The sequence below is a fragment of the Nocardioides sp. 1609 genome, from assembly GCF_004522105.1.
GTDB lineage: Bacteria > Actinomycetota > Actinomycetes > Propionibacteriales > Nocardioidaceae > Nocardioides.
In genome coordinates, this window is the sequence record NZ_SPUJ01000003.1 from 1 (window position 1) to 55,639 (window position 55,639).

Consider the following 55,639-nt stretch of genomic DNA (forward strand, 5'->3'; position numbering starts at 1 on the left):
TCAAACTCCAGCCTGACCAGTTTCAAGCCGAGCACCCACCGCTCACATGCCCGACCACGCCGCCCCGCTCGCGCGGCCACGGCGCTGATAGCTCGCTTCCTGGGCGCTTCTTTCCGCCGCCTCTGGGCAGGTCAATCCGCACAGTCATGCCGATGGTCGGGCACAAGCGCTGCCAGTCACACGACAAGGAGACCGCTCCCGAGCAGCGGGTGTCAGGCTTCGCGAGGTCGAAACAAGGGAGGTTCTAATCCCGCGAAACGCCCGTCGAATTAGCGCCTGCAAAACTTGACTGCGCCCGCCACCCACCCGTCGTCATGCATTTTCGCGAATACAAGCCGTGTGGCACGACCAGAGGCTGCATGGAACAGCACTCGCGCTGACCCGTCGCCCTCGCGGGCGACTTGAAAGCGGCGGTCGCCGTTCAAGGCCCAGGCTTGTGCGAACCGTTTCAGACCCATGACACCTGGCCCGCCGTGATCGAGGTAGCCAGTCGCGCCCCAGCAGTCTGTGGTCTGCGCCGTAGATGGTGACCTTTCACCAGCGGCTGAGGCCGTGGCTGGGGCCGTGGCCGTGGCGACTCCGGCTCCCGTCGTGATCGTGGCCGCTGTGGCTTCGCTGGGCTGACCTTCGGCAGCGCCCGCAGCCAATCCGCAACCGGCAACAACCGCGCTCGTCACCCAGGCCGCTAGGACTCTGCATCGCATGCTCACATTGTGCTAGACGCGGTGGCCAAGGCCTGCCGTTCCAGCCGACTTTCGCCTCCACCAGCAGCGACAGCGCGAAGCAGAGCGCCTGGCGGCGTCCTGGCGTCGCGCCCAGGACCAGGCGACCCGTACCAAGGCGCGCAGGCGCTTCGGTCGCTGGGAATCACGATCAGGTGGCGTCTCCAACGAATCGGCGGCACGGCCTAATCTCGTCGGGCAGGATTCCGTCTCATGCGCACGCTGATCTCGGTAGCCGTCCTTACTCTCACCCTCACCGCCTGCGGTGGAGGCGACGAGCCGCAAACCGGCCCGACAGAGACGGTCACGGTCACTTCGACGCCGACGTTCCTCGGCGACCCGACCGAAGCCGTGACCGAAACGCCTACCGAGGAGGCGGACCCCTTCGCACCGAACATCGGAGACCGGTCGTTGAAGGTGGGGCAGCCCCGAATTGGGACGGGCATCACGACCGTGCTGCTTGAGACCGACCTCGGGGTCACAGAGCAGTACCGCGATCCCGAGCAGGGCAACCAGTACTACGGTCTCCGAGTCAGCACCTGCGTGCGGAAGGACTTCGACACGGCCGCCGATGGCGACGTCTACTCGACCTACCCGGGTGAGTGGTACGCCGTGACGAAGTCAGGCGACGAGTACACGTCGAGCTCGTCGTACAGCGACTTCCCATCCCCGAAGTACCCCGAGAACGTGACGGTCGCACCGGGCACGTGCGTGAAGGGGTGGATCGCTATCGAGGTGCCTGAGGACGTATCCAAGTACGAGAAGCTCGTCTACCGGCCGGGCGGCGAGACTATCGCCGAGTGGATCCTCTAACGCGCTGTGCCTGGCGGGCGGTCCTGAGCCGCTGCAGCCGGTGCACAAGGACCATTGAGTCCGTTGGCTGAGCGTGACGCGACCCTGCGCAGGGTCTGCCACGAAGCCTGGCGGTGTCGCTCCTGCCCGCCGCACGCATCGAGGCATGTTCTCGGTTGAGCCTCGGCGCGCGGCATGGTCGGGCGTCAGGCCAAGTCCTCGAACGACTCTTCGCGGGTCGCCAACACATCCAGGCGCAGTCCTCGACACCCGTCAGGAGCGCGATCTCCGGGCCCGTTAGGGCCTCGCGATCCGGGTGAAGCGCGACAGCTCCATCCAGAAACTGGATACGGAGTCCCAATCCCGGTCCCCTCCTGCGTGCGCTGAACGCGCTTGGGAACCAGACCGCGTAGTGCATCCGCGTAGCCCACCTCGCCATCGGACAGGGTGCGCCCACCTGCCTCCACCATCGGCATCTTGCTCGATGGGAGGAGTTCGGCCTTCAGCGAGACCAGATCGACTTATGGTTCGCGAGTGCAGAAGATCCCCTCCACCGCGGTCGCAATGTTCGCGGCCGGCCTGACCGGCGTCATGCTGACCATCACCGCGGCCCCCGCCGTTGCCGATTCGACCACTTTCCGCGACCCACGCGGCGATGCGCCCGCGAGGTACGACCTCACAACGGTCTCCGTGGACAACACTCCCGACCGATTCACCGTGCGGGTCCGACTGCGCGACCTACGCGCCCGTGGCACCCAGATCTTCGGTGTCGGCATCTCATCCCTCGACTCCTCGACGTACTACTCGGTCCACACCGTGCGGCGGCCCTCCAGCGCAGTCACGACTGAGCTCACCCGCTACGACGACGGATCGGCAACCGTCCCCTGTCGGATCGGCAGCACCTGGCGGCCCAAGGCTGACATCATCCGTGTCTCGCTGCCGCGGGGGTGCCTGAGTACTCGCGGAGCACTGCGTGTGTCGGTCTTCATCGGTGTCGGTGACGGGTCTGCTGGCGACCCCACCGACTTCACCAAGACCGTCCGCGTCGGTCAGAGCTGAGGAGGGACTGCGTCTCACCCCGCTTTAGGTCGAAGGAACCAACTTGTACGACCCGCGGGCTGCCGCGCCGCAAGAGTGCAGACTCGGGCGTCCCCATGAGTAGTTGCTGCCCACGCGGCCCGAGACGCACGCTCGGCCTTCGTCCGGTGCGCGCAGGTCGGGCTGGTGTCGAGACTCTCGGTGGCTTCCATGCAGAGCGATATCGGCAGATTCGCTCGATGCTGTACGGGCCCATGCACCCCCGACGACAGCCCGAGCGCCAGGAGTAGTTGGCCCCCAGCAGGCTCCCAGCATCCAAGAGCCCGGGCTCAGCCGCCCCAGTCGTGCACAGCCCCGCGTCCAGAAGCAGCGGAACCGCAGGTCAGCGGGCTGACCTGCGGTTCCGTGTGCTGCGCGCCTGTAGGGATTCGAACCCCAAACCTTCTGATCCGTAGTCAGATGCTCTATCCGTTGAGCTACAGGCGCCCGTCACTCGTGGTGCAGCGACCCCGCGAGGTTACTAGACCGCCGCGGGCTGGTCCTAATCAGTGCCGGACGACGTCGCGTCGGCCTCCGCCTCGAGGGCGGCGACGACGCGGCGGTGCGCCTCCCAGATCTCCTCGGGCAGGCCGTCGAACTGGCGCAGGTGCTCCTCGCGGAACCCCATCTCCTGCCGCCACCGGTCGACGTCGATGGTGAGGAGGCGGTCGAGGTCGGCCGCGGGCAGGTCCAGCCCGACGAGCTCCAGCTCCTCGGCGGTCGGGATGACACCGACCGGGGTCTGGCGGCCGGTGACCTCGCCGGCCTGGTAGCGGACCAGCCAGAGCAGCGGGCGGAGGTTCTCGCGGTAGCCGGGCCACAGGAAGTGGCCGTCGCCGTCGTCGCCCAGGTCCTTCTGGAACCAGTTGACGTGGGCGAAGATCGGCTGCTGGGTGGCCGCGCCGATGATCTTCAGCCAGTGCGCGGCGTAGTCGGCCTCGGCGTAGGCCAGGAACGGGCGCATCGACATCGGGTCGTAGCGCAGCTGGCCGTCGAGCCCGTCGGCGGCGAACGTCGCCTCCGCGCCGAGGGTGAGCCCGTCGTACACGCCCTCGGCGAGGTCGGTGATCGCGCGCACCAGTGGCTCGCGGTCGCTGGTCCGGCCGCCGAAGATGATCGCGTCGACCGGGACGCCGGCGGGCGTCTCGAAGTCGGGGGCGACGTTCGGCACGTTGGCCAGCGTCGTGGTGAACCGGCTGTTGGGGTGCGCCCACGGGGCGGCGTCGCCGTCCTCGCGGTCGGCGATCCGCTCGCCCTTCCAGTCCTCCCAGCCGTCGTCGGTCGGCTTCGGTCCCTTGCCCTCCCACCAGACCTCCCGCGTGGTCGGGTTGTAGGCGACGTTGGTGAAGATGGCGCCGGTGCCGGGCTCGATCGAGCGCAGCGCGGTCGGGTTGGTGTGCTCGTTGGTGTCCTTGGCGACGCCGAAGACGCCGTTCTCGGGGTTCATCGCGTAGATCCGGCCGTCGTCGCCGACCCACAGCCAGGCGATGTCGTCGCCGTAGAAGTCGACGGTGTAGCGATCGCCCATCGCGTCGGGCGCCAGCGTCATCGCCAGGTTGGTCTTGCCCGACGCGCTCGGGAACCCGCCGCAGACGTGGTAGCGCTTGCCGGTCTCGTGGTCGGTGATCCCGAGGAGCATGAACTGCTCGGCCAGGAACCGGCCGGACGCGCGGCCGTCGTAGCAGGCCTGGCGCAGGCCGTGGGCGATCTTGCCGAGCAGCGCGTTGCCGCCGTACGACGAGCCGAAGTGCAGGATCGTCCGCTTGTCGGCGACGGTCACGAAGTAGCGCTGGTCCTCGGGCGTGCCCTGGCCCAGGCGGGGCAGGTCGCCGGTCACGTGGACGGCGCGCACGAAGCTGGCCGGGTCCTCGAGCGAGTCGAGGTGGGCGATGCCGACCCGCGCCATCCGGATCATGTGCAGCACGACCGGCCGGTTGTCGGTGAGCTCGACGCCGGCGGCGTACGCCTCGAGCGGGGAGCCGGGCGGCGCCATCAGGTAGGGGACGACGTACATCGTCCTGCCGCGGGACTGCCCGCGCATCCGCTCGAGCTGAGCCGCGCCCAGCTCGTCGCCGTCGTGCCAGTTGTTGTAGACACCCCGGTCGGCCGGGTTGCTCGTGGCGACGATCGTGCGCTCCTCCGAGCGCGCGGTGTCCTTCACGTAGCTGCGCGAGTAGTAGAGGCCCTCCCCGGCCGGCTGGAGCTCGCCGGCCTCCAGCGCCTCGGCGACCAGCCGGGCGTCGTCGGCCGCGTCGACGACCTCGATCCGGTCGGGCTCGGTCACCCCGGCCCAGAAGCTGACGTACTCACGGACGTGGGGGTTCTGCAACCCCGCCTGGTCCAGGACCCGCTCGACATCGACCATCTCGTCGCCCCTTCCGGACCCCGTCCGGGGCCCGTCTGGCGCGCCACGCTACCCAGGCCGGAGGGGTCCGCGGCACCGGGTTCGGTTGGATCGATCCAGAACGTTTTGCCTGGTCAGAAGGCAAAAGCGAGGGGTGTGACACACGCCACGACGCGTTGAACGATCCAATATGACGCCCTCCCGAGCCGGGATACCTTCGCCGCACTCGCCAGCAACGGTGCCAGCGATCAGTACCCGTTCGACGGCCTCCAGAGGACTCCCATGACCGCCACGCAGGACCGCACCACCAGCCCCGACCCGAGCACCTTCCCCACCACCCACCAGGGCGTCGTCGACTTCGTCGCCGAGGTGGCCGCGCTGACCCAGCCGGACGCGATCCACTGGTGCACCGGCTCCGACGAGGAGTGGACCGAGCTCACCGAGGCACTCATGTCGACCGGCACGTTCACCCAGCTCGACCCGGCGATCAAGCCCAACTCCTTCTACGCCGCCTCCGACCCGATCGACGTGGCGCGCGTCGAGGACCGCACCTACATCTGCTCGGTCGACGAGAAGGACTGCGGGCCCACGAACAACTGGATGGACCCCGAGGCGATGAAGGACCTCATGCGCGGGCTGTACGCCGGCTGCATGAAGGGCCGCACGATGTACGTCATCCCGTTCGTGATGGGTCACCTCGAGGCCGAGAAGCCGATGTTCGGCATCGAGCTCACCGACTCCGCCTACGTCACCGCCTCGATGCGCGTGATGGCGCGGATGGGCAGCAACGTCCTCGAGCGGTTGACCGAGCTCGACGCGCCGTTCGTGCAGGCCGTGCACTCGGTCGGCCACCCCCTCGCCGCCGGCGAGGCCGACGTGCGGTGGCCGTGCAACGACACCAAGTACATCGTGCAGTTCCCCGAGGAGCGCACGATCTGGTCCTACGGCTCCGGCTACGGCGGCAACGCCCTGCTCGGCAAGAAGTGCTACGCGCTCCGCATCGCCAGCGTGATGGCCCGCGACGAGGGCTGGCTCGCCGAGCACATGCTGATCCTCAAGCTCACCAGCCCGCAGGGCGTGCGCAAGTACGTCGCGGCGGCGTTCCCCAGCGCCTGCGGCAAGACCAACCTGGCCATGCTCGAGCCGACCATCCCCGGCTGGAAGGTCGAGACCCTCGGCGACGACATCGCCTGGATGCGGATCGGCGAGGACGGCCGGCTCTGGGCGGTCAACCCCGAGTACGGCTTCTTCGGCGTCGCGCCCGGCACCAACGAGCACACCAACCCGAACGCGATGTCGACCATCAACAAGGGCAACTCGGTCTTCACCAACGTCGCGCTCACCGAGGACGGCGACGTGTGGTGGGAGGGCCTCGAGAACCCGCCGGCCCGGGCGACGTCCTGGAAGGGCGAGCCCTGGACGCCCGACTCCGAGGAGCTGTCCAGCCACCCCAACAGCCGCTACTGCACCCCCATCAAGCAGTGCGACATCCTCGCCGCCGAGTACGACGACCCGCGCGGCGTCCCGATCGACGCCATCCTCTTCGGCGGCCGGCGCAAGACCACCGTCCCGCTCGTCTTCGAGGCCCGCGACTGGACCCACGGCACCTTCCTGGGCGCGACCCTGTCGTCGGAGACCACCGCGGCCGCCGTCGGCGCGGTCGGCGTCGTGCGCCGCGACCCGATGGCGATGCTGCCCTTCATCGGCTACAACGCCGGCGACTACTTCAGCCACTGGATCAACGTCGGCAAGGACAACGACGCCGCCAAGCTGCCCCGGATCTTCTACGTCAACTGGTTCCGCCGCGACGACGAGGGCGGCTTCCTCTGGCCCGGCTTCGGTGAGAACAGCCGGGTGCTGAAGTGGGTCGTGGAGCGGATCGACGGCCAGGCCGCCGCGGTGGAGACCCCGATCGGCCACGTGCCCGCGCCGGGCTCCCTCGACACCGACGGCCTCGACCTCACCGACGAGGCGCTCGAGGCAGCGCTCGCCGTCGACGTCGACGAGTGGCGCGCCGAGGTCCCGCAGATCCAGGAGTGGTTCGAGAAGTTCGGCGACGACCTCCCGGCCGTGCTCTGGACCGAGCTCGACGGCCTCAAGGCGCGCCTCGACGGCTGACCCCTCCCCCGACCGGCGCCACGACGTCCCGCGGCGCAGGGACCCGACCGAGCCCCGCTCCCGCGTGCGGGGGCGGGGCGTGGTCGTCTCAGTAGGATCACCCCACGCGCGGGACCAGCGCACCCACGGAGGTGAGGGCAGCACCATGACGTACGGTCCCGACGAGCGCGCGCTGTTCCAGGACGGCGCCGCCACCCTCTACGAGGCGATCGTGTCGTCCGGCGGCATCGACGAGGGCGATCCCCGGATCGGCGAGACCGGCCCGGAGCGCGCGGCGTTCGACCTGCTGGTCGAGCTCGGGCTGGTCCAGCTCGACAAGGACAGCGAGCGCTGGACCCCCGAGGACCCCGCCACCGTGCAGTCCCGCGTCGTCTCGCCGCTCAGCCAGCAGGCCTCGACCCTGATGGCGGAGTCGTCGGAGTGGGCGCGGGCGTTCGGGGCGCTGAGCCAGTCGTGGCGACGCTCGCCGCTGTCGACGGCGCGCGGCCCGTTCACCTACCTCCACCTCGACGCGATCGGCCCGTTCCTGGCCGGCCTGGTCTCCGAGGCCGAGGAGGAGATGCTCACCGCCCAGCCGCAGACCGGGCGCGACGCGGCCTCCCTCGCCGCGGCCGCGCTGCGGGACACCGCGATGCTCGAGCGTGGCACCAAGATGCGCACGCTCTACCAGCACAGCGCCCGCCGCAGCGCGTTCACGGCCAAGTACGTCGCCGCGGTGACCGACCGCGGCGCCGAGGTGCGCACCCTCGACGAGTTCTTCAACCGGATGATCGTCGTGGACCGCCGGGTCGCGGTCATCCCGGCCAGCGACGACCTCCAGAGCGCGATCGCGGTCCGCGAGCCGTCGGTCGTGGCCTACCTCGTCGACATCTTCGAGCGCACCTGGGAACGGGCCCGGCCCTTCACCAACCGCGAGACCACCACGCTCAAGGACATCGCCGCCGAGCAGCGCGCCATGACGATCCGGATGCTGATCGAGGGCCACTCCGACCCCGTCAGCGCGAAGCGGCTGGGCGTGAGCCCCCGCACGTACGCCGGGTACGTGGCCGACCTCAAGGGCGAGTACGAGTCGGAGACCCGCTTCCAGCTCGGCTACGCCATGGGGCGGGCCGGCGTCTCCGGCCACGAGGCCGTCGAGGAGCGCGACGAGGCCTGAGACGCCGCCGGCGCCTCAGGCCTCGAGGATGGTGAGCTGCTGGGGACTCAGGGTCCCGGGCGGCACAGGCCGCCACACCCCCAGCTCGAGTCGCTGGCGTCGGCAGCGGGTGCGGTGATGCCGACCAGGGAGACCCCCAGGACGGCGGCCGCTGCGGTCAGGCAGAGCTTGCGCGCGAACCTCATGTGATGAACACCTTCTCGTCTCGGACCGCGGAGGGTCCGTTCACCGATTCTGTGTCGTGCCGGCCCTCGACGTGGGGTCGAACGCCGTTCATCTTCCTGCAGTGCAGAGTGATGCAGCCCCGGGATCCGCATCGTGCCCGGGCCTCACGTACCCATGATCGGGGATGGCAAACCTCGTCAACACCGGAAAATTCCGGGGCCGCGCGGAGACCCCGGCGCGGCACACGGGTGCCGCCGCCAGCGGGGCTGGCGGCGGACACGGTGCGGAGGCGGCGAGATTTGAACTCGCGAGAGGGTTGTAGCCCTCAACCCGCTTAGCAGGCGGGCGCCATAGACCGGACTAGGCGACGCCTCCATGCTGCCCGAACTCGGGACAACGGGGCTCAGGCTACAAGGCGCACACGATCCTGGGCCAATCGGTTCAACGACGGCGCCCGGCCGCGCGGTCGAGCCGCTCCCGGACGTCGTCGGCGAACCGGTCGCTGCCGATCGCGAGCATCTCGACCGGGATGGACGTCGCGGTGCCGTCGCGCCGCTGGAGCACCACGCACGGGACGCCGCGGGGATGGGCCGCCACGGCCTCCTCGACGTCCTCCCACCGGCCGGTCGCGACGCCGACCCCGCGGACGAGGCGGACGTCGTAGCCGAGGTCGTCGACGCGGACGACGTAGGCCCGGCTCCGCAGCCAGGCGGCCCCGCCGAAGACCGCGGCCAGGCCGAGCCCGACGAGGACGACGAGGACGTCGGCCGGCCACGACCAGGCGAACGCGGCGAGCGCGTAGAGGAAGCTCAGCACGGCGACGGCCAGGAAGCCGAGTCCCACGAGACGGGCAGCGAAGCTCGGCGCCATGCGGTAGAAGTGGACGTCTCCGGTGTTGCTCACGACCCCATCCTCCCCGACCCGGTCGGGCGGTGCCCTTGCCCTCCCCGGAACGCACGGTCATGCTCGTGACGAGGGTCACAGCACAGCGCTGAACCAGGAGGTGTGGTGAGCACAGCAGGTCCGTCGGGCTCCCCGGGCTCCGTCATCGCCGCCGCGCTGCGGGCGCTCGCCATCGCCAACGAGGCGCCCCGCGGTGCCGGCCCCGGCCTGGCCACCTGGCGCTGGACGATGCGCCAGCGGGTGGCCGCGGTCCGCGACGCGCTGTGCGCGGAGCCCGGCCGCTCCGACGTCGCCGACGACGGCTGGCTGGCCGCCCGCGGCGGCACCGCCTTCCGCGAGCGCAACGCGCTGCTCATGCGGCTCGGCGAGCTCGGCAGCCGGGTCATCGAGGACGCCGACGTGGGCGCCGTCCGGGCCGAGGTCGCCCGCCTCGTCGCCGACGTCGGCCACCACGTGCAGCGCGTGCACGATCTGGCCTACGACCGGGTCGAGATGGAGCTCGGCGGGTCGGAGTAGCGGGCGACACGGCTGGAGCCCCACCCCGGTCCAGGTGGCGCCGTGCGGTGGCTCGACCACGCGTCCGGGCGCGTCACCTCGCTCTACCGCTGTCCTGCAGAGGGGGCGGGATTCGAACCCGCGGCTGACATCTCTGCCAGCGACCGCTTTCAAGGCGGTTCCGATCGGCCACTCCGGCACCCCTCCGTGCCCGCGCCGGGCGCGGACCGGACGAGTCTAGGGCGTGGCCGTCGGGCGACCTCAGGAGAGGACGAGGAGCGGGTCGCCCTCCTGGACGACGTCGCCGGGGGCCACCCGGATCGCGAGCACCGTGCCGCCGGTCTCGGCGATCACCGGGATCTCCATCTTCATCGACTCCAGCAGCACGACCTCGTCACCGACCGCCACGGTCGCGCCCTGCTCCACGAGCACCTCGAGCACGTTGGCGACCATCTCGGCCAGGATCTCGGTGGAGTCGTCACGGGCCATGCGGGCGACGCTATCCCTTACCGCCGGGTACCCGCGAACGAGCGGCCCCTGGACGTCGTCCGCGGCTGTCGGTCCCGACCACGCGGAGCGCGCGCAGGCGCCCTGGCCTGTCGCGGGCTCACATCACCGCAACCCGCCGGGCGCCGCCGGGAGGTCAGAGCAGCGGCTTGCCGCGGGCGGGCTCGGGGCGGAGGGCGGAGGCCTCCTCGGCCACCCGGCTGCGGCGGCCGCCGGCGGGGGTGGTGGTGCGGCTCCGGCGGGAGGAGCCGCCGGTGAGGAACAGGTCGAGCCGGATCAGGACGAACCCGATCAGCAGGCCCACGACCAGGCCGTAGCAGACCGAGAGCACGCTCTCGGTGCGCGTGATGGCGGGGTTGGCGAGCGAGTTCGCCACGGCCGACGTGGCGGCGGCGCCGAAGGCGCACACCCACCAACCCTGGCGACGACGCGCCCGCATGTGGCAGCCGTAGGCCAGCGCCGGGATGCCCAGCACCGACTCGATCGGGCGCGGGAAGGCGCCGAGGTTGTCGCGGCTCCAGCGGACGGCGTCCAGGAGCGACGTGACGAGCTCGGTGGTGCCGTAGCGGCGCAGCAGCTCGGCGTACAGCAGCGTGACGGCGAGCAGGACGCCGCCGACGACGACGATCAGCAGCCCCCGGCGACCGAGCCCGTGCAGGCCGGCACCGAGGCGGTGGACGACGGCGAACGCGCCGACCAGCGCCAGGCCGAAGGTGGCGTACTCGAAGCGCGTCACCGTGATCGTCGGCTCGAAGCCGATGGTGGCGAGGGCGCCGACCGCCGCGACCAGGACGGCGATCACGCACTCCCGCGCCGCCCGCAGGAAGGTCACGGCCGGCACCGTCGTCATCACGCCGAGCACGGCGGCGACCGCGCACGTCATCACGGCGGCGCCCGTGCGCAGGGCGTCCTGGTCGGTCACGACGACGACGACCCCGAGCACCGCGGCGAGGGTGCCGAACACGACGGGTCGGCCCCCGGTGCGCGCGGCGAGCGCCCACGAGTACGCCGAGGCGACCACCACCGCCCCGGCGTCGCCGAGCCGGTCGGGGCCGACCGGCACCATCGCGCAGACGAGCGCGGCGAGGCCGGCCGCGACCAGCACGAACCAGGCCACGACCGGCACGCGCGAGGCGCCGAGGGCGGCGATCCGGTCGTCCCAGCGCGGGCCGGACGACTTCTGGACCTTCGCCCGCGGGCGCCGTCCGGGGTCGCCGTCCTCGGTGGAGGCACGGCGGCGGGAGGCTCGGGACACAACCCTTGAGGTTACAGACGCCGGTTCGCCAGCGACGGGTTGGTGCGGCGGGCCTCCTCGAGCGTGGCCCGGGTCACCTCGCCCCGGAGCACCTCGGCGCCGTCGCCGGCCTCGGCGAGCACGTCGCCCATCGGGTCGACCAGCAGCGAGTGGCCCGTGTAGCGCGGCGCGGGCTGCCCGACGGCCGCCACGAACACGGTGTTCTCGATCGCCCGGGCCCGCACGAGGGTCCGCCAGTGGTCGACCTTCCGCGGCCCGGCCACCCACGCCGCCGGGACGACGACGACCTCGGCCCCGGCGTCGACCAGCAGCCGTGTCATCTCCGGGAAGCGCAGGTCGTAGCAGGTCATCAGGCCCACCGCCCACCCGCCGACGGTGACGACGACCGGCGCGGGCGCCCCGGCGAGGAGGCGGTCGGACTCGCGGTAGCCGAAGGAGTCGTAGAGGTGCACCTTGCGGTACGACGCCGTCTCGGCGCCCCGCACCAGCAGCGTGTTGAACGGACGCGCGGCGTCGTGGCTGGTCTCGAACATCCCCGCCACCAGCGTGCTGCCGCGCTCCTCGGCGACCCGGGCGAGCTCGGTGCCGAACGGCCCGGTGACCTGTTCGGCGTACGCGCTGACGTCGGAGCCCGACTCCCCGAAGTCGCGCGCCCAGGCCTCCGGCCACACGACGAGGTCGGCGTCGGGTGGCGTCAGCTCGGCGAGGCGAGCACGGTTGGCGGCGGGGTCGAGGCCCGAGGCCTCCTGGACCAGGGCGAGGCGGAGCACGTCGGAGGGCGGCACGGGTCCAGGGTGCCACCCGCGCGGTGCGACGATGGGCCGGTGGACCTCGAGAGCTTCTGCGCCGTCGTCCTCGCGGGCGGGCGGGGCAGCCGGCTGGGCGGTGTCGACAAGGCCTCGGTCGAGGTCGACGGCCGCACCCTCCTGGTGCACGCGGTGGACGCCGTCCTCGACGCCGCCGAGGTCGTCGTCGTCGGCGAGCAGGTGCCCATGGCGTCGCTGGGCCGGCCGGTGACGTTCGTCGTCGAGGAGCCGCGCCACGGCGGCCCGGTCGCCGGGCTGCTCGCCGGCTGCGACGCACTGCTGCGGACGCCCGCGCAGTCCCCGACGCTCGCGGTGGTCGCGGTCGACATGCCGCGCCTGACCCCGGCGACCGTGCGGCGGCTGCACGCGGCGGCGCACGGACGCGACGGCGCGGTGCTCGTCGGCCCCGACGGACGCCGCCAGCTCGCGCTCGTCATCGACCGCGCCCGGCTCGCCGGTGCGGCACCCGCCCGGGAGGGCCGGCACGGCATGGCCCTGTGGCGGCTGCTGGCGCCACTGGACCTGGCCGAGGTGGCGGCCACCGGCCAGGAGCACCGCGACGTCGACACCTGGACCGACCTCCGGGACCTGGGCGACGCCTGAGCACCGACCGGGCCCGACGGGGTTGCGCACGCGCGCCGCGTTGAGGACGCTGGTGCCGTGAACCTCCACGACTGGATCGACGAGCTGTGCGACGTCCTCGACCTCGAGACGGAGGTGGACGAGGGCCTGCTGAACGACCTGGCCGAGCTGGCCCATGCCCGGGTCGACCACGGCATCGAGCACTACGCCGGTCCCGTGACGACGTACCTGCTCGGGTACGCCGCCGGCGCCGGGTCGGCGTCGCCCGCCACCGTCGAGAAGCTGGCCGCGCGGGCCCAGGCGCTCGCCGAGGGCTGGGACCGGCCGCGCGACGCGCCCGACCCCGACGACGTGCCGGACGTCGACATCCCCGACGACGGGGCGATCGACCACACCCCCGACCTCGCGGACGCCGACCTCGGGGACGCCGACCTCGAGGACGCCCGGTGAGGGCCGTCGTCGCCGACGGCGCCGGCGGTCCCGAGATCCTCTCGGTCCAGGAGGTCCCCGACGTCGCGCCCGGGCCCGGGGAGGTCCTCGTCGAGGTCGCCGCCACCGCGGTCAACCGCGCCGACTCGCTGCAGCGCCAGGGGCACTACCCGCCGCCGCCCGGGGCGAGCACGACGATCGGGCTCGAGTGCAGCGGCACCGTCGTCGCCCTCGGTGACGGCGTCGACGGTCCCCAGGTCGGCGACGAGGTCTGCGCGCTGCTCGCCGGGGGCGGCTACGCCTCGCAGGTCGTCGTCCCCGTCGGCCAGCTGATGCCCGTGCCCGACGGCGTCGACCTGGTCACCGCCGCGGCCCTGCCCGAGGTGGCGTGCACGGTGTTCTCGAACGTCTTCATGGTCGCCGCCCTCGAGGCCGACGAGACGTTCCTCGTGCACGGCGGCGCGGGCGGGATCGGCACCTTCGCCATCCAGCTCGCGAAGGCACTCGGCGCCCGGGTGCTGACCACCGGCGGCAGCGCCGAGAAGCTCGCGTTCTGCGCCGAGCTCGGCGCCGACGTCACGATCAGCTACCGCGACCAGGACTTCGTCGAGGTGGTCCGCGAGGTCACCGACGGCGCCGGTGCCGACGTCATCCTCGACAACATGGGCGGCAGCTACCTGGGCCGCAACGTCGACGCGCTGGCCACCGAGGGCCGGCTCGTCGTGATCGGCCTGCAGGGCGGGGCGAAGGGCGAGCTGCCGCTGGGCAAGCTGCTCGCCAAGCGGGGGGCCGTCATCGCGACGTCGCTGCGGGGCCGGCCGCTGCCCGACAAGGCCGCGATCTGCGCCGCCGTCGTCGAGCACGTCTGGCCCCTGGTGGCCGACGGCACGATCCGACCCGTCGTCGACCGCACGCTCCCGCTCGAGGAGGTCGCCGCCGCGCACCGGCGGATGGACGAGGGCGGGCACACCGGCAAGATCGTCCTCACCCTCTGACCACGGATCGGCCCCCGGCAGCGCGCCCGGCAGCTCGGGGCGAGGTTCGGGACCGACGGGCGGGACCGGTCAGTACGGTGGCCCCATGACGCAGGAGCAGAGCGGGCAGCCCGAGCAGGACCAGCAGGTCGTCATCGTCGGACCCGACGGCAAGCCCGTCGGCACCGTGCCGGCGTCCGCCCTCGCGGACGCCGTGGGCGGCGGTCCCGACGGCGACGACGACGGCGAGCGCAACCTCACCGACCTGGTCGAGCAGCCCGCCAAGGTGATGCGGATCGGCAGCATGATCCGTCAGCTGCTCGAGGAGGTGAAGGCCGCGCCGCTCGACGAGGCCAGCCGGGTCCGTCTCAAGGAGATCCACGCCTCCTCGATCAAGGAGCTCGAGCAGGGCCTCGCCCCCGAGCTCGTCGAGGAGCTCGAGCGGCTCTCGCTGCCCTTCGCGGAGGGCACCACCCCGTCCGAGAGCGAGCTGCGGATCGCGCAGGCCCAGCTCGTCGGGTGGCTCGAGGGCCTCTTCCACGGGATCCAGACCGCGATCTACGCCCAGCAGATGGCCGCCCGCGCGCAGTTCGAGCAGATCCGCCGCGCGCTCCCCGGCGGCCTGCCCGGTGCCCAGCCACCGCTGGGCGCCCCGGAGCAGGGTGGCGGCCAGGAGCCCGACGACGGGCGTCCCGGCTCGGGTGGCATGTACCTCTGACGTCCGGCCGAGGTCCGACGGCCGGCCGCGGGAGCGGCGGCAGCCGTGCGAGGGGCGTCAGCCGCGGGAGCGCCCCAGTCGGCGGGCGACGACGAGACCGAGCAGGCCCACGATGACCAGGGCCAGGCCGGGGGCGGCGGCGCGGTCGAAGGGCTGACCCTCGTCGAGGGTCGGGCACGACGACGCGTCGTCGACGTCGAGGGCGTCGTCGGTCTCGGGGCACAGGAAGCCGACGTCGTCGAGCGGGTCGGGGGTCGGCGTCGGCAGGCCCGGCGGACGGCCGGCGCCGAGCTGGCGGGTGACCTGGGCGATGACGGTCTCGGAGGCGAGGACGACCTCGTCACAGGTCGCGACGACGTAGTTGCCACCCTGCACGGTCGTCTCGAAGAGCCGCAGCTGGCGGTCGATCGGGCTGGCCGGCGTGGTGGGCGACGCGGGATCGCTCGGGCTGGCGCTCTCGGTCGGCTGCTCCTCCCGGCCCTGACGACCCCCACCGCCCGGACGGGACGACGGGTCGGTGCACGTCTCGAGCTGGGCGCGCGAGCGGACGGTGACCCGCTCGGTCGCGATGTCGAGCGGTCCGAAGACCTCGGAGACCTCGACCTGGTAGATCCGCACCCGCGCGCCGACGTCTCCCTCGACCACCGGGCGGCCCACGAAGCTGCCGGTGAAGGTCGCCTGGTCGGACTCCGCTGGCGCCGCGGCGCCACGAGCCACCGGGGTCGCGGGGGCGGCCTGCGCCGGCGTCCAGGACACGACGAGCACCGCCACGAGGGCGGCCAGCACGGCGGCCGGGGCGATGCGTACGCGGGGGATCACGCGGACCATCACAACAGATGAGCGGCTGCGGGGACCAGACGGGCCAGCACCCGGGCCACGCCGTCGTCGTCGTTGGCGGGGGCCACGTGGTGGGCCGCGGCGAGCACCGAGGGGTGCGCTCCGGCGACGGCGTACGACGTGCCGGCCCAGGTGAGCATGGCGACGTCGTTGGGCATGTCGCCGAAGGCGACGACGTCGGCGGCCGCGACACCGAGGTCGGCACACACCTCGGCGAGGGCGGCGGCCTTGGTGACGCCGGGGGCGCTGATCTCGACCAGGCCGGGGACCGTCCACGTCGCGATCGCCGCGTCCCCGACGGCGGCCTCGACGGCCGTCCGGAACGCGTCGTGGTCGGTGCCGGGGTGCCGCACGAGGAGCTTGACGGCCGGCACGTCCCACAGCTCGGCCAGCGGCCCGACGGGGCTGCCGGCCGGCGCGGCGACGTCGTCCTGCCCGTCGTCGTAGCCCGGCTCGCGCCGGATGCCGCCGACGGTCTCGATGGCCAGCTGCGCCTCCGGCACCGCCGCGCGGACGGCGTCCGCCACCGCCAGCCCGGCGGCCGGCTCGAGGCCCCGGAGGCGGCGGACCTCGCGCGCCGCGACGTCGTAGACGATCGCGCCGTTGCTCACGATCGCGACGCCGTGCGCCCCGACCATCGACCACAGGTCGTCCATCCAGCGCAGCGGCCGCGCGGTCACGAACACCACCGGCACGCCGGCCTCCTCGACGGCCGCGAGGACCCGTCGGGTCGCGGCCGACACGGTGCCGTCGGAGCGCAGCAGGGTGCCGTCGAGGTCGGTGGCGACGAGCATCAGGTCGACCCGCCCGTCGACCCGCCCGTCGACCCGCCCGTCGACCCGCCCGTCGACCCGTCCGTCGACCCGCGCAGGTGACGGGGCAGCGGGCGGGCCATCACGAGCTGCCCCTCCTCGTCGGCGCCGCGCAGCTCGGTGAAGCCGGACTTCGCGAGCACCCGCAGGCTCATCACGTTCCAGGGCAGCACCGAGGCGCGCACCCGGACGCCGATCCGGTCGGTCTCGGCCACGAGCGCGGCGATCGCCTCGGTCGCGATGCCGCGGCGCCAGACGTCCTGCACCAGGCCGTAGCCGATCTCGACCTCGTCCCGCTCGTCCGGCGGGCCGTAGAACCCGATGGTGCCGACGGCGCGGAGCTCGTGGACGACGTGCCGCGGTCCCCAGGGGCTGCCGCCCACGGCCGAGCCGATCATCGAGACGGCGTCGAGGTCGTCCTGACGCGGGTAGTCGGGGTGCCAGCGCTCCTGGCGGCGCCCGGCGAGCATGTCGGCGGCGTCCTCGGGCGTGACCAGGATCAGCCGGAGCCGCTCGGTGGTGACCTGGGCCGGGATCGCCGTCACGGGAACCAGCGGCCGAGCTCGACGGCGACCCCGTCGTCGTAGACGGTCTCGGTGACGGCGTCGGCGGCGGCGCGGACCTCCTCGACGGCCTGGCCCATCGCGACGCCGCGGCGGGCCCACGCGAGCATCTCGAGGTCGTTGCGGCCGTCGCCGATGGCGAGCGCGTCGGCGGCGCTCAGGCCGAGCTCGTCGCACACGTGCTGAAGCCCGGAGGCCTTGGAGACGCCGACGGGCGTGAGGTCGAGCCAGGCCGTCCAGCCGACGACGTAGTCGGTGCCGTGCAGCCCGAGGTCGGCGGCCAGGGCGACGAAGTCGTCGGCGGTGGCGTCGGGGTCGCGGATGATGACGCGGCTGACGGGGTGCGCGACGAGGTCCTCGACGTCGGCGGTGACCATCTCGCCGGCCAGCTCACCGTCGGGGAACGGCGAGGTCACCCGGTAGCCGCGTCCCCGGTCCTCGACCGCCACCCGGGCGTCCGGCCGCAGCTCGAGGATCGCGCGCACGGCCGGCGCCGCGTCGAAGACGTCCTCGTGCACGATCTCCGCCTCGCCGCCGGGCAGGTAGCGGAAGATGACCGCGCCGTTGCTGGCCACCACCCAGAGCCGCTCCTGCTCGTGACCGTGGAGGTCGAGGAGGTCGGCGATGGTGGTCATGTCGTGCGGGGAGCGTCCCGAGGCGAGGACGACGTGCGCCCCGGCGGCCAGGGCGCGGTGGATGGCGTCGTGGACCGGGCCCGCGACCTCCTCGTGCGTCGTCCCCTCGCCCTCGACCCACTTCAGGAGGGTGCCGTCGATGTCGAGGGCGACCAGTCGGGGAACCCAGGTCGCGTCCGGCTGCGTCATGGGCCCGAGGCTAGTGCCCGTCGCCGAAGGGGCCGGCACGCCGGTCGGTGGTCATACTTGACCCTTCTGTCCGTATGCCGCCGAAGGAACCGCGTTGCTCGACCGACCACGCACCGTCCAGCTCACGTGGGCCGCGGGCTGCCTGCTCCTGCTGGGGGTGCTCACCCTCGCCGTCGACCGGGACTGGACCTGGCTGGTCGACATCGACGACCGCGGCCGCTCCGCACGCACCTGGGCGGTCGACGACGCCGGGCTGCTGTCGTTCCTGCGCGTGGTCGAGAACCTCTTCGGCACGATCGCGATGACCTGTTACACGATCGTGCTCTGCGTGGTCATCTACTACAAGGGCCACCACCGCGCCGCCGAGTACGCCGGCGGCGTGATGCTCGTGACGGCGCTGGCGACCACCGGGCTGAAGTCGCTCGTCGGCCGGGTCCGACCCGACTGGCAGCACCCCGAGCACGTGCTCGACAACGGCGCCTTCCCGTCCGGCCACGCCTCCGGCATCGCGGCGTTCGGCGGGGTCGCGATCGTGCTCTCGGTGATGCTGGTGCGCAAGGCGATCGTCCGGCGGATCGTCGTCGTCCTCGTCGCGCTGGCCGTCGTCCTCGTCTGCGCCGACCGGCTGATGCTGGGCCGGCACTACCCGAGCGACGTCGTCGGCGGGGTCCTGCTCGGTGCGACGGTCGTGCTCGTCGGGCTGGTCGTGTTCAGCCCGCTCCCGCGCAGCCACGCCCTGAAGATCGAGCCGCTGCCCGAGGCGCTGCCGTCGGCGAAGCGGCTCGCCGTCGTCCTGAACCCGATCAAGGTCGAGGACGTCGCGGCGTTCAAGAGCACGGTCACCGCCATGGCGCGGTCGGCCGGCTGGCAGGACCCGACGTGGCACCTGACCACCCCCGAGGACTCCGGCACCGGTCAGGCCGAGCTGGCCTCGGTCCAGGGCGCCGACCTGGTGATCGTGTGCGGCGGCGACGGCACCGTGCGCGAGGTCTGCGCCGAGCTCGCCGGCACCGGCATCCCGGTCGGGATCGTGCCCGCCGGCACCGGCAACCTGCTGGCCCGCAACCTCGACATCCCGCTCTACATCCGCGCCGCGATCGACATCGCGCTCACCGGCCAGGACCGGGCGATCGACATGGTCGCCGTCCGCGGCGACGGCGGCGACCCCCACGGCGAGCCGGACGCCGAGGACCCGGGCAGCTTCGAGAGCTACTTCATGGTGATGGCCGGGATGGGCTTCGACGCCGCGATCATGGAGGGCGTCAACGAGGACATCAAGAAGAAGGTCGGCTGGCTGGCCTACGTGCTGTCGGCGCTGAAGTCGCTGATGTTCCCGCCGACCCGCGTGGAGATCTCGATCGACGACGGCGAGTTCACCAAGCACCGCGCCCGCACGATCGTCGTCGGCAACGTCGGCTACCTGCAGGCCGGGATGCCGCTGCTGCCCGATGCCTCCATCGACGACGGCCAGCTCGACGTCGTCCTGCTCTACCCGCGGCGCTTCCTGTCGTGGATCCCGCTCGCCGTGCGGGTGCTCGCCAAGCGCTCCCGCACCGACGACACGATCAACCGGATGACCGGCCGCACCGTCTCGATCCGCGCCGGCGCCGACACCCCCCGCCAGCTCGACGGCGACTCGATCGGCCCCGGCCGCGAGCTGCACATGGAGTGCATCCACGGCCGGCTGCTGGTGCGGGTGCCGCGCTGACGTCGCGGCTCCGCGGCGCCGCGGCGCCGGGACGGGAGGACGGGGACGGGGGTAGTCCCGGACGATCGGCCCCACTTCTCGCCCGACTTCGGGGCCGATCGTCCGGGACTACCCCGTCCGGGGGTCTCAGCAGGGGGTGACGCTCCGCGGCGGGTTGCCGCTGCCGAAGCAGACGACGCCGAGGTCCGTCGGCACCAGGTCGCGGGCCAGCAACTCGGGACCGCCGCCCTCACCGGGACCGGTCACCTCCCAGCGGTAGACCCGCCACCGGTTGCCGGCGGGGTCGCCGAGCTGCACCCGGGTGAACAGGCCGCTGCCGTCCCCGGCGGTCCAGGTGAGGTACCCGTCCGGGAAGCCCTCGGCGTACCCGAAGCCGAACGGCACGTCGCCGGGAGGCTGGGCCAGGACCAGGCCCCCGCCGTCGCCGGCCACGTACAGCTCCTGGATCTGGGAGTCGCCGCCGGGCGTCTGCGCGAGCAGGTAGCCGTTGCCCACCTGCCCGAGGGAGACCCGGGTGATCGAGACGTCGTCCTGCGGGTCGATGCCTTCCAGGGGTCCGCGGAGCACCGAGCCGCTGCCGGTGACCACGAGCTCGCCCCCGGTGATGGCGGCGGTCTCGCCGTCGCCGAACCGGACGGTCGTGCCGGGCTCGACGTACTGCGTGGTGTCGAAGGGGAGCAGGTAGCCCAGGTCACCCTCGGGCGGGTTCGTCGTGGGCGCGGGCTCGGGGTCGGCGGTCGGGTCGGTGGTGGCGTCGGTGGTGGGGTTGGAGGTGTCGCTGACGGTCGGCTGCGGTGCCGGCGACGGGCCGGTCTCGCCGTCGTCGTCCAGCACCGAGACGGCGACCGCGGCGACGGCCGCGACGGCCGCGACGGCGGCGATCGCGGCGCCCACCTGGAGCCGGCGGCGCACCGGCGAGACGGTGGCCGGCACGTGGCCGGGGCCGAGGTCGGCGGGCTGCACCTGCTCGGCGCGGGCGTTCAGGGCCTCGGAGAGGCGTGACTCGAGGGTGTTCATCGGCCCTCTCCCTTCAGGATCTGCTCCAACGCGTCGAGCGCGCGGCTGGCGGTGGACTTGACGGCGCCGCGGGAGATCCCGCACGCCTCGGCGATCTCGGCCTCGGAGAGTCCGGACCAGTAGCGCAGGACGAGCACCTCGCGCTGGCGCGGCGCCAGCCGGTCGAGACCGGCGAGCACCTCGCGGTGCTCCTCGGCGAGCACGGCCCGGTCGTCGGGCCCCGGCGGCTCGGCCTCCGCCGGCGGCACGTAGGCGCGCGCCGTACGACGCCGCCGCAGCGCCGAGCGGGAGCCGTTGACGACCGACGTGCGCAGGTAGCCGAGCGCGGCGTCCGGGTCGCGCAGCTTGTGGAGCCGGCCGGCGAGGGAGGCGAAGGCGTCCTGGACGACGTCCTCCGCGGAGGCGCGGTCGTCGACGAGCAGGATCGCGAGGCGCACGAGCGGCAGCCGGTGCGCGGCGTACAGCTGGGCCAGGTCGCCGGCGGCCAGCGGCCGTCGTGACCCGGCCGCGAGGTCCGAGGTGGTGGTCATGTTGGTGAGACGTCTCATCGCCCTCCAGGTTGCTTCTCGTTGTTGACTGGGTCCATGACCGAGTCCACGACCGACCCCTCGACGATCCCACCACCCGTGCAGACCTGGCACCGGGTCGCCGCCGCGCGCGACGAGGCCTCCCTCGCCGACCTCGACGCGCTCCTCGCCGACGACTGCGTCTTCCGCTCCCCCGCGGTGCACACGCCGCAGGAGGGCAAGGCGGTCACCACCGCCTACCTGCTCGCCGCGATGGCCGTGCTCGGCCCGACGCTGCGCTACCTCGACGAGTGGTACGCCGACGACTCGGCCGTCCTCGAGTTCGAGTGCGAGGTCGGCGGCAGGTCGGTCCACGGGGTCGACATGCTCCGCTGGGGCGCCGACGGCCGGCTGACGTCGTTCACGGTGATGATCAGGCCGGTCCAGGGCCTCGAGGCCGTCATCGCGGCGATGGGCGCCCAGCTCGGTCGCAAACCCACCTGAGGGGTAGTCCCGCTAGCGACTCGTCAAGGCCGACCACCAGAGCGTCAAGGAACCGTCAGGACCGTCGGGGGGCGGGGTCCGGCGGGCGTTCGATGAGGACGTGAACGACGTCCTCTACCTCCTGCTCACCCTCGTCGCCTTCGCGCTCCTGGCGGTGCTGGTGGGTGCGCTCGACCGCTACCTCGACGATCCCGCCGACCGGGTCGACCCCACTGATCCAGCCGACCAGACCGCCCAGACCGAACTCGCCACCCAGGGCGGCGCGGCGTGAGCGAGATCGTCCCGACCCTGCTCCAGGTCGCCGTGCTGGTTGCGGCGCTGGGGCTCACCGTGCCGCTGCTCGGCCGACTGCTCGCGCATGCCTACACCTCCCCGCGACATCTCGCGGTCGAGCGGGTGACCTACCGGGCGCTGCGCGTCGACCCCGACGCCGACCAGCACTGGCGCACCTACGCGATGTCCGTGCTCGGCTTCTCGCTGGTCGGCGTCCTGGCGCTGTTCGCGTTCGGCCGGCTCCAGGAGCACCTGCCACTGTCGCTGGGGTTCGCGGCGCTGCCGACCGACGGCGCCTGGAACACCGCCGTCTCCTTCGTCACCAACACCAACTGGCAGTGGTACTCCGGCGAGGCCGCGCTCGGCCACCTGATGCAGATGTCGGGCCTCACCGTGCAGAACTTCCTCTCCGCCGGCGTCGGGATGGCGGTCGCCGCGGCCTTCGCCCGCGGCCTCGCGCGGCGCGGCGGGGCGGGACGGGTCGGCAACTTCTGGGCCGACCTGGTGCGCACCGTCCTCCGGGTGCTGCTGCCGATCGCCCTGGTCGCCGCCGTCCTGCTCGTCGTGATGGGCGTCGTCCAGAACCTCGCCGGCCCGCACCTCGTCGACACCCTCACCGGCGGCAACCAGGCCATCACCGGCGGCCCGGTCGCCAGCCAGGAGGCGATCAAGGAGCTCGGCACGAACGGCGGCGGCTTCTACAACGCCAACTCCGCGCACCCCTTCGAGAACCCGACGCCGATGTCGAACCTGTTCGAGATCTTCCTGATCCTGCTCGTCCCGTTCGCGATGGCCTGGTCGTTCGGGCTGATCGTCGGCGACCGCCGCCAGGGCGTCGCCGTCCTCACCGTGATGGGGCTCCTGCTCGCCGTCTCGGTCGCGCTGATCACCTGGGCCGAGATGGCCGGGCCCGGGACCGCGCCCCAGCTCGCCCAGGGCGCCCTGGAGGGCAAGGAGCAGCGGTTCGGCACGGCCGGCTCCGCGCTGTTCGCCGCGGTCACCACCGGCACGTCGACCGGCGCGGTCAACACGATGCACGACTCCCTCACCGCCCCCGGCGGCGGCGTCGCGCTGTTCAACATGATGCTCGGCGAGATCGCGCCCGGCGGCGTCGGCTCGGGGCTCTACGGCATGTTGATGCTGGCCGTCGTCACCGTCTTCCTGTGCGGCCTCATGGTCGGCCGCACCCCGGAGTACCTCGGCAAGAAGATCGGCCAGCGCGAGATCGTGCTGGTGGCGGCGTACGTGCTGACGACACCCGTGCTGGTCCTCGTCGGCAGCGCCGTCGCGCTGACCGCGTCCGACGGCCTCGCCGGCCTCCAGGAGAGCGGTCCGCACGGGCTGACCGAGGCCGTGTACGCCGTCACGTCGGCCTCGAACAACAACGGCTCGGCCTTCGGCGGCCTCACCTCCGGCACGCCGTTCTGGAACACCCTGCTCGGGTCGTGCATGCTGCTCGGCCGGTTCCTGCCGATGGTCGTGGTGCTGGCCCTGGCCGGACGGTTCGCCACCCAGCCCCGGCTGCCCGCGGGCGCCGGCACCCTGCCGACCCACCGTCCCCTGTTCGTCGTCCTCCTCTCGGGCGTGGCGCTGGTCGTGGTCGGGCTGACCTACGTGCCGGTGCTCGCCCTCGGTCCGATCGTGGAGTCCCTGTCATGAGCACCCCCACCAGCACCACCACACCCACCACCACCGGCACCACCGGCACCACGACCGGCACGGGTTCCAGCGTCCTGACCGTCGCGCAGCTGGCGGCGGCCCTGCCGGGCGCGCTCCGCAAGCTCGACCCGCGCGAGCTGCTCGCCACACCGGTGATGCTCGTCGTCGAGATCGGCGCCGTCGCCACCACCGTCATGTCGGTCCTCGACCCGAGCACGCTCGGCTGGCTGGTCACCCTGTGGCTGTGGCTCACCGTCGTCTTCGGCACCCTCGCCGAGTCGGTCGCCGAGGGCCGCGGCAAGGCCCAGGCGGCCAGCCTGCGCGAGCTGCAGACCGAGACGCCCGCCCGGCGGGTGCGCGGCTCGGCCGACCAGCTGACCTACACCGGCAACCTCACCGACCTGCCCACCGACGAGGTCCCGAGCACGTCGCTGCACGCCGGCGACGTCGTCGTGGTCGAGGCCGGCGAGCGGATCCCCGGCGACGGCGACGTCGTCGCGGGCGTCGCGTCGGTCGACGAGTCGGCAGTGACCGGAGAGTCGGCGCCCGTCATCCGCGAGTCGGGTGGCGACCGCAGCGCGGTCACCGGCGGCACGGTCGTGCTCTCCGACCGGATCGTCGTCCGGGTCACCTCCGAGCCCGGCCAGTCCTTCGTCGACCGGATGATCGCCCTCGTCGAGGGCTCCGAGCGCCAGCGCACCCCGAACGAGATCGCACTCAACGTGCTCCTCAGCTCGCTGACCGTCGTGTTCGTCGTGGTCTGCGGCTCGCTGTACTTCCTCGCCGACTACAGCGGCGCCCACCAGTCCCCACTCGTGCTCACCGCGCTCCTGGTCTGCCTCATCCCGACGACGATCGGCGCCCTGCTCTCGGCCATCGGCATCGCCGGCATGGACCGCCTCGTCCGCCGCAACGTGCTCGCGATGTCGGGCCGCGCCGTCGAGGCCGCCGGCGACGTCGACGTCCTGCTGCTCGACAAGACCGGCACGATCACCTACGGCAACCGACAGGCGGCCGAGCTGCTCGCGGTCCCGGGCGTCACGTCCGCCGAGCTCGCCGAGGCGGCGCTGCTGTCGTCGCTGGCCGACGAGACGCCCGAGGGTCGCAGCATCGTGACCCTCGTCGGCGGCGCCGTCGCGACGCCGCCGGGTGCGACGTTCGTCGCGTTCTCCGCCTCGACCCGGATGAGCGGCCTCGACCTGCCCGGCCGGACGCTGCGCAAGGGCGCCGGCTCCGCCGTCGCGCAGTGGGTCCACAGCACCGGTTCACCGGCCGCGCACGCCTCCGTCGCCGCGATCGAGGCGCACGTGCAGCACGTCAGCGAGAGCGGCGGAACCCCGCTGGTGGTCGCCGAGCAGGTCGGGTCGGACCCGGCCCGGCTGCTCGGCGTGATCCACCTCAAGGACGTCGTCAAGGACGGCATCCGCGAGCGCTTCGAGGAGCTGCGTGCGATGGGCATCCGCACCGTCATGATCACCGGCGACAACGCCGTCACGGCCGCCGCGATCGCGCAGGAGGCCGGCGTCGACGACGTCCTCGCCGAGGCCACGCCCGAGGACAAGCTCGCCCTGATCCGCCGCGAGCAGCAGGGCGGCCGGATGGTCGCGATGTGCGGCGACGGCACCAACGACGCCCCGGCGCTGGCCCAGGCCGACGTCGGCGTCGCGATGAACACCGGCACCACCGCCGCCAAGGAGGCCGGCAACATGGTCGACCTCGACTCCGACCCGACCAAGCTGCTCGACGTCGTCGAGATCGGCAAGCAGCTGCTGATCACCCGCGGCGCGCTCACGACGTTCTCGGTGGCCAACGACGTCGCGAAGTACTTCGCGATCCTGCCGGCGATGTTCGTGGTCGCCTTCCCCGACCTCGACGTGCTCAACGTGATGCGGCTCAGCAGCCCGGAGTCGGCGATCGTCTCCGCGGTCGTGTTCAACGCGCTGGTGATCGTGGCGCTGATCCCACTCGCGCTGCGCGGCGTCGCCTACCGGCCCGCGTCGGCGTCCGCGCTGCTCCAGCGCAACCTGCTCGTCTACGGCGTCGGGGGGCTGATCGCCCCGTTCCTCGGCATCAAGCTCCTCGACCTCGTCATCTCGCACATCCCCGGCCTCTAGGACACGTGATGAAGGACCTCTACTCGCTCTTCCGCTTCAGCCTCGCCGGACTCCGGCTCCTGGTCGCGATGACCCTCGTGCTCGGCCTCGGCTACCCGCTGCTCGTCACCGGCATCGCCCGGGTCGCGGCGCCCTGGCAGGCCGACGGATCGCTGGTGACCGCGACCGGCGCCCACACCACCGACCCCGGCGAGGCGGTCGGCTCCGCCCTGCTCGGCCAGCTGGTCGACGACCCGACCCTCTTCCAACCGCGGCCCTCGGCCGCGGGCGACGGCTACGACCCGCTGTCGTCGTACGGCTCGAACCTCGGGCCCGAGAGCCCGGAGCTGGTCGCGGCGATCCGGGAACGGCGGGCGGCGATCGCGGAGCGCGAAGGCGTCCCGGTCGGCGAGGTGCCCCCGGACGCCGTCACCGCGTCGGGCTCGGGCCTGGACCCCCACATCTCGCAGGCCTACGCCGCGCTCCAGGTCCCCCGCGTCGCAGCAGCCCACGACCTGTCCGAGGACGACGTCCGCGCGCTCGTCGAGGAGCACACCGAGGGCCGGACCCTCGGCATCCTGGGCGAGCCGCGGGTCAACGTGCTGGAGCTCAACATCGCCGTGACCCGGGCCGCGGCCCCGGCTGCGGGATAGTGGCCCCGTGACAGCCCCATGAGCGATCGTCGCGGCCGGCTGACGGTCTACCTCGGCGCCGCGCCCGGTGTGGGCAAGACCTACGCCATGCTCGGGGAGGCCCGACGCCGGCGCGAGCGCGGCACCGACGTCGTCGTCGGTTACGTCGAGACCCACGGCCGCGAGCACACCGCCGGGATGCTCGACGGGCTCGAGGTGCTGCCGCGGCGCGAGGTCGAGCACCGCGGCACCAGGTTCACCGAGATGGACGTCGACGCGATCCTGGCCCGCGCCCCGGCGGTGGTGCTGGTCGACGAGCTCGCCCACACCAACGTGCCGGGCAGCGCGCGGGAGAAGCGCGCCGAGGACGTCGAGGTGATCCGGGCCGCCGGCATCGACGTCGTCACCACGGTCAACATCCAGCACCTGGAGTCGCTCAACGACCAGGTGGAGCGGATCACCGGCGTCCGGCAGCGCGAGACCGTGCCGGACGTCGTCGTGCGCACCGCCGACCAGATCCAGCTCGTCGACATGGCGCCGGAGGCCCTGCGCCGCCGGATGGCGCACGGCAACGTCTACCGGCCCGAGAACGTCGACGCCTCGCTCACGTCGTACTTCCGGGTCGGCAACCTGACCGCGCTGCGCGAGCTCGCCCTGCTGTGGCTGGCCGACCGGGTCGACGACGCGCTCGGCGACTACCGGCGCGCGCACCGCATCGACCACCCGTGGCCGACCAAGGAGCGGGTCGTCGTCGCGGTCACCGGCGGCCCGGAGTCCGAGACCCTGATCCGGCGCGGCGCCAAGCTCGCCGAGCGCGCCGTCGGGTCCGAGCTGCTCGCCGTCCACGTCATCGCCGACGACGGCCTGCGCGACCCCGGCGAGCGGCAGGTGGCCCGGGCCCAGCAGCTCGTCGCCACGCTCGGCGGCACCTTCCACACGGTCGTCGGCGAGGACGTCGCCCGGGCGGTCGTGGACTTCGCGACCGGTGCGGACGCGACGATGCTGGTCGTCGGCGTGTCGCGGCACGGGCGGGTGCGGCGCCTGTTCACCGGCAGCTCCGGCGACCGGATCGCCTCGCTCGCGGGCGCCGTCGACGTCCACCTGGTCACGCACGACCAGGCGGCGCGGGCCACCCGGGCCCGCGGCGTCCTGTCGTCGCTGAGCACGCGGCGGCAGGTGGCCGGCTGGGTCGCCGCCGTGGTGCTGCCGGTCGTGCTCACCTGGCTGCTGCAGCGCTTCGAGGACACCGACCAGCTGCCCCTCGCCGAGATGCTGCTGCTGGCCGGCACCGTGCTGGTCGCGCTCGTGGGCGGCCTCCTCCCGGCCCTCGCCGCCGCCGTGGTCAGCTTCTTCACGCTCAACTGGTTCTTCACCCCGCCGACCGGGGTGCTCACCGTCGCCGAGCCCGCGAACTTCGTGGCGCTCCTCGTCTACGTCGCGGTCGCCGGCGGTGTCGCGACCGTCGTCGACCGGGCCTCGCGGCGCGCCGCCGAGGCGACCCGGGCGCGCACGGAGGCCGCCACGATGGGCGCCCTGTCCCGCTCGGTGCTCACCGGCCAGGACACCGCCGAGGCGGTCGTCGCGCGGCTGCGCGAGACCTTCGGCCAGGACGCGGTCTCGCTGCTCGCGCGCACGCCGTCCGGCTGGCAGGTGGTGGCGGCCAGCGGCGCGCCCTGCGCGCCGACCCCCGACGAGGGCGACACGCGGGTGCGGGTCGACGACGACCACGTCCTGGTGCTGACCGGCGACCCGCTGCGGGCCAGCGACCAGCGGGTGCTGGAGGGTTTCGCGGTGCAGACGTCGCTGGTGCTCGAGTACCGCCGGCTCCGGACCCGCGAGGACCGGGCCGCCGTGCTCGAGACGGCCGAGGCGACGTCCACCGCCCTGCTCCGCGCCGTCTCCCACGACCTCCGGACGCCGCTGGCGACGATGCGCACCTCGGTCGACGGGCTGGTGGGCGGCGGCGACCTCGTGGGCCCCGACGACCGGGCCGAGCTGGTGCGCTCGCTCGACGACGGCATCGACCGGCTGGAACGGCTCATCGACCACCTGCTCGACCTGTCCCGGCTCGAGGCGGGCCTGCTGCAGCCGGTGCTGAGCGACCGGTCGCTCGACGAGGTGCTGCCGCTCGCCGTCGCCGGCCACCCGCCGGGGGCGGTCTCGCTCGAGGTCGACGAGTCGGTGCCGATGGTGCGCACCGACGTCGGGATGCTGGAGCGGGTGGTCGCCAACCTGGTCGGCAACGCCGTGCGCGCCTCCTGGCAGGACGAGGCGACGGGCCCGACGCCGGTGCGGGTGCTCGCGCACGTGCTGCCGAGGACGGTCGAGGTGCTCGTGGTCGACCGCGGCCCGGGCGTGCCGGCGGCGCTGCGCGAGCGGATGTTCGCGCCGTTCCAGCGGCTCGACGACTCCTCGGTCGGTGGGCTGGGCCTCGGCCTGGCCGTGGCGCGCGGGCTCACCGAGGCGCTCGGTGGCACGCTGGAGGCCGAGGACACGCCGGGCGGCGGCCTCACGATGGTGCTCGCGCTCCCGCGGGCCGAGCCGCCGTCGCTGACGGGGCGGGGGTGAGCAGGTGAAGGTGCTGGTGGTCGACGACGAGCCGGCGCTGGCGCGCGCCCTCGCGATCAACCTGCGCGCCCACGGCTGGGAGGTCGTCACGGCCGCCGACGGCCGCGGCGCCCTCGACGCCGCCGCGACGACGCACCCGGACGTCGTCCTCCTCGACCTGGGCCTGCCCGACCTCGACGGCACCGAGGTGATCTCGGGCCTGCGCGGCTGGACGACGGTGCCGATCGTCGTCCTCTCGGCGCGCCAGCACGGCGAGGACAAGGTCGAGGCGCTCGACCTCGGCGCCGACGACTACGTCACCAAGCCGTTCGCGATGAACGAGCTGATGGCGCGGCTGCGCGCCGCCGTCCGCCGCGCCCAGGAGGCCGCCCCGACGGCGGCGCTGGTGCAGGTCGGCGACCTCGCCATCGACCTGGCCCGCAAGCGGGTCGCCAAGGCCGGCGTCGACGTCCGGCTCACCCCGACCGAGTGGGCCTTCCTCGAGCTGCTCGCCCGCAACCTCGGCCGGCTGGTCCCGCGCGAGCAGGTGCTGCGCGAGGTGTGGGGCCCGGCGTACCTGCACGAGACGCACTACCTGCGCGTCTACGCCGCCCAGCTGCGCCGCAAGCTCGAGGACGACCCGTCCGCCCCGCGCCACCTCCTGACCAGCTCCGGGCTCGGCTACACGCTCGAGCCGTAGCCTCCCGCTCCCGCCGGGGTAGTCCCGGACGATCGACCCCGGTCCGGCGCCGGATGTGGGGCCGATCGTCCGGGACTACCCCCGCGCGAGGGTGATCGCCTCGTCCTCCTCGGGCGAGAGCTGCTGCTCGCAGCTCCACCCGGTGACGTTCTTGGCGTAGGAGCGGGCCTCGCTGCGGCCGTGGATCGAGCTCAGCAGGACGCCGTCGCCGTGGTCGTCGAGCAGCGCCAGGCTCCACGAGAGGTGCCCGCCGACGTCGCCGAACGCGTCGTAGCGGACGACGGCGAGGTGGCGCAGCACGTCGGCGCCCTCCGCGCGCAGGGCCGCGACCTCCTGGCGCAGGCCGTGGACGTCCTGGGGCAGGTCGGAGCCGTCGGCGCGCCGGCTGGTGCGGCGCAGCGCGACCACGGCCACGGCCAGCGCCGCGGCCGCCAGGACGACGGCGACGACCGCCAGCACCTCGAGCATGCGCCCACGGTAGGCGGGTCCCGGGCCGACGCCCGGCAGGCACACCGTGCCCCGCCCGCCCCACCCGCCACCAGGATTGTCTGACAATCGCCGGCATCACTAGGCTGCCGCCATGACGCACGGAGCGGACAGCGAAGTCGGACGACTCAGGACGGTCATGCTGCACCGCCCCGGCGGTGAGCTCACCCGGCTGACCCCACGCAACAACGACCGGCTCCTCTTCGACGGCATCCCCTGGGTGGCCCGCGCGCAGGAGGAGCACGACGCGTTCGCGCAGGCCCTGCGCGAGCGGGACGTCGAGGTGCTCTACCTCACCGACCTGCTCACCGAGACCCTCGCCGACGACGGGGCCCGGGCCGCCGCGATCTCCGACGCGCTCGCCGGGCTCGACCTGGGCGACACGATGCGGCGCTACCTCCAGGGGTTCCTGGGCGAGGCCAGCCCGGCCGAGCTGACGACGTACCTCACGGCGGGGATCCGCAACGACGAGGTGCGTGGCGGGTTCGGCCTGGTCACCTCGCTGCTCACCCACGACGACTTCCTCATCGACCCGCTGCCCAACCTGCTCTTCACCCGCGACTCCTCGGTGTGGGTGCGCGACCACGTCGCGATCACCTCGCTGGCCATGCCGGCCCGCAAGCGCGAGACCGAGCTGACCGAGCTGATCTACACCCGCCACCCGCGGTTCGTGGGCACCCCGCGGATCCACGGCTCCCACTACGAGCACGTCGAGGGCGGCGACGTCCTGCTGCTCGCGCCCGGGGTGGTCGCGGTCGGCGTCGGGGAGCGCACGACGCCCGCCGGCGTCGAGCGCCTGGCCCGGCAGGTCTTCGACGACGACCTCGCGCACACCGTGCTCGCCGTCCCGATCGCGCAGGAGCGCGCGACCATGCACCTCGACACCATCTGCACGATGGTCGACGTCGACAAGATGGTCGTCTACGAGAACGTCGCCGACTCGCTCGTCGCGTTCACGGTCACGCCCGACGGGCTGTCCGACGCCGGCGACCTGCGCCTCTCGGTCGCCGAGGCCCGCCCCTTCCTCGAGGCTGCGGCCGACGCGATGGGCATCGACGTCCTGCACCGCATCGACACCGGCCTCGACCCGGTCACCGCCGAGCGCGAGCAGTGGGACGACGGCAACAACACCCTCGCCCTCGCGCCCCGGGTCGCCGTCGCCTACGAGCGCAACGACGCCACCAACGACCGCCTCGAGGAGGCCGGCATCGAGGTGGTCCGCATCGCCGGCTCCGAGCTGGGCTCGGGCCGCGGCGGTCCGCGCTGCATGAGCTGCCCGATCGAGCGCGACCCGCTGGTCTGACCGGCCGCGGCCGGTCCGAGCGGGGCGGGGCGGGGCGGCCACACGAGTGCAATTGCCCTCACTGGCTCGGTTCTCGACGCCAGAACCGAGCCAGCGTCGGCAATTGCACGGCTGGGGCAGTCCGGACGGGCGCCGGCCCGGTCTCGCGCAGGAGCGGCGCGCGTCTCGCCACCGTCACCTCCGGTCGGCGCCGTCGTTGAGCAGGCATGGCGACGTTCTTCGACTCGTTCAGCGCGCGTGAGATCGCGCAGATCAGTGCCCACGGCCGTCGGGTCCGGCTGCCGGAGGGCTGGTCGCCGATCTGGGAGCGCACCCCCGCCGACAAGGCCTACATCATCCTCGACGGCTCGGTCTCGGTCCGGCGCGGCGGCACGGAGATCGCCCGCCTCGGCGCCGGCGACATCGTCGGCGAGGCCGCGATCGTCGGTCGCTCGCTGCGTACCGCGACGGTGGTCGCGCTGACGCCGTTGAGCGCGATCCACTTCACCGACACCGACATCAACGAGCTGCTCGAGGAGCTCCCCGGCTTCCGCGACAAGCTCGTCGCGGTGGTGGAGTCGCGGGTCGGCGGCCCCACGAGCGGTCCCGCCCAGCAGATCGGCTAGCGGATCGGCTGGCAGATCGGCTAGCGGATCGTCACCTGACGGTTCGCCAGGCCCGAGCGTGCCGCGCGCTGCTCGGCGGTGAGCGGCGAGGTGTCGGCCAGCGCGGCGTCGAGCGCCTTCTTGAACGTCGCGGCCGGCTCCTCGAGCACCTCGGCCCCGGTGCCGACGGCGAGGTCCCAGACGGGCGCGAGCAGCCCGTGCGCGCGGAACATCCCGACCAGGCGGGCGTCGGGGACGATCACGTCGTCGCCGCTCACGTGCAGCCGGGCCAGCGCGTCGAGGAGCGCGTCCTCGGGCTCCGGCATCACCCAGCGCAGGTGCTCCTTGGTGCCGACGTCGGTCCAGTACGCCGCCTCGACCGAGCTCAGCCGCGAGGTGGGCGTCGCGGCGTCGTTCGCCTGCTCGAGCGCGCCGGCGAGCTCGTCGCTGTCCTCGAGGTCGGAGACCCAGTAGTCGAACCCGTCGTGCACGGTGACCTCGAGCGTCTCGTCGGTGACGAGGTCCTGGAGCCGGTGGCCCGGCCCGGGCGGCGTCGTCAGCCCGACGATGCCGGGCTCGGCGGCCAGCGCGGCCTCGAGGACGGCGGCCAGGTCGCGCGAGGGGTCGCCGAACTGGTGCTGCACCTGCAGACCCAGCCAGACCTCGCCGCTGTCGCGCGACATGGCGGGCACCGCGCCGGGGAGCAGGGTGCAGAGCCGGACGGTGCGATCCTCGTGGCCCTGGATCGTCAGCGGCGCGGTGGCCGCCGGCACGAGCTCGCGCAGCGCGATGATGTCGCACTCGCCGGGCAGGCCCTCGAACGGGCGCGCGACGTACACGTCGGCACCGCCGGAGGCTCCGTGGCAGGCCTTGTAGCGCTTGCCGGAGCCGCACGGGCAGGGCTGCCGCGGACCGACCGCCCCGTCGGTCTCGGCGGGAGCGTGGTCGCGGGCCTTGGTGCGGGACTTCTTCGCCATGGCGCAGAACCTACCGGGGCCGGGGGACCCGTCCCGCACCCAGCCACCGCGGAGGTCAGCGGCCGAGCCGCTCCAGCATGTAGGCCGGCCGGTCGGTGATGACGGCCTTCACGCCGAGCTCGAGGCAGCGCTCGAGGTCACGGTCGGTGTTGACGGTCCACACGTGCATGTCGTGCCCGTCGGCGGTGATCCGCCTCCCGAGCTTGCGGTGCTCGTGGAGCAGCTGGACGCCCGGGCCGACGATCCACCCGGGCCCGATGACGCGGCGCAGCATCGACCAGTGCTGCGCCCGGTCGACCAGCTGGACCAGCTGGATGCCGGGCGCCGCGCGCTCGACGCGCTGCAGGGCGGTGAAGGAGAAGCTCATCACCCGCACCGGGGACCCCGGCGCGTCCCACCCGAAGTCCTCGAGCATCTCCACCAGCCGGCGCTCCACGAGCCCGCCGTACCGCGTGGGGTGCTTGGTCTCGATCGCCACCTCGACTCGCCGGTCGAGGTCGGCGACGGTCTCGAGCAGCTTGCGCAGCGTCAGCACCCGGTCGAGCGACTCGTCGCGCTCGGGCGCCTCGTCGTCGAGGTCGGCCCACGGGTTCTTCCACGAGGCGAAGTCGAGCTCGTTGAGGTCGGCGAGGTCCATCGTGGAGACCAGCCCCTGAGCCTGCGCCGTCCGCCGGAGGTCGCGGTCGTGCACGCACACCAGGTGGCCGTCGGCGGTCAGCCGGACGTCGCACTCCAGCCCGTCGGCCCCGGACTCGAGCGCGGCGAGGTAGGCCGCGAGCGTGTGCTCGGCGATCTCGTCGCTCGCCCCCCGGTGAGCCACGACCTGCGTCGTCATGTCTCCATCGTGCCCGACCGGGTGCAGCCGGGCGGCGGCAGCGGTCGGAGTGTCGGTCCCCGAGCGTGCACGGTCACACCTGGGGCACCCCGATCGTCAGAGGAGTGACGGACCTGGATGGAAGGGTGGAGCCGTGGACCGGAACGAGCTGTTCGAGACCGAGCGACCACGACTCGTGGGGATCGCGAGCCGGGTCCTCGGCGACCACGCCGAGGCCGAGGACGTCGTCCAGCAGGCCTGGCTGCGGATGGACCGGACGGCGTCCGGCACCGTCATCGAGAACGTGCCGGCCTGGCTGACGACCGTGACCACCCGCCTCTGCCTCGACCGGCTGCGGTCGCGCACGCCGGTCCCGGTCGACGACGCCGACCTGGACCACCTGGACCAGCGAGGCGAGTGGGGCGAACGGGACGACCGGGGCGAGGCCGGCGGCGACCCTGCCGACGACGTCGCCCTGGCCGACACCGTCGGGCTGGCCCTGCACGTGGTGCTCGACCGGCTCTCGCCGCGCGAGCGGGTCGCGTTCGTGCTGCACGACAGCTTCGGCTTCGAGTTCCCGACGATCGCGGCCGTCCTCGACACGACGCCGGCCGCGGCCCGCAAGCTCGCCTCACGGGCGCGGGCCAAGGTCTCCCAGCCTCGCCCCGAGGACCGGCTCGCCGACTGGGAGGTCGTCGACGCCTTCATGGCCGCGGCCCGCGGCGGCGACCTCGAGCGGCTGCTGCACCTGCTGGCACCCGACGCCACCGTCGGCGCCGACGACGCCGCCGTCCGGGCCGGCACCCCGGAGCGGATCGAGGGCCGGGACGAGGTGGCGGCGTTCTTCGACGGCAGCGCCGCCGCGGCGTTCCCGGTCTTCGTCGGCGAGCGCCCCGGCGCGGCCTGGTTCCACCTCGGCGCGGCGAGGGTCGTCTTCGACTTCACCGTCGCCGGCGGCGTCGTGCAGACCATCACCTTCCGCGCCGCGCCCGACGTGCTCGCCGACGTCGTGCGCCGCGACGGAGCCACCCCCACCCACCCCACCACCAGGAGAGACCGATGAAGACCATGACCTGCCGCGACCTCGGCGGACCCTGCGAGCTCGCGCACCGCGGTGAGAGCGCCGACGACGTCATCAACGCCCAGGACCAGCACCTGAAGGAGGCGGAGAAGGCCGGCGACGCCAGCCACCAGGAGGCGCGCGACGCCATGAAGGGGCGGTGGCGGCACCCGAAGAAGTCGCTGGGCTGGTACCGGGACACCAAGGCCGCCTTCGCCGCGCTCCCCGAGGACTGACCTCGGTACTACGACCTACGGACATCTGGGAACCCGGACCCGGCCCGGCCTTGACTGAGGACACACCGCACCGCGGTGTCTTCACATCGTCCGGAGGGACCCCCCATGACCACGCTCCGCCTCGCCGCTGCCGCCCTCGCTGCCGCCGCGCTCCTCGTCCCCGCCTCGGGAACCGCCCACGCCAAGGGCGGTGACGACGGCGGCGGCGACGACCGCGGCGGCGGGACGACGTCCGCCTCGGCCGGCGACTACGCCGTCACCGTCAACGGCCGCACCTACGACCCCGCGCCCGGCAGGGACGTCAAGGTCAAGGACCTGGCCGTGGCGGGCAAGGTCGCGGTCGCCGGCACCCACACGCGGTTCACGATCGACCCGGCGACGCTCGGCGTCTACGACTACACGCTCACCGGCGCGGCGTCGCCGGAGCGGATGGTGACCCGGCCGACGGTCGTGTTCGCCTCCAAGGTGCCGGTGCTGACACCGGCTCAGCTGCGGGCGCCGGTGCTGCGCCAGCTCGAGATCAAGGACGGCACGCTCGTCGCGATCTTCGCGACCGCCGCGGGCAAGCTGAAGATCCAGGCCAAGGACGCACCCCAGGGCGGCATCTTCCAGATGGAGCCGGAGTTCGCGGGCGACGTCGAGCTCGTGCACACCCTCGGCCCCGGCCTCTTCTACTTCGTCAACGGCTTCACCGGGAAGATCAACTTCGGTGACGGCGTCGACGCCGTCGCCTCCGGTCCGGGAGCGCACCAGATGCTGCTCGGCAAGGACAGCCCGCAGGTCGCCACCAAGCTCTTCCAGGACGGCCGGACCACGCGCTGGTCCGTCGTCTCCGGCGGCCGGCTCGGCGGCGTCCTCGGCGAGGACGCGATCGAGCTGTCGCAGGGCGCCACGAGCTGCACCAGCCAGTGCCAGGCGCAGAACCGGATCCGCGGCTCCCTCCCGGTGCCGCCCGACCCGACCAACCCCACGCCGCTGCCCTGAGCCCACGCTCGGCAGCGCCCGGCCGACGACGTGCCGCCTCCCCCCGGCGGTACGTCGTCGGCCGTCGTGCTCCTCGGGGTCCTCAGCTCGCGAAGGCCTCCAGCTGGCAGGCGGTCTCGATGGCGGCGGCGTCGGCGGGCAGGTCGACGTCGGAGGAGTCGTAGGTCCAGCCCAGGCCGTCGGGCGAGACGCTGGCGTCGCGGTAGAGGTGGACGAGGATCCCGTGGTCGCGCAGGCACGCGACGTTGGCCTCGGAGTCGGCGACGTAGTCGGGGTTGCGGTCGGGGTCCAGCTCGACGGGCAGCCGCGGCAGCGCACCGCGGCACGCCTCGGACGCCGCCGGCGGGACCGGGTCGGCGACCGGTCGCGGGGCCACGCCGACGGCGGCCGCCCCACGCACGTCCTTCGCGTAGCTCGCGCCGTGCTCGACCAGGCAGTCCTGCCAGGCCCCGATCCGCGCGGTCCGCTCGGCATCGGTGTCGTCGAGCTGCATCTGCGGCGAGATCGTGTGGTCGGGCCCGGCCGTGCGAGCAGGTGCGTCCGGCGCTGTGTCCGGTGCAGCGGCCGGGGCGGCGGCCGGGGCGGCGGCCGGGGCGGCGGCCGGGGCGGCGGCTGGGGCCGGGCCTGCGCCGCGCGGTGCGGCGGAGGCACCGCCGGCGTGCGCGACGCCGACCAGGACGACGGCGACGGCGACGGCGGACAGGGACAGGGCGGTGGCGCGTCGAGCGCCTCGGTTGCGGGTCATGTCGAGGAACCTAGGAAGCAGGTGTGAGGCAATTGTCAGGAAGCCGTTTCGGTTCCGTCGCGGTCCCCCGCACCCCGGGAGCGGTTCCTAGACTCGTCGCATGGGCGCCCGGGTCGTCGTCGCCGAGGACGACGTGAAGCAGGCCGACGTCGTCCGGCGCTACCTCGAGCGCGACGGGCACCAGGTGGTCGTGGTCCACGACGGCGAGGCGGCGATCGCCGCCGCCCGGGCCTCGGCCCCCGACCTGGTGCTGCTGGACGTGATGATGCCGGGCCTCGACGGACTCAGCGTGTGCCGCACCCTGCGGGCGGAGTCGGACGTCGCGATCGTCGTCCTGACCGCCCGGTCCGACGAGGACGACCTGCTGCTCGGCCTCGACGCCGGCGCCGACGACTACGTCACCAAGCCCTACAGCCCGCGCGAGCTGGCCGCGCGGGTGCGCACCGTGCTGCGCCGCAGCCGCCGCGCACCGCAGGACACCCTCGTCGTCGGGGACCTCGAGGTCGACCCGCTACGCCACGAGGTCGCGCTCGGCGGCCGGCCGGTCGGGCTGACGCCCGGCGAGTTCGCGGTGCTGGAGCTCTTCGCCCGCGAGCCCGGGCGGGTCTTCTCGCGCGACCAGGTGATCAGCCACGTGCACGGGGTCGACGGCTACCTCACCACCCGCACCGTCGACGTCCACGTGATGAACCTGCGCAAGAAGCTCGAGGACGACGCCCGCAGCCCACGGCGTCTGTTGACGGTCTACGGAGTCGGCTACAAGCTCGTGGCCACCGGTGCCTGACCGCGCCCGGGACGCGGTCCGGCTGCGGCACAGCCTGGTGCTGCGGCTCTTCGCGCTGGTCACCGTGGTGGCGGTCGTCGCCGTCGCGCTCACCGCGTGGCTCACGGTGCGGACGACGACCGCTGGTCTCCGCGAGGAGCAGGGCGACGCGGTCGCGGCCGGAGCCCGCATCGAGGACGCCCTCGTCGAGCACGCCGCCACCCACCCCGACTGGTCGGAGGTCGGTCCGCTCGTCGACCGGCTCGCGGCGGGCACGGGCAACCGGGTCACCCTCGTCGACGACACTGGACGGGTCCTGGCCGACTCCTCCGACGCGACCACCGCCCCGCCCGACGGCCCGTCCACGACCATCGACCCGCTCGACGTCGGACCGACGGAAGCCCCCGATCCGGCCGCCGGGGCGGTCGGGCAGTGCCCCGACGCGGAGGTCTGCCCGGTCGCCGAGGACGCCTACGCCGGCCCCCGGCCCGGCGCGGCGCCCATCGCGCCCCAGGCCGTCGGGCCGTTCGCGCTGGACGAGGCGGACCGTCGTACCTCGCAGGCGCGGGCGGCCCGTGCCGCGGAGTGCCTGGGGCTCAGCGATCCCGCCGCGGCGGTGGTCGTCACCGCGAGCGGTCGCGCCGTGGTCGACGGGGCGCCGAGGACCGGCTCCGACCGCTGCGGGTTGCGGGCGCTGGTGACGCCGTTCGCCTCCGAGCGCGCGCCGCTCGAGCGCGTGCAGGTCCTCCTCGACCGCTGCCTCGAGCGCCTCGACGGGCCGGCGGTGAGCCTGCTGCCCGACCTGTCGTGGGTGCCCGACGCCCCACGCACGGCGGCCACCGAGCGGGTGGTGGCGTCGTGCCTGACGACCGCCCGGAGACAGGTGCTGGCGCCGTACGTCGCTCCGCCGGCGCGGCTCCACGTCTCCTCGACCCGCCAGGAGCCGACCACGTTCCTGGACCTGTCGACCCGCAACCGGTGGCGCATCGGCGGCGTCGTCGCGCTGGTGCTGCTGCTCGGCCTGGGCTTCGCCGCCCTGGCCGGGCGTCAGCTGGTGCGCCCGCTCGCGCTGCTGGCCACGGCGGCCGGCCGGGTGCGCGAGGGCGACCTGGGCGCGCGGGCCGCCGTCCGGTCCCACGACGAGATCGGCCGGGTCGCCGAGGCGTTCAACACGATGGCGGAGCGCCGCGAGGAGGCCGAGCGGCTGCGCAAGGCGATGGTCGGCGACGTCGCCCACGAGCTGCGCAACCCGATCAGCACGATGCGCGGCACGCTCGAGGCCGCCCAGGACGGCCTGGTCCCCGTCGACGGCGCGCTCGTGGCCTCGCTCATGGAGGAGACCCTGATGCTGCAGCACGTCGTCGAGGACCTGCGCGACCTCGCCGCCGCCGACGCCGGCGACCTGCGCCTCGTGGCGGCCGCGGTACGGGTCTCCGACCTGCTCGGTCACGTCGCCGCGGCCCACCTGGCCACTGCCCGGTCGCGCGGCGTCGTCCTGGTGGTCGAGGCCGAGGACGACCTGCACGTGGTCGGCGACGTCCTGCGGCTGCGCCAGGTCGTCGGCAACCTGGCGTCGAACGCCGTGCGGCACAGCGCCGAGGGCGGCGTCGTCGAGCTGCACGGACGGCGCCGCGGCGCGACGGCCGAGATCGAGGTGCGCGACCACGGCGAGGGCATCGCCCCGGCCGACCTGGCCCACGTCTTCGACCGGTTCTGGCGCGCCGACCCCTCCCGCACCCGCGCCAGCGGGGGCAGCGGGCTGGGGCTGGCCATCGTCCGCCAGCTCGTGGAGGCGCACGGCGGGACCGTGACGGCGCACAGCACCCCCGGAGACGGCGCCCGGTTCGTGGTGCGCCTGCCGCTGGGCTGAGCGCCGGTCAGGCCTGCTCGCGCAGGTAGCGCCCGAAGTGGGGCACGGTGAAGGCGATCCGGCCGCGCTCGCCGGAGTAGATGAGGCCCTTCTTGAGCAGCGCGTCGCGCGCCGGGGAGAGGGCCTGCGGCTTGCGGTCCAGGACGGCGGCGACGTCGGCGGTGGCGACCGAGCCGGCGGGGTCGTCGGGATCGGGGGTGGCCTCGGCCATGGCGCGCAGGTAGTCGCGCTCGCCGGGGGTGGCGCGCTCGTAGCGGCTGCCGAAGAAGCCGACGCCGAGCTCGCGGTCGGCCTCGGGGGTGGCGACGGCGACGTCGGCGGCCGTGATCGGCGAGGCGGGGGCGAGGTCCCAGACGGTCTTGCCGTAGGCCTGCACGAAGTACGGGTAGCCACCGGTGGCGGCGTACAGGGCCTCGAGGGCGTCGGGGGTGAAGCCGGCGTCCTCCTCGGCCGCGGGGGTGGTCAGGGCGCGGTCGGCCTCGCCGCGCGAGAGCCGGTCGATGCGCTGGTAGGCGAAGAGCCGCTCGGAGTAGGACTTGCTCGCCGACAGCACGGCGGGCAGGTGCGGCAGCCCGGCGCCCACGACGATGAGGGGCAGGCCCGACTGGCTGATCTCGTGGCAGGCCGCGCAGAGCGCCGAGACGTCGTCGGGACCGAGGTCCTGCATCTCGTCGACGAAGACCGCGATGCCCCGGCCGGTCTCGCCGGCCAGCCCGCCGAGGTCGGTCAGCAGCTCGACGAGGTCGATCTCGACGTCGCCGGAGTCGGCCCGTCCGCGCACGACCGGCGCGGTGATGCCGGGGCTCCACCGGTCGCGCAGCTTGGCGTCGCCCCCGGCGGCCCGCTCCGAGAAGGCCCGCAGGACGCCGAGCGCGTGCTCGACCTCCTCCTCGCGGCCGTGCCCGAGCTCGCGCACCGCCTGGTGCAGCGCCGACGACAGCGGGCGCCGCAGCGGCTGGTCAGGTCGTGCCTCGAGCTTCCCGGTTCCCCACCCGCGTCGGACGGCCTGGCTGCGCAGCGTGTTGAGCAGCACCGTCTTGCCGACCCCGCGCAGCCCGGTCAGCACCAGCGACCGCTCCGGCCGCCCCCGCGACACCCGCTCCAGCACGACGTCGAAGGCGCGCAGCTGCTCGTCACGACCCGCCAGCTCGGGCGGGCGCTGCCCGGCGCCAGGGGCGTAGGGGTTCCGGATCGGGTCCACGATGCGACCGTATCTGCATCTCTAGCCGATTCCCTAGACTGCCGCGCCGCCGCGACGGTCCCACCTCGCGCGGGTCGCCGACCCACCCGGACGGGGCGGGTGGCGCGCGGGCCAGGCCGTCAGGCCGTCAGGTCGTCAGGCGGACCGGCTGGCGCGGGTCGCGGCGAAGGCGACGTCGAGGCCCTCGCGCAGCATCGCGATCAGGTCGGGGACCTCGTCGACGGCCAGGCGGAAGGTCGCGACGCAGAGGTTGTCGCGCCACATCGAGAGCACCACGACGCCGTCGGGGCCGCCGTCGGTGTGCCACGAGACCCGCAGCGCGCGCTGGTCGCCGCGGGGGTCGATGAAGATCGCCCCCGGGGACGTCAAGGCACGCACCGGCTTCGACATCTCCTCATCATGGCCCCGACCAGGACCATTTGTCACCGGTCGCGCCTAGGATCATCGCGTGCCCGAGCTGCCGGAGGTGGAAGCGCTGGCCCTCGACCTGAAGGGCCGGCTCGACGGTCGCGCGATCGCCACGGTCCACCTGGCGGCGTTCAGCGCCCTCAAGACCTACGACCCGCCGGTCACCGCCCTGACCGGCATGCTCGTCGACGACGTCACCCGGCACGGCAAGTTCCTCGACATCGACGTCTCCGGACTGCACGTCGTGCTGCACCTCGCCCGCGCCGGCTGGATCCGCTGGCGCGACGAGGTGCCGGCGCTGCCGCCGAAGCCGAGCAACAAGTCGCCGCTCGCCGTCCGGGTCGTCCTCGACGACGGCACGGGGCTCGACATCACCGAGGCCGGCACCAAGAAGAGCCTCGCGATGTACGTCGTCCGCGACCCGCAGGAGATCGCGGGGCTCGCGAGCCTCGGTCCCGACCCGCTCACCCCCGACTTCACCCGCGACGCGCTCGAGGCGATCCTCCGCCGCGAGGGCCGCAAGCAGATCAAGGGCGTGCTGCGCCACCAGGGCACCATCGCCGGCATCGGCAACGCCTACTCCGACGAGATCCTGCATGCGGCGAGGATGTCGCCCTACCGCGCGGCCAACGCCATCGCCGACGACGAGCACGGCGGCCTCGACGTCCTGTACGCCGCCATCCGCACCACCCTCGGCGACGCCGTCGAGCGCTCCCGCGGGCTCGCCGCGAGCGAGCTGAAGGGCGAGAAGAAGTCCCACCTCGCCGTCCACGGCCGCACCGGCCAGGCCTGCCCGGTCTGCGGCGACACCGTGCGCGAGGTGTCCTTCGCCGACTCCAGCCTGCAGTACTGCCCCACCTGCCAGACCGGCGGCAAGCCGCTCGCCGACCGGCGGATGAGCAAGCTGCTCAAGTGAGCTCGTCGTGACCTTCCGTCCCTGATGGCGGTCCTTCACCCGGATGGCCCTCCGACCGGCTCAGAGCGTCGTCACGCCAGGTGGCCTCGAGGCTGTTGACACCACGCCGGGCGACCCCGTCCTCGCGCCGTCCGTGGGCGCCGGGTCCCGACAGGCCGGCCGTCCTGTCCGGTCGCAGATGGAACCTGCGCTCACCGGCGTCTCGTCGCACTAGTAGAGGGCACCCGAGAACCAGGGGAGTGGATGGACGACGACGGAGAGTTCTCCGCCTACGCGGCAGCCCGGTGGGGTGCCCTCGTGCGCTCCGGGGTCGTGCTCGGATGCACGGTCGAGGAAGCCCACGACCTGGCCCAGACGACGCTGCTGCGCTGCTACACGGCCTGGCGCAGGGTTCGACGCGCTGACGACCGCGACGCCTACGTCTACCGGATGCTGTTGAACTGTCACCGCGACAGCCGTCGACGCAGGTGGTGGGGTGAACAACCCACCGAGACGCTGCCCGACCACGCGGTCCCCGACACCACCGACCAGGTCGCAGTGGCCGATGCCGTCCGACGTGCCCTCGACGACCTGTCCCCGGTCAACAGGGAGGCCGTGGTCCTGCGCTACTACGCCAACCTCACTGAGGCCCAGGTCGCCGACGTGCTCCAGATCGCTCCCGGCACCGTGAAGAGCCGCCTCTCGCGCGCCGTCGCGCAGCTCGCGGCCAACAGCCACCTCGTCGAAGGACCCCCGACATGACCGACAACAGCGGCGACCGCCCACCCGTCATCGAGGAGCTCGACAACCTCCTCGTCGGCCCCGCGCCCATCCACGACGTGATCGACGCTGGACGAACCGTCGAGCGGCGCCGCCGGACCATCCTCGCCGGCGTCACCGCGGTCGCCGTCCTTCTCGGCGGAGGCGGACTGGCCAGCACCCAGGTCCTGGGTGCGGACAACCCCGATGACCCACCGGTCGCGGACGAGCAGACGACGGCTCCAGCCGCACACACGCTCGCCGTCGACGCGTCGCTCAAACCGGGTGGACAGCAGATCCACTACGAGGAAGGAGCCCAGGAAGAGATCCGTCTCGAGCGCGAAGGACCCTCCGGGCCGGTCCCTGTCCGGTCCCACGTCGCCTCGGCTCCGTGGAGCCTGGCTTGGGCAGGCCTACCCTCCGGCACCTACACCGTCTACGCCGCCGTCCGCGCCTGCAGCGGCAACTGCGGCTACCTCGAAGCACCGACGGGCTCCTGCGAAGAGACCTTCGAGCTCACCGACTCCCGAACCATCGCCGTCGAGTTCGAGCACGGCGCATCGTGCGCCGTCACCACGTCGTCGACCCCGGCCGACCAGGAGCTGTCGGTCACCGTCGGACCACGCCCGGGCATCGACCCCGCCGCAGTGCGCGGCACCGCGCACTGGGACGCGAGGAACCGAACCGTCAGCTACCTCTCGCAGTCCGGCTACAGCAGCTCCTGCCCGCCCGACGTCAGCGCCACCGTCGTCGACGGGGTCGTCGGCGTCGTCCTCGACCCAGCCGGTCAGGCCACCGGCGCGTGCCTACGAGACGCCGTCAGCGTTGTCGCCACCATCGAGGGGTTCACCGAGGCACCCGCCAGCCTCGCGGTCACCGAGTCCGGCGAAACCCGGTCCGTCCCCGTCCAGAGAGTCGGACGCCCGGACGCCGACGACCCGTTCGGGTCCCTCGACTGCGCATCGAGCTCCATGTACAGCACCGACGGTGGATACATGCCTCGCTCGCAGCCTGATGGGTTTCCGACACGGGAGGAAGCCGTGGAGGCCTGGCTCGAAGCGTCGCTCTACACCGGTCAGGACTACCAGGTCTCCCCGAGCGGGCGCAGCGCCCTCATCCTGCGCGCCGATGGCACAGCCGAGGCCAACGTCACCTTCCACGTCCACTCCGGGTACACCGTGCGCGGCGTCGTCGGGTGCAGCGACTGAGCGACGCGGGGCCGGAGCGGACGACGTCGAGCAACCAGACGACGCCCACGCAAGGTGACGACGGTCGAGACCACTGGTGTCGACGTGGGCGCAGTGGCCCGAGTCGATGTCCCACCTACGTCGAGGATCCACACTCGTCGCCGACGAGGTCGATGAACTCGTCGGCCATCGCGAGCTGACGCACCAGGCGCGCACGCCGTTCGACGGCGTCCGCGCGCACGGCGCCGATCCGTGCCCGGGCCGCGGCGCGCGCGGCCTCGTCGGCACCCGGGTCCCGGAGGACCTCGAGGTCGACCATCACCGCCCTCATCTCGTCGAGGCTGAACCCGAGCGGCTTCATCCGGCGGATGACGAGGATCTTCTCGACGTCGTCCTCGGTGTAGAGGCGGAAGCCGCCGTCGCTGCGGCCCGAGGGCTGCAGGAGGCCGACCTCCTCCCAGTGCCGCAGGCTGCGCAGCGAGAGCTCGGTGCGGGCGGCGACCTCGCCGATGTGCATCACGCCGTGACCCCGCCCACACGACTGAGGATACCAACCCTCACGTCACGTGAGGTTAGGCTCGGTCCGCACATCGCGCCCACCTTCTCACGCCGGCGGGCCAGCCCCGCCGCCGTCACCACGAGAGCCGGTCCATGTCCTCCTCCGCGCCGAGCCCCTCCACCGCGCCGCCCGCGCCCCCCGAGCCGAGCGTGCGCGCCGCCCTCCGCTCGCCCCGACTGCTGCGCACCGAGGTCCTCGCCGGACTCGTCGTCGCGCTGGCGCTGGTCCCCGAGGCGATCTCGTTCTCGATCATCGCCGGGGTCGACCCGCGCGTCGGACTGTTCGCGTCGTTCACGATGGCGGTGGCGATCTCGTTCCTCGGCGGCCGGCCGGCCATGATCTCGGCCGCGACGGGCGCCGTGGCCCTGGTGGTCGCACCCGTGGTGCGCGACCACGGCTACGACTACCTGATCGCCACCGTCATCCTGGGCGGGGTGATCCAGGTCGTCCTCGGCCTCGGCGGCTTCGGCAGGCTGATGCGCTTCATCCCGCGCTCGGTGATGGTCGGCTTCGTCAACGCACTGGCGATCCTCATCTTCCTGGCCCAGGTGCCCTACCTGGTCGACGTGCCGTGGCTGGTGTACCCGATGGTCGCCGCGGGCATCGCGATCCTCGTCGGCCTGCCCCGCGTGACGCGCGTCGTCCCCGCACCGCTCGTCGCCATCGTGGCGCTGACCGGCTTCACGGTGCTGGCCGCGATCGCCGTCCCAAACGTCGGCGACGAGGGCGAGCTGCCCGACTCGTTGCCGCGCCTGTTCGTGCCCGACGTGCCGTTCGACCTCGAGACCCTGAAGACCATCGCGCCGTACGCGCTGGCCATGGCGGTCGTCGGGCTGCTGGAGTCGCTGATGACGGCCACGCTCGTCGACGACATCACCGACACCCCCTCCGACAAGACCCGCGAGTCGTGGGGGCAGGGCACGGCCAACGTCGTCACCGGCTTCTTCGGCGGCATGGGTGGCTGCGCGATGATCGGCCAGACGATGATCAACGTGAAGGTCTCGAGCGCCCGCACGCGGATCTCGACGTTCCTGGCCGGCGTCTTCCTGCTCGTCCTGGTGGTCGGGTTCGGCGACGTGGTGGCGATCATCCCGATGGCCGCGCTGGTCGCGGTGATGGTCATGGTCTCCGTCGGCACCTTCGACTGGCACTCGATCCACCCGGCGACCGTGCGCAGGATGCCGAGGTCCGAGACGGCCGTGATGGTCTCGACCGTCGCGGTCACGGTCGCGACCCACAACCTCGCGATCGGGGTCGTCGTCGGCGTGCTCGTCGCGATGACCCTGTTCGCCCGGCGCGTCGCGCACCTCACCGAGACCCACCGCGAGGTCGTGGAGCACGAGGAGCACGGACCGACCGCGGTCTACCGGGTCACCGGCGAGCTGTTCTTCGCCTCGTCGAACGACCTCGCCACGCAGTTCGCCTACGCCGAGGACCCCGACCGCGTCGTCATCGACCTCGCCGACTCCCACATCTGGGACGCCTCCACCGTCGCCTCGCTCGACGCGATCGCCACGAAGTACGCCCGCAGGGGCAAGAGCGTCGAGATCGTCGGGTTGGACGAGCCGAGCGCGCGTCGCCATGAGAGGCTCAGCGGACAGCTGTCGAACCACTGACCCAGATGCGAGAGGCCGGCCCGTGAGCGTGCCCACCGTCGCCGTCACCGGCGTCCCCGACCCCCTGCCCGACGGCCTCGCGGTGCTCGACGTCCGCGAGCAGGTCGAGTGGGACCACGGCCACATCGAGGGCGCCGTCCACGTGCCGCTGATGGACCTGCCCGCCCGCCTGGCCGACGTCCCCGCGGGCCAGACCCTGGTGGTCTGCAAGGTCGGCGGTCGCTCGGCGCAGGCGACCGGCTACCTCGCGCAGCAGGGCTACGACGTCGTCAACCTCGACGGCGGGATGCTCGACTGGGAGGCGGCCGGCCGGGCGATGGTGAGCGAGAACGGCCAGCCGCCCCAGGTCGTCTGACCCCGGACCGCACGCACGGCGACCGGCGACCCTGCGTGCAGGTCACCGGTCGCCGTCCTCGCGCGCCGGTCAGGCGCAGTAGTCCACGGACCACTCGTCGAACTTGTCGACCTTCTCCTTGTCGTCGTCGCTCACCTTGGCGATGTCGTCGGAGTCACCCTCGAGGGCCTTCTGGACGTCGTCGGCGTCGAGGTCCTGGAACTCCTCGACGATGATCTCGAAGCCCTCGCGGGCGTCGTCCGGGATGTCCTCGGGCGTGCCGGTCTCCTCGAGGTCCTCGGCCAGCTGCTTGAACTGGTCGGTCACGTCCTTGGCCTGGTCCTCGGGGGACGCCTCCGGGTCGACGTCCGAGCCGGGCTCGGAGTTGATGAGCCCGCAGAAGTCCTCCTTCGACGCGTCGGTGGGGGCGTCGCTCCCCCCACCGCAGGCGGTGAGGGACAGGGCCAGCAGCACGGGGGCGCCGACGGCGGCGATGCGGCGCTTCATGGGGGTCATGGGAGTTCCTCTCTGTCGGGGCATCTCGGGATGCCCGCCCGCCCACCCTGCCCAGCCCGCGGAGGTCTAACCGGACTCGACCCCGACGTTCAGTGGACGCCGGCGAACGTCCGCGGCACCGGGACCGCGAGCAGCTCCGGCAACCGGGCCAGGTACTCCTCGCGCCCGATCTCGTGGACGCCGAGGGAGGCCAGGTGGTCGGTCAGCCACTGGACGTCGACCAGGCGCCGGCCACCGTGCTCGTCGTCGAGCAGGTCGACGAGCCCGACGAGCGCCACCTTGGAGGCGTCCCGCGCCCGGTGGAACATCGACTCACCGGCGAAGACCCCGCCCAGGGCGAGTCCGTAGAGCCCGCCCTCGAGCCGGCCGTCGCGCCAGGTCTCCACCGAGTGCGCCCAGCCGAGCTCGTGCAGCCGGAGGTACGCCGTGCGGATCCGCCGGTCGATCCAGCCGTGCGGACGGCGCGGGTCGGCGCAGGCGTCGAGGACCTCGGCGAACGCCGTGTCGACGCGGATCTCGTAGTCGCGGCACGCGCGCCGCAGCGACCGGGACACCACCAGCCGGTCGAGCGGCAGGACGCCGCGGTGCACCGGCGACCACCACCCCATCGGGTCGCGCGCCGAGCCGAGCGGCATCGGGAACATGCCCTGGCGGTACGCCGCCAGCACGGTGCCCGGCTCGAGGTCGGCACCGAGGGCGACCAGGTCGTCGTCGGGGTCGCTGCCCGCGAGATGGGCGTCGAAGGCCCACCGTGATGGAGGAGGCTCGACCGGCACAGGAGCGACCGTAGTCCCGCCCGTACCGGTCGGTCACGCGGTGCCACCTACGATCTGCACCATGGGTCTGAGACAGACGGTCGGCAAGCAGGTGGGCAGGCAGCTCGCGCCCCGCATCACCGACCTGGCACCCAACCTGAGCAGCTCCTTCGTCCGAGAGGCCCTGCGCCGCGCCGTCGAGGGCGTCGGACCGCTCGCCTCGGCCGCCGAGGTGGCCCGCAAGCAGCTCGCCGAGCACGGCGACGTCGAGAAGGCCGTGGACGCCGTCGTCGACACCCACGTACGCCTGGCCGGTGCCTCCGGCTTCGTCACCAACCTCGGCGGCCTGGTCACGATGGCCGTCACGGTGCCGGCCAACCTGACCGGCATCGCCCTCATCCAGTGCCGGATGGTGGCGGCGATCGCGCACCTGCGCGGCTACGACCTCGACGACCCGCGGGTCCGCAACGCCGTCCTGGTCACCGTCCTGGGCGAGGACACGGTCAACGCCCTGGTGCGGAGCAACACCATCCCGGCGCCCCCGATGGCGCTGGCCACCGCGCCGGTGCACGACCCCGCCGTCGACCCCGTGGTCTCCGGCGAGGTGGCCCGCGACCTCGTCGCGCGCGTCACCGGCCGCCGCCTCGCGAGCACCGTCGGACGCCGGGTGCCCGGCCTGGGCGGCGTCATCGGCATGGGCTCCGACGGGTGGGCGACCCACAAGATCGGCAGCTACGCCGACCGCGAGCTCCTGCCCCGCGCCAAGCGGTAGCCCTTCAGCAGCACCCGGCCGACCTGGCCGGTCTCGAGGCGCCGCACGATCTTCTCGCGCAACCGGTACGTCGGACGCAGGTAGGCCCGGTGCAGCGCGTCGCGGGTCTCGTCGAGCTCGTGGCGCAGCCCGGCGCCCTCCTGCCGCAGCCGGGCGTTGTCGAGCAGCAGCGCCTTGATCGCGTCGAGGCCGGCCGCGGCGACGTCGTCGCCATCGGGGCGGTCGGGGTCGCTCCACGTCGCGGGCGGGCTGCCGATCAGCTCCTCGACGTCGCCGATGACGTCGTAGCCGCGCACGGTGATCTCCTCGACCCAGCTCCGCTCGAGCCGCTGCACCCACTCGTGGACGTCGGGCGGCAGGCCCAGCCGGGGCGACGTGCGGCGCTGCGACAGCGTCTGGTGGGCCAGGAGCTCACGCACGAGGGGGCGGTACTCGGCCGGCGGCAGCTCGCGGTTGACCGCCCGGTTGATCCGGCGGATGAGCGCGGTCTCCGGGGCACCGAGCGACGGGTTGGCGCGCTCGGTCTCGAGGGTCAGGTCGATGCCGTCGAGGCCGAAGGCCTGGCTGAACCGCTTCCACAACACCTCGGGAGCGCCCCCGCGGGGCGGGACGGTGACCAGGTGCACCCGCTCGGGCGGCAGGTCACGGGCCCAGCGGTCGAGGATGTCGGGGATCTCCTGCACCCCCCAGAACCAGCTGCCGATCCGCGTCGACCGCTCGGGGCTCTGGATCTGGCGCAGGAACTTGGCGTAGGTGATGGAGCTGCGGTGCTTGACGTTCTCCTGCCACTCGGCCGGGATCTGGCGCACCAGGTCGCGCACCGAGAGGACGACGTGCAGCTCGGGCTCGTCGGGTCCGCCGGTGCCGTGACCGAGCGACTCCAGCGCCCGCCCGACCTGGGAGCGCGAGGCGGTCGCGAAGATCTCGTGGCTGATGATCGTGGTGCCCTCGTGCCGCCGGACCCGCGCTGCCAGCGCGTCCCACGCGCCGATCGCCTCGGTCTCGAGCCCGCCCCACGGCAGCCGCATCAGGTCGAGCGCCGCGAGGAAGTGCGCGTCGAACCGGTCGGCCGGGTAGAGGATGCCGGCCAGCGCGAGCCGCGGGCGGTTGCGGTAGAGCACGTCCTGCACGTAGGAGGTGCCGGTCTTCGGGGTGCCGACGTGCAGCAGGATCCGACGGGTCATCCGGGGGTTGGTCCCTTCTCGGTCGAGCGGTCGTCCTCGGGCGTCAGCAGCAGCCGGAGCGCGAGGTCGAGCATGCCCTGGTCATCGGGGCGGTCCTGGAGGTCGCGGCCCTCCGGCCTGCGGAGCAGGACGTCGGGGTCGCCCACGACCGCGCACCCGGTGGCGAGCAGGCCGCGGCGCACCCGGGCCGCGCGGCGCGCCACCCACCGGGTGTGCTCGGGCGGGACCGCGAGCGGTCGCCCGCCCAGGTCGCCCAGGCGCAGGAGCCGCGGGAGCAGCGTGTGGCGGAGCAGCTCGGCCCGGTGGTCGGGGAGCACCAGCCCGCCGAGGGGCGCGGCGACGCGACGGGCCAGGTCGGCGGCGTTCGCGCCCAGGGGTGGCATCGGCCGGACCCGGCGGCGGGTGCCGAGCACGCGGGGCACCCGCGCGGGGTCCAGGACGACGGTGACCCGCTCCGCGCCCACGTGGGCGATCGCGCGGTGCACCGCACCGAGGGTGTCGGCGCGCCGCGGGAGCGACCGGACGCCGCGCAGGTTCGTCAGCCAGTCGTCCCAGCCGATCGCGCTGCTGTCGAGGGAGCGGACGACCCAGGCGTGGGTGAGCATCGTCGGCAGGTCGGTGCCGACCACCACCCACTGCGGACGGCGTCCGCCCGGACCGCGACCGCGGCGGCCGAGCTGGCTGACGACCGGCCAGACCAGCCACGGGTCGCCCGAGATCCGGTACGACGGCGCCCACGGACGCCGGAACCCGGCCGGGGCCGACGCCTCGGGGGGCACGCCGGCGGCGACGAGGTCCTCGGCGAGCAGGCCCGACGCGACGCGCACCAGCTCACCGGCCGCGAGCTCGGCCGGGTCGACCGGCCGCGGGCCGAAGCGGTGCGGACCCGGCACGGTGCCCATCAGCGGGAGGTCGGGGATGCCGCGGCCGGGCGCGCTGGCGTTGACGACGCGCTCGACCAGGGCCGGGGGCGGCGCCACGCGGCCGGCCCGGGCGGCGAGGTTGAGCCGGCGCAGCAGCTCGAGCTGCTGGGCCCCGGGCACGTAGGCGGACGGCGTCCGCGACGCCGCCGGGGACGACGCGCCCACGGGTGCGTCGTCGTGGCGCGCGCGCCACGACGTCCACGGCTCGGTGCCACCCGCGCGCAGGTGCGCGACCCAGGCGAGCGCCGGGTCGGCGTCGCGCGTGGAGTGACGGGTGGGGCTGGCCATGGCCGCGATCATCCCACGCAGCCCGAGTGCCGGTCCGGGTGCCAGAATGCAACCCGTGACCCGACCCGTGCTGCACCTCCACGTCGGAGCGATGAAGACGGGCACGACGTACCTCCAGGAGCTGATGGTCGTCAACCGCGACGCCCTGGCCGAGGCGGGCTTCGTCTTCGTCGGGCCGGGCTGGTCGCGGCAGGTGCGGGCGGTCCAGGACCTCCTGCACCTCGACCAGCACGACCCGCAGATCGCCGCCCTCAGCGCCGGCGCCTGGGACGAGCTGGTCGCCGAGGTTCGCGGCCGTCGCGACGCCGCGTCGCTGGTCTCGATGGAGTTCCTGTCCTTCACGCGGCGGCGCCGGATGACCCAGGTCGTCCGCGACCTCCGTGGGGTCGAGGTGCACGTCGTCCTGACCGTTCGGGACGTCACCTCGACGATCCCGGCGCAGTGGCAGACCAGCATCACCTCCAAGCGCACCCACACCTGGGAGGAGTTCCAGGCCGGGGTCCAGCGCGCGGCGAGCCCGGTGTGGGCCGCGCACGCGGTCCGGGGCGACACCGGGGTGCGGGAGTTCCGCCGCACGCAGGACGTCGCACGGATGCTGCGCACCTGGGGCCGGCTGGTCCCGCCCGAGCGGCTCACCGTGGTCACGGTGCCCGTGGAGCGCCGCGACCCCGACGAGCTCTGGCAACGCTTCGCGACGGCGATCGGCGTCGACCCGGCGGTGGCCACCGAGCCGCCGTCCCGGTCGAACCCCTCGCTCGGGCACGCCTCGACCGAGCTCGTGCGACGGCTCAACGTGACCCTCGAGGGCACCCTGCCGTGGGACTACAACCGCACCGTCAAGTCGCCGCTGGCCACCCGGTTCCTGGGCAACCGGCGCGCCATCGAGGAACGCGCCCACCTCGACGCCGCCACGGCACGGTTCGCCGCCGACTGGAACCGCTCCACCCGCGAGGCCATCGTCGCCTCCGGCGCCCAGGTGGTCGGCGACCTCGACGACCTGCCGGTCGAGCCGGCCGCCGACACCCTCCGCGAGGCCGCGCACGGTCCGGACGCCGCCGCGGTCCTCGACGCCGCCCGCGACGCCTGGAGCGGGCTCACCACGCTGCACGAGCGTCGCCGCCGTCGCATCGCCCGGTTGGGCGACCAGCCGAGGCCCGACCCCGTCGACGCGCCGGTGCCCGACTGGGTCGGCTCCACCGGCGGCACCGATGCCGACCTCGACCGCGCCGTCGTCGACCTCACCACGCTGGTGCGCACGCTGATGCGGCTGCGCCGCGAGATGATGGAGCTGACCACCGACGAGACGGACGACGCCGACGAACCGGACTCCGCCTGAGTCGTCCGGCCACGCGGATCCCGGTCGTCACGTCTGGGATCCTGGTCGTCACGTCCGGGATCCCCGTCGTCACGAACCGGATCCCCGTCGTCACGAACCGGATCCCCGTCGTCACGAACCGGATCCCCGTCGTCACGAACCGGATCCCCGTCGTCACGAACCGGATCCCCGTCGTCACGAACCGGATCCCCGTCGTCACGGCTCCGCGCCGTGCCTGCGCCGAACCCGTCAGGCGGTGCCGCCGAGGGCGCGCACGACCGCCGACGGGCTCGGGCGGCCGAGGTGCCCGGCCATCCAGGTGCTGGTCGCCACGACGGCGTCCAGGTCGACGCCGTGCTCGACGCCGAGACCGGTGAGCAGCCAGACCAGGTCCTCGGTGGCGACGTTCCCGGTGGCGCTCCTCGCGTACGGACAGCCGCCGAGGCCGCCGGCGCTGGCGTCGTACGTCGTGACGCCGGCGCGCAGCCCGGCCTGGACGTTGGAGAGCGCCTGGCCGTAGGTGTCGTGGAAGTGCAGCGCCAGCCGGTCGACGCCGACGCCGGCGTCGACGAAGGCGCGCACGAGCGCGCTCACGTGGCCCGCCGTGCCGACGCCGATGGTGTCGCCGAGGCTGAGCTGGGAGGCGCCGAGGTCGAGCAGCCGGCGACCGGCGGCGACGACCTGCTCGACCGGCACGGCGCCCTCCCACGGGTCGCCGAAGCACATGGACACGTAGGCGCGCACGTCTATCCCGGCCGCACGGGCACGGGCGACGGTCGGCTCGAACATGGCGAATTGCTCGTCGAAGGAGCGGTTGAGGTTCTTCTGCGCGAACGTCTCGGTCGCCGAGCCGAAGACCGCGACGTGCCGCAGGCCCAGCTCGAGGGCCCGGTCGAGACCGCGCTCGTTGGGCACCAGGACGGGCAGGTCGCGACCCGGCTCCCCCAGGCGCGTCATCAGCTCGGCGGCGTCCGCCAGCTGGGGCACCCAGCGCGGGTGGACGAAGCTGGTGGCCTCGACGACGGGCAGCCCGGCCGCGAGCAGCCGGCGGACGAACTCCTCCTTGACCTCGACCGGCACCAGGGCCTTCTCGTTCTGGAGCCCGTCGCGCGGACCGACCTCGTAGATCGTCACCGCCGTCGGCAGACCCGGCTCGGGCACGACCACGGGCAGCGGCGCGGTCACTGCGGCGCCACCACGAACAGCGGCGCGCCGAGCGGCACCTGCGCCCCGGTCGTGACGTCCACGGCGGTGACGGTGCCGGCGAAGGGTGCCTTGAGCGAGAGCTCCATCTTCATGGCCTCCATGGTGCCGAGCACCTGGCCCTCCTCGACGACGTCGTCGACGGCGACCCGGACGTCGAGCACCGTGCCCGGCATCGGTGCGGTGATCGTGCCGTCGCCGACGACCGCGGTGCCCGCGAGCCGGTCGGGCGGGGTGAAGGCGAAGCGCTGGCCGCGCCAGACCACCTCGTGCGCCCCGGCCGGCCCGGGCTGGACGTTGACGACCGCGCGGACCGTGACGCCGTCGACGACCGCCTCCAGGACGTGGTCGGCGGCACCCAGCTGGCGGAACGGGACGCCGTCGACGGTCCCGGCGGCACGGTCGACCAGCACCTCCCGGTCGAGCTCGACCAGGGTGGGCGCGGGCGGCGCGCCGAGGCGGAACCCGTCGGACTGGAAGGCGTGCCCGCGCTCGAAGGAGGTCAGCATCGCCGAGACCCAGGCGACGAGCACCCGGGGCACGTCGGCGTCAGGCGCCTCGACCTGCGCGGTGTCGAGCCAGGCGGTGTCGATCGTCGCGTCGCGGAACTCGTCGGAGGCGACGAGGGCGCGCAGGAAGCCGGCATTGGTGGTGAGGCCGAGGATCGCGGTCGCGTCGAGTGCCTCGACGAGCGCCCGCCGGGCGCTCTCGCGGTCGGGGCCGTGCGCGACCACCTTGCCGAGCATCGGGTCGTACGCCGTGCTGACGACCTGTCCGGGCTCGAGGGCGTGGTCGACCCGGACGGTCCCGGTGCCCGCCCGGCCGGCGGGCCAGCGCACGATGGACGCCGTCCCGGCCTGCGGCAGGAACCCGCCGAAGGAGTCCTCGGCGTAGACGCGGGCCTCGATGGCGTGGCCCTCGAGCCGGACGTCGTCCTGGGTGAGACCGAGCGGCTCCCCCGCGGCCACGCGCAGCTGGAGCTCGACGAGGTCGAGCTCCTGGCCCCTGATGCGCGTCGTCGCCTCGGTGACGGGGTGCTCGACCTGCAGGCGGGTGTTCATCTCCAGGAAGTAGAACTCCCCGGTCTCGGCGTCGAGCAGGAACTCGACGGTGCCGGCGTTGACGTAGCCGACGTGGGCGGCGAGGTCGACGGCGGCGCGGGTGATCCGGTCGCGGGCCTCGGCGTCGATCGTCGGCGCCGGCGCCTCCTCCAGCACCTTCTGGTGCCGGCGCTGGGTGGAGCAGTCGCGCTCGTGCAGGTGCAGCACGGTGCCGTGGGTGTCGCCGAGCACCTGGACCTCGATGTGGCGGCCGTGCTCGACGTACTTCTCGACCAGCATGGTGTCGTCGCCGAACGCGCTCAGTGCCTCGCGCTTCGCGGCCGCGACCGCCTCGGCCATCTCGCCCTCGCTGCGGACGACGCGCATGCCCTTGCCACCGCCGCCGGCGGCGGCCTTGACGAGCACGGGGTACGGGGCGTCGGCTCCGGTCGGGACCACCGGGACGCCGGCGGCGATCGCGATCTCGCGGGCGGCGTCCTTGCGGCCCATCTGCTCCATGACGGCGGCGCTCGGGCCGACCAGCACGATCCCGGCCTCCTCCAGCGCGGTCGCGAACGCGGACCGCTCCGAGAGGAACCCGTAGCCGGGGTGGACGGCCCAGCAACCGTGCCGCCGGGCCTGGCGGACGACCTCGTCGACGTCGAGGTACGACGAGACCCGGGCCGCCTCGTCGCAGGCGCGGACGTGTGGTGCGTCGGCGTCGAGGTCGGTGTGGATCGCGACGGTCGGCAGGCCGAGCCGGCGACAGGTGCGCGCGACGCGGACGGCGATCTCGCCGCGGTTGGCGATCAGGACACGCATGGTGGGGTCGAGCACGTCATCACATCCGGAAGATGCCGTAGGAGGGAGCCGGCACCGGTGCGTGCGCGGCGGCGGCCAGGCCCATGCCGAGGACGCGCCGGGTGTCGACGGGGTCGATGACGCCGTCGTCCCAGAGCCGGGCGGTCGAGTAGTACGGCGAGCCCTGGCTCTCGTACTGCTCGCGGATCGGGGCCTTGAACGCCTCGACCTCCTCGTCGGTGGTCAGGTTCGGGTTGACGGTGGCCAGCACCGACGCGGCCTGCTCGCCCCCCATCACCGAGACCCGCGCGTTGGGCCACATCCACAGGAACCGCGGGTCGTA

At 73.4% G+C, this 55,639-nt stretch carries 57 protein-coding genes and 3 tRNA genes (1 of these 60 cut by a window edge); 31 read left to right on the forward strand and 29 right to left on the reverse strand.

The features are described 5' to 3' along the window. The first annotated feature begins 935 nt into the window (after positions 1–935). Both E4623_RS06305 and E4623_RS06310 read left to right on the forward strand, forming a co-directional pair. Positions 936–1,535: a hypothetical protein gene (locus tag E4623_RS06305; protein ID WP_134765706.1), complete on the forward strand. Its 600-nt coding sequence runs from the start codon at positions 936–938 to the stop codon at positions 1,533–1,535. 513 nt (positions 1,536–2,048) lie between these two features. Beyond that, the gene (locus tag E4623_RS06310; RefSeq protein WP_134765707.1) at positions 2,049–2,573 is read left to right on the forward strand and encodes a hypothetical protein; all 525 of its coding nucleotides are present in this window, start codon (positions 2,049–2,051) and stop codon (positions 2,571–2,573) included. A gap of 392 nt (positions 2,574–2,965) precedes the next feature. Here the strand turns inward: E4623_RS06310 and E4623_RS06315 are convergent. Continuing rightward, positions 2,966–3,038, reverse strand: a tRNA-Arg gene (locus E4623_RS06315). A 55-nt stretch (positions 3,039–3,093) separates the two neighbouring features. Next, positions 3,094–4,956, reverse strand: coding sequence for a phosphoenolpyruvate carboxykinase (GTP) (locus E4623_RS06320; protein WP_134765708.1), 1,863 nt, complete (start codon positions 4,954–4,956; stop codon positions 3,094–3,096). Positions 4,957–5,217: 261 nt separating this feature from the next. Between E4623_RS06320 and E4623_RS06325 the strand changes: the two genes are divergently transcribed. Continuing rightward, the gene (locus E4623_RS06325) at positions 5,218–7,053 is read left to right on the forward strand and encodes a phosphoenolpyruvate carboxykinase (GTP) (RefSeq protein WP_134765709.1); all 1,836 of its coding nucleotides are present in this window, start codon (positions 5,218–5,220) and stop codon (positions 7,051–7,053) included. A gap of 145 nt (positions 7,054–7,198) precedes the next feature. After that, the gene (locus E4623_RS06330) at positions 7,199–8,209 is read left to right on the forward strand and encodes a LuxR family transcriptional regulator (RefSeq protein WP_134765710.1); all 1,011 of its coding nucleotides are present in this window, start codon (positions 7,199–7,201) and stop codon (positions 8,207–8,209) included. A 47-nt stretch (positions 8,210–8,256) separates the two neighbouring features. Here the strand turns inward: E4623_RS06330 and E4623_RS22505 are convergent, their stop codons facing one another. From E4623_RS22505 to E4623_RS06340, 3 genes are all read right to left on the reverse strand, one after another. Continuing rightward, positions 8,257–8,394, reverse strand: coding sequence for a hypothetical protein (locus E4623_RS22505; protein WP_167736511.1), 138 nt, complete (start codon positions 8,392–8,394; stop codon positions 8,257–8,259). A gap of 264 nt (positions 8,395–8,658) precedes the next feature. Next, a tRNA-Ser gene (locus E4623_RS06335) sits at positions 8,659–8,749 on the reverse strand. A gap of 66 nt (positions 8,750–8,815) precedes the next feature. Continuing rightward, entirely contained in the window at positions 8,816–9,277 is a 462-nt protein-coding gene (locus tag E4623_RS06340) for a hypothetical protein (protein ID WP_134765711.1), read from the reverse strand. Between the two features lie 105 nt (positions 9,278–9,382). Here E4623_RS06340 and E4623_RS06345 point away from each other — a divergent pair, with 105 nt between their 5' ends. After that, a complete protein-coding gene (locus E4623_RS06345) occupies positions 9,383–9,793 on the forward strand; it encodes a hypothetical protein (protein WP_134765712.1) in 411 nt (136 codons plus the stop codon). A gap of 97 nt (positions 9,794–9,890) precedes the next feature. On the opposite strand, the gene E4623_RS06350 is transcribed toward E4623_RS06345, so the two are convergent. The 4 genes from E4623_RS06350 to E4623_RS06365 all read right to left on the reverse strand — a co-directional run bounded on the left by E4623_RS06350 (position 9,891) and on the right by E4623_RS06365 (position 12,319). Beyond that, positions 9,891–9,979, reverse strand: a tRNA-Ser gene (locus E4623_RS06350). Between the two features lie 54 nt (positions 9,980–10,033). Then, a complete protein-coding gene (locus tag E4623_RS06355; RefSeq protein WP_134765713.1) occupies positions 10,034–10,261 on the reverse strand; it encodes a biotin/lipoyl-binding carrier protein in 228 nt (75 codons plus the stop codon). 154 nt (positions 10,262–10,415) lie between these two features. Then, positions 10,416–11,534, reverse strand: coding sequence for a hypothetical protein (locus E4623_RS06360; protein WP_134765714.1), 1,119 nt, complete (start codon positions 11,532–11,534; stop codon positions 10,416–10,418). An 11-nt stretch (positions 11,535–11,545) separates the two neighbouring features. Continuing rightward, positions 11,546–12,319, reverse strand: coding sequence for a carbon-nitrogen hydrolase family protein (locus E4623_RS06365; protein WP_134765715.1), 774 nt, complete (start codon positions 12,317–12,319; stop codon positions 11,546–11,548). 39 nt (positions 12,320–12,358) lie between these two features. Here E4623_RS06365 and E4623_RS06370 point away from each other — a divergent pair, with 39 nt between their 5' ends. The 4 genes from E4623_RS06370 to E4623_RS06385 all read left to right on the forward strand — a co-directional run bounded on the left by E4623_RS06370 (position 12,359) and on the right by E4623_RS06385 (position 15,043). Next, positions 12,359–12,943 (forward strand): molybdenum cofactor guanylyltransferase, encoded by a 585-nt coding sequence (locus E4623_RS06370; protein WP_134765716.1) that lies wholly within the window; start codon positions 12,359–12,361, stop codon positions 12,941–12,943. A gap of 57 nt (positions 12,944–13,000) precedes the next feature. After that, a complete protein-coding gene (locus E4623_RS06375) occupies positions 13,001–13,372 on the forward strand; it encodes a DUF6457 domain-containing protein (protein ID WP_134765717.1) in 372 nt (123 codons plus the stop codon). Continuing rightward, complete coding sequence (locus E4623_RS06380) at positions 13,369–14,346, forward strand: NAD(P)H-quinone oxidoreductase (protein WP_134765718.1); 978 nt, start codon at positions 13,369–13,371, stop codon at positions 14,344–14,346. The genes E4623_RS06375 and E4623_RS06380 overlap by 4 nt, the downstream gene beginning before the upstream one ends. 85 nt (positions 14,347–14,431) lie before the next feature. After that, entirely contained in the window at positions 14,432–15,043 is a 612-nt protein-coding gene (locus E4623_RS06385) for a bacterial proteasome activator family protein (protein WP_134765719.1), read from the forward strand. Between the two features lie 57 nt (positions 15,044–15,100). On the opposite strand, the gene E4623_RS06390 is transcribed toward E4623_RS06385, so the two are convergent. From E4623_RS06390 to E4623_RS06405, 4 genes are read right to left on the reverse strand one after another with little or no spacing between them, the layout of a single operon-like run. Further along, entirely contained in the window at positions 15,101–15,862 is a 762-nt protein-coding gene (locus E4623_RS06390; RefSeq protein ID WP_134765720.1) for a hypothetical protein, read from the reverse strand. A gap of 8 nt (positions 15,863–15,870) precedes the next feature. Next, positions 15,871–16,674 (reverse strand): HAD-IIB family hydrolase, encoded by an 804-nt coding sequence (locus E4623_RS06395; protein ID WP_134765721.1) that lies wholly within the window; start codon positions 16,672–16,674, stop codon positions 15,871–15,873. Continuing rightward, positions 16,674–17,237: a GNAT family N-acetyltransferase gene (locus E4623_RS06400; protein WP_245154935.1), complete on the reverse strand. Its 564-nt coding sequence runs from the start codon at positions 17,235–17,237 to the stop codon at positions 16,674–16,676. The genes E4623_RS06395 and E4623_RS06400 overlap by 1 nt, the downstream gene beginning before the upstream one ends. Then, positions 17,234–18,079: an HAD family hydrolase gene (locus E4623_RS06405; RefSeq protein WP_134765722.1), complete on the reverse strand. Its 846-nt coding sequence runs from the start codon at positions 18,077–18,079 to the stop codon at positions 17,234–17,236. Before E4623_RS06405 ends, E4623_RS06400 begins: the two co-directional genes overlap by 4 nt. 94 nt (positions 18,080–18,173) lie before the next feature. On the opposite strand from E4623_RS06405, the gene E4623_RS06410 reads away from it, so the two are divergent. Beyond that, entirely contained in the window at positions 18,174–19,787 is a 1,614-nt protein-coding gene (locus E4623_RS06410) for a YegS/Rv2252/BmrU family lipid kinase (RefSeq protein WP_245154936.1), read from the forward strand. A 126-nt stretch (positions 19,788–19,913) separates the two neighbouring features. Here the strand turns inward: E4623_RS06410 and E4623_RS06415 are convergent, their stop codons facing one another. After that, entirely contained in the window at positions 19,914–20,804 is an 891-nt protein-coding gene (locus E4623_RS06415; protein ID WP_134765723.1) for a hypothetical protein, read from the reverse strand. Further along, on the reverse strand, positions 20,801–21,352 hold the full coding sequence (locus tag E4623_RS06420; RefSeq protein WP_134765724.1) for a SigE family RNA polymerase sigma factor: 552 nt from the start codon (positions 21,350–21,352) through the stop codon (positions 20,801–20,803). Before E4623_RS06420 ends, E4623_RS06415 begins: the two co-directional genes overlap by 4 nt. 36 nt (positions 21,353–21,388) lie before the next feature. Between E4623_RS06420 and E4623_RS06425 the strand changes: the two genes are divergently transcribed. From E4623_RS06425 to E4623_RS06450, 7 genes are all read left to right on the forward strand, one after another. After that, positions 21,389–21,814, forward strand: coding sequence for a nuclear transport factor 2 family protein (locus E4623_RS06425; protein ID WP_134765725.1), 426 nt, complete (start codon positions 21,389–21,391; stop codon positions 21,812–21,814). Between the two features lie 100 nt (positions 21,815–21,914). Further along, a complete protein-coding gene (locus tag E4623_RS22510) occupies positions 21,915–22,085 on the forward strand; it encodes a hypothetical protein (RefSeq protein ID WP_167736512.1) in 171 nt (56 codons plus the stop codon). Next, positions 22,082–23,746, forward strand: a complete 1,665-nt coding sequence (gene kdpA / locus E4623_RS06430) for a potassium-transporting ATPase subunit KdpA (RefSeq protein WP_134765726.1) — start codon at positions 22,082–22,084, stop codon at positions 23,744–23,746. The genes E4623_RS22510 and kdpA overlap by 4 nt, the downstream gene beginning before the upstream one ends. Further along, complete coding sequence (gene kdpB / locus E4623_RS06435; protein ID WP_134765727.1) at positions 23,743–25,860, forward strand: potassium-transporting ATPase subunit KdpB; 2,118 nt, start codon at positions 23,743–23,745, stop codon at positions 25,858–25,860. Before kdpA ends, kdpB begins: the two co-directional genes overlap by 4 nt. An 8-nt stretch (positions 25,861–25,868) precedes the next feature. Beyond that, positions 25,869–26,492 (forward strand): potassium-transporting ATPase subunit KdpC, encoded by a 624-nt coding sequence (kdpC, locus tag E4623_RS06440; protein WP_134765728.1) that lies wholly within the window; start codon positions 25,869–25,871, stop codon positions 26,490–26,492. A gap of 18 nt (positions 26,493–26,510) precedes the next feature. Beyond that, complete coding sequence (locus E4623_RS06445; RefSeq protein WP_134765729.1) at positions 26,511–29,039, forward strand: DUF4118 domain-containing protein; 2,529 nt, start codon at positions 26,511–26,513, stop codon at positions 29,037–29,039. A 4-nt stretch (positions 29,040–29,043) separates the two neighbouring features. After that, complete coding sequence (locus tag E4623_RS06450; RefSeq protein ID WP_134765730.1) at positions 29,044–29,718, forward strand: response regulator transcription factor; 675 nt, start codon at positions 29,044–29,046, stop codon at positions 29,716–29,718. A 75-nt stretch (positions 29,719–29,793) separates the two neighbouring features. Here E4623_RS06450 and E4623_RS06455 read toward each other — a convergent pair whose 3' ends face one another. After that, entirely contained in the window at positions 29,794–30,186 is a 393-nt protein-coding gene (locus tag E4623_RS06455; RefSeq protein ID WP_134765731.1) for a DUF4446 family protein, read from the reverse strand. Between the two features lie 112 nt (positions 30,187–30,298). Between E4623_RS06455 and E4623_RS06460 the strand changes: the two genes are divergently transcribed. Together E4623_RS06460 and E4623_RS06465 are read left to right on the forward strand one after the other, a co-directional pair. After that, positions 30,299–31,507 (forward strand): arginine deiminase, encoded by a 1,209-nt coding sequence (locus tag E4623_RS06460; protein WP_134765732.1) that lies wholly within the window; start codon positions 30,299–30,301, stop codon positions 31,505–31,507. Positions 31,508–31,713: 206 nt separating this feature from the next. Then, positions 31,714–32,112, forward strand: coding sequence for a cyclic nucleotide-binding domain-containing protein (locus E4623_RS06465; protein WP_134765733.1), 399 nt, complete (start codon positions 31,714–31,716; stop codon positions 32,110–32,112). 20 nt (positions 32,113–32,132) lie between these two features. Here E4623_RS06465 and E4623_RS06470 read toward each other — a convergent pair whose 3' ends face one another. Together E4623_RS06470 and E4623_RS06475 are read right to left on the reverse strand one after the other, a co-directional pair. Then, positions 32,133–33,068: a DUF5926 family protein gene (locus E4623_RS06470; protein WP_134765734.1), complete on the reverse strand. Its 936-nt coding sequence runs from the start codon at positions 33,066–33,068 to the stop codon at positions 32,133–32,135. 55 nt (positions 33,069–33,123) lie between these two features. Further along, on the reverse strand, positions 33,124–33,903 hold the full coding sequence (locus tag E4623_RS06475) for a glycerophosphodiester phosphodiesterase family protein (RefSeq protein ID WP_134765735.1): 780 nt from the start codon (positions 33,901–33,903) through the stop codon (positions 33,124–33,126). A gap of 133 nt (positions 33,904–34,036) precedes the next feature. Here E4623_RS06475 and E4623_RS06480 point away from each other — a divergent pair, with 133 nt between their 5' ends. The 3 genes from E4623_RS06480 (at position 34,037) to E4623_RS06490 (ending at position 36,162) form a co-directional block, all read left to right on the forward strand. After that, on the forward strand, positions 34,037–34,945 hold the full coding sequence (locus E4623_RS06480) for a sigma-70 family RNA polymerase sigma factor (protein WP_209020548.1): 909 nt from the start codon (positions 34,037–34,039) through the stop codon (positions 34,943–34,945). Then, the gene (locus E4623_RS06485; protein WP_134765737.1) at positions 34,942–35,178 is read left to right on the forward strand and encodes a DUF1059 domain-containing protein; all 237 of its coding nucleotides are present in this window, start codon (positions 34,942–34,944) and stop codon (positions 35,176–35,178) included. Before E4623_RS06480 ends, E4623_RS06485 begins: the two co-directional genes overlap by 4 nt. A 105-nt stretch (positions 35,179–35,283) precedes the next feature. Continuing rightward, entirely contained in the window at positions 35,284–36,162 is an 879-nt protein-coding gene (locus E4623_RS06490; RefSeq protein WP_134765738.1) for a hypothetical protein, read from the forward strand. A gap of 82 nt (positions 36,163–36,244) precedes the next feature. Here the strand turns inward: E4623_RS06490 and E4623_RS22930 are convergent, their stop codons facing one another. Further along, entirely contained in the window at positions 36,245–36,907 is a 663-nt protein-coding gene (locus E4623_RS22930; protein ID WP_209020549.1) for a hypothetical protein, read from the reverse strand. A gap of 100 nt (positions 36,908–37,007) precedes the next feature. On the opposite strand from E4623_RS22930, the gene E4623_RS06505 reads away from it, so the two are divergent. Continuing rightward, on the forward strand, positions 37,008–37,691 hold the full coding sequence (locus E4623_RS06505) for a response regulator transcription factor (RefSeq protein WP_134765740.1): 684 nt from the start codon (positions 37,008–37,010) through the stop codon (positions 37,689–37,691). Beyond that, positions 37,684–39,540: a HAMP domain-containing sensor histidine kinase gene (locus tag E4623_RS06510; RefSeq protein WP_134765741.1), complete on the forward strand. Its 1,857-nt coding sequence runs from the start codon at positions 37,684–37,686 to the stop codon at positions 39,538–39,540. Before E4623_RS06505 ends, E4623_RS06510 begins: the two co-directional genes overlap by 8 nt. Positions 39,541–39,547: 7 nt before the next feature. On the opposite strand, the gene E4623_RS06515 is transcribed toward E4623_RS06510, so the two are convergent. Together E4623_RS06515 and E4623_RS06520 are read right to left on the reverse strand one after the other, a co-directional pair. Next, positions 39,548–40,741 (reverse strand): ATP-binding protein, encoded by a 1,194-nt coding sequence (locus E4623_RS06515; RefSeq protein WP_134765742.1) that lies wholly within the window; start codon positions 40,739–40,741, stop codon positions 39,548–39,550. A gap of 135 nt (positions 40,742–40,876) precedes the next feature. Beyond that, complete coding sequence (locus E4623_RS06520; protein WP_134765743.1) at positions 40,877–41,131, reverse strand: hypothetical protein; 255 nt, start codon at positions 41,129–41,131, stop codon at positions 40,877–40,879. Positions 41,132–41,189: 58 nt separating this feature from the next. Between E4623_RS06520 and E4623_RS06525 the strand changes: the two genes are divergently transcribed. The 3 genes from E4623_RS06525 to E4623_RS06535 all read left to right on the forward strand — a co-directional run bounded on the left by E4623_RS06525 (position 41,190) and on the right by E4623_RS06535 (position 44,011). Continuing rightward, positions 41,190–42,065: a DNA-formamidopyrimidine glycosylase family protein gene (locus tag E4623_RS06525; RefSeq protein ID WP_134765744.1), complete on the forward strand. Its 876-nt coding sequence runs from the start codon at positions 41,190–41,192 to the stop codon at positions 42,063–42,065. Positions 42,066–42,308: 243 nt separating this feature from the next. Further along, positions 42,309–42,806 (forward strand): SigE family RNA polymerase sigma factor, encoded by a 498-nt coding sequence (locus E4623_RS06530; protein ID WP_134765745.1) that lies wholly within the window; start codon positions 42,309–42,311, stop codon positions 42,804–42,806. Next, positions 42,803–44,011, forward strand: a complete 1,209-nt coding sequence (locus E4623_RS06535) for a hypothetical protein (RefSeq protein ID WP_134765746.1) — start codon at positions 42,803–42,805, stop codon at positions 44,009–44,011. Before E4623_RS06530 ends, E4623_RS06535 begins: the two co-directional genes overlap by 4 nt. A 115-nt stretch (positions 44,012–44,126) precedes the next feature. Here the strand turns inward: E4623_RS06535 and E4623_RS06540 are convergent, their stop codons facing one another. Beyond that, positions 44,127–44,507 (reverse strand): MerR family transcriptional regulator, encoded by a 381-nt coding sequence (locus E4623_RS06540; RefSeq protein ID WP_134766397.1) that lies wholly within the window; start codon positions 44,505–44,507, stop codon positions 44,127–44,129. A 134-nt stretch (positions 44,508–44,641) separates the two neighbouring features. Between E4623_RS06540 and E4623_RS06545 the strand changes: the two genes are divergently transcribed. Next, the gene (locus E4623_RS06545; protein ID WP_134765747.1) at positions 44,642–46,165 is read left to right on the forward strand and encodes a SulP family inorganic anion transporter; all 1,524 of its coding nucleotides are present in this window, start codon (positions 44,642–44,644) and stop codon (positions 46,163–46,165) included. 22 nt (positions 46,166–46,187) lie between these two features. Further along, on the forward strand, positions 46,188–46,520 hold the full coding sequence (locus tag E4623_RS06550; protein WP_245154937.1) for a rhodanese-like domain-containing protein: 333 nt from the start codon (positions 46,188–46,190) through the stop codon (positions 46,518–46,520). A 69-nt stretch (positions 46,521–46,589) separates the two neighbouring features. On the opposite strand, the gene E4623_RS06555 is transcribed toward E4623_RS06550, so the two are convergent. Both E4623_RS06555 and aat read right to left on the reverse strand, forming a co-directional pair. After that, on the reverse strand, positions 46,590–47,015 hold the full coding sequence (locus tag E4623_RS06555; RefSeq protein ID WP_134765749.1) for a hypothetical protein: 426 nt from the start codon (positions 47,013–47,015) through the stop codon (positions 46,590–46,592). An 89-nt stretch (positions 47,016–47,104) separates the two neighbouring features. Beyond that, positions 47,105–47,791 (reverse strand): leucyl/phenylalanyl-tRNA--protein transferase, encoded by a 687-nt coding sequence (aat, locus tag E4623_RS06560; RefSeq protein ID WP_134765750.1) that lies wholly within the window; start codon positions 47,789–47,791, stop codon positions 47,105–47,107. Positions 47,792–47,852: 61 nt separating this feature from the next. Between aat and E4623_RS06565 the strand changes: the two genes are divergently transcribed. After that, complete coding sequence (locus E4623_RS06565) at positions 47,853–48,542, forward strand: EcsC family protein (RefSeq protein WP_134765751.1); 690 nt, start codon at positions 47,853–47,855, stop codon at positions 48,540–48,542. Here the strand turns inward: E4623_RS06565 and E4623_RS06570 are convergent. Both E4623_RS06570 and E4623_RS06575 read right to left on the reverse strand, forming a co-directional pair. After that, positions 48,503–49,726 (reverse strand): hypothetical protein, encoded by a 1,224-nt coding sequence (locus tag E4623_RS06570; protein WP_134765752.1) that lies wholly within the window; start codon positions 49,724–49,726, stop codon positions 48,503–48,505. The two genes, E4623_RS06565 and E4623_RS06570, sit on opposite strands and share 40 nt — an antisense overlap. Next, positions 49,723–50,937 (reverse strand): hypothetical protein, encoded by a 1,215-nt coding sequence (locus E4623_RS06575; protein WP_134765753.1) that lies wholly within the window; start codon positions 50,935–50,937, stop codon positions 49,723–49,725. Before E4623_RS06575 ends, E4623_RS06570 begins: the two co-directional genes overlap by 4 nt. Before the next feature lie 55 nt (positions 50,938–50,992). Between E4623_RS06575 and E4623_RS06580 the strand changes: the two genes are divergently transcribed. Continuing rightward, positions 50,993–52,273 (forward strand): hypothetical protein, encoded by a 1,281-nt coding sequence (locus E4623_RS06580; protein WP_134765754.1) that lies wholly within the window; start codon positions 50,993–50,995, stop codon positions 52,271–52,273. 228 nt (positions 52,274–52,501) lie between these two features. Here E4623_RS06580 and E4623_RS06590 read toward each other — a convergent pair whose 3' ends face one another. The 3 genes in view from E4623_RS06590 to E4623_RS06600 are tightly spaced (at most 4 nt apart) and all read right to left on the reverse strand, a layout consistent with a single transcriptional unit that may run on beyond the window. Continuing rightward, positions 52,502–53,437 carry a hydroxymethylglutaryl-CoA lyase gene (locus E4623_RS06590; protein WP_134765755.1) on the reverse strand — a complete coding sequence of 312 codons (936 nt, stop codon included), beginning with the start codon at positions 53,435–53,437 and terminating at the stop codon, positions 52,502–52,504. Next, positions 53,434–55,332, reverse strand: a complete 1,899-nt coding sequence (locus E4623_RS06595; protein ID WP_245154938.1) for a biotin carboxylase N-terminal domain-containing protein — start codon at positions 55,330–55,332, stop codon at positions 53,434–53,436. Before E4623_RS06595 ends, E4623_RS06590 begins: the two co-directional genes overlap by 4 nt. A gap of 4 nt (positions 55,333–55,336) precedes the next feature. After that, on the reverse strand, positions 55,337–55,639 hold the 3' end of the coding sequence (locus E4623_RS06600) for a carboxyl transferase domain-containing protein (protein ID WP_134766399.1). It continues 1,221 nt past the right edge of the window; the window shows 303 of its 1,524 coding nt (coding positions 1,222–1,524); its start codon lies beyond the right edge, outside the window; its stop codon occupies positions 55,337–55,339.

Coding starts and splice junctions, on each gene's coding strand:
- E4623_RS06305 (WP_134765706.1), top strand. CDS start 936: ATGCGCACGCTGATCTCGGTAGCCGTCCTTACTCTCACCCTCACCGCC.
- E4623_RS06320 (WP_134765708.1), bottom strand. CDS start 4,956: ATGGTCGATGTCGAGCGGGTCCTGGACCAGGCGGGGTTGCAGAACCCC.
- E4623_RS06325 (WP_134765709.1), top strand. CDS start 5,218: ATGACCGCCACGCAGGACCGCACCACCAGCCCCGACCCGAGCACCTTC.
- E4623_RS06330 (WP_134765710.1), top strand. CDS start 7,199: ATGACGTACGGTCCCGACGAGCGCGCGCTGTTCCAGGACGGCGCCGCC.
- E4623_RS22505 (WP_167736511.1), bottom strand. CDS start 8,394: ATGAGGTTCGCGCGCAAGCTCTGCCTGACCGCAGCGGCCGCCGTCCTG.
- E4623_RS06355 (WP_134765713.1), bottom strand. CDS start 10,261: ATGGCCCGTGACGACTCCACCGAGATCCTGGCCGAGATGGTCGCCAAC.
- E4623_RS06385 (WP_134765719.1), top strand. CDS start 14,432: ATGACGCAGGAGCAGAGCGGGCAGCCCGAGCAGGACCAGCAGGTCGTC.
- E4623_RS06395 (WP_134765721.1), bottom strand. CDS start 16,674: ATGCTCGTCGCCACCGACCTCGACGGCACCCTGCTGCGCTCCGACGGC.
- E4623_RS06405 (WP_134765722.1), bottom strand. CDS start 18,079: ATGACGCAGCCGGACGCGACCTGGGTTCCCCGACTGGTCGCCCTCGAC.
- E4623_RS06415 (WP_134765723.1), bottom strand. CDS start 20,804: ATGAACACCCTCGAGTCACGCCTCTCCGAGGCCCTGAACGCCCGCGCC.
- E4623_RS06420 (WP_134765724.1), bottom strand. CDS start 21,352: ATGAGACGTCTCACCAACATGACCACCACCTCGGACCTCGCGGCCGGG.
- E4623_RS06425 (WP_134765725.1), top strand. CDS start 21,389: ATGACCGAGTCCACGACCGACCCCTCGACGATCCCACCACCCGTGCAG.
- kdpB (WP_134765727.1), top strand. CDS start 23,743: ATGAGCACCCCCACCAGCACCACCACACCCACCACCACCGGCACCACC.
- kdpC (WP_134765728.1), top strand. CDS start 25,869: ATGAAGGACCTCTACTCGCTCTTCCGCTTCAGCCTCGCCGGACTCCGG.
- E4623_RS06445 (WP_134765729.1), top strand. CDS start 26,511: ATGAGCGATCGTCGCGGCCGGCTGACGGTCTACCTCGGCGCCGCGCCC.
- E4623_RS06455 (WP_134765731.1), bottom strand. CDS start 30,186: ATGCTCGAGGTGCTGGCGGTCGTCGCCGTCGTCCTGGCGGCCGCGGCG.
- E4623_RS06460 (WP_134765732.1), top strand. CDS start 30,299: ATGACGCACGGAGCGGACAGCGAAGTCGGACGACTCAGGACGGTCATG.
- E4623_RS06465 (WP_134765733.1), top strand. CDS start 31,714: ATGGCGACGTTCTTCGACTCGTTCAGCGCGCGTGAGATCGCGCAGATC.
- E4623_RS06470 (WP_134765734.1), bottom strand. CDS start 33,068: ATGGCGAAGAAGTCCCGCACCAAGGCCCGCGACCACGCTCCCGCCGAG.
- E4623_RS06475 (WP_134765735.1), bottom strand. CDS start 33,903: ATGACGACGCAGGTCGTGGCTCACCGGGGGGCGAGCGACGAGATCGCC.
- E4623_RS06485 (WP_134765737.1), top strand. CDS start 34,942: ATGAAGACCATGACCTGCCGCGACCTCGGCGGACCCTGCGAGCTCGCG.
- E4623_RS06490 (WP_134765738.1), top strand. CDS start 35,284: ATGACCACGCTCCGCCTCGCCGCTGCCGCCCTCGCTGCCGCCGCGCTC.
- E4623_RS22930 (WP_209020549.1), bottom strand. CDS start 36,907: ATGACCCGCAACCGAGGCGCTCGACGCGCCACCGCCCTGTCCCTGTCC.
- E4623_RS06505 (WP_134765740.1), top strand. CDS start 37,008: ATGGGCGCCCGGGTCGTCGTCGCCGAGGACGACGTGAAGCAGGCCGAC.
- E4623_RS06520 (WP_134765743.1), bottom strand. CDS start 41,131: ATGTCGAAGCCGGTGCGTGCCTTGACGTCCCCGGGGGCGATCTTCATC.
- E4623_RS06530 (WP_134765745.1), top strand. CDS start 42,309: ATGGACGACGACGGAGAGTTCTCCGCCTACGCGGCAGCCCGGTGGGGT.
- E4623_RS06535 (WP_134765746.1), top strand. CDS start 42,803: ATGACCGACAACAGCGGCGACCGCCCACCCGTCATCGAGGAGCTCGAC.
- E4623_RS06540 (WP_134766397.1), bottom strand. CDS start 44,507: ATGCACATCGGCGAGGTCGCCGCCCGCACCGAGCTCTCGCTGCGCAGC.
- E4623_RS06545 (WP_134765747.1), top strand. CDS start 44,642: ATGTCCTCCTCCGCGCCGAGCCCCTCCACCGCGCCGCCCGCGCCCCCC.
- E4623_RS06555 (WP_134765749.1), bottom strand. CDS start 47,015: ATGACCCCCATGAAGCGCCGCATCGCCGCCGTCGGCGCCCCCGTGCTG.
- E4623_RS06565 (WP_134765751.1), top strand. CDS start 47,853: ATGGGTCTGAGACAGACGGTCGGCAAGCAGGTGGGCAGGCAGCTCGCG.
- E4623_RS06570 (WP_134765752.1), bottom strand. CDS start 49,726: ATGACCCGTCGGATCCTGCTGCACGTCGGCACCCCGAAGACCGGCACC.
- E4623_RS06575 (WP_134765753.1), bottom strand. CDS start 50,937: ATGGCCAGCCCCACCCGTCACTCCACGCGCGACGCCGACCCGGCGCTC.